The sequence below is a fragment of the Mesorhizobium sp. L103C131B0 genome, from assembly GCF_000502275.1.
Lineage (GTDB): Bacteria > Pseudomonadota > Alphaproteobacteria > Rhizobiales > Rhizobiaceae > Mesorhizobium.
Map to the genome: position 1 here is coordinate 54,378 of NZ_AYXC01000013.1, position 55,271 is coordinate 109,648.

Sequence of the window (55,271 nt, forward strand, 5' to 3'; positions counted from 1 at the left end):
CCGTCGGAAGAACCGATCAGCACGAAAGGGCTCTTGCCGATGAAAGAGCGGCAGTGGCCGTCGAGCGCCCTGAGTTCCTTGCGCATCGAGGTGTCGGTCGGCCGCGGGGTCTTGTAGATCGTCCTCAGTTCATCGCGCGTGGTGACGAATTCCATGGCCGTCTCCGTTTATTCTGACGCAATTCCGGACGGCTTCACACTTTTCCTGGAATTGCTCTACTTGCCGGCTTCTTCCACCTTCTCGGCCTTATCCTCGATCGAATGGTGCAGGATCAGCGGCATCTGGCTGAAGGTGAACAACAGGGTGATCGGCATGATGCCCCAGACCTTGAAGGTAACCCAGAAGTCGGTGGAAAAATTCCGCCACACCACTTCATTGGCAAGAGCCAGGAACAGGAAGAACAGGCCCCAGCGGAAAGTCAGCTTGCGCCAGCCTTCGGCATCGAGGCGAAAGGCCGAATCGAAGACATAGCCGAGCAGCGATCGGCCGAAATACAGACCGCCGAGCAGCACGCCGCCGAACAGGGTGTTGACGATGGTCGGCTTCATCTTGATGAACACGTCGTCCTGCAGATAGAGCGTCAGCGCGCCGAAGATGAAGACGACGACGCCCGAGACCATCGGCATGATCGGCAAGGTGCGCAGCAGCAGCCAGGAGGCGATCAGCGCGATCGCGGTCGCCGCCATGAACAGGCCGGTGGCGACGAAGATCGGCCCGCCGAATTCGGCCAGGACAGGAAATTTCTGCACCAGCCAGGCGCCGCGTGCATTGGCGAAGAAGAACACCATCAGCGGCCCGAGTTCCAGCACCAGCTTGAGCAGCGGATTGACGCTTTCTTTCTTCTTTCGCGGGTCGGACGGGTCGCGTTCGAGGATGGGTGGGTTCATGACTTCCTTCTGACGCATGATCTTGTCCAAAAAGCCGTCAGCTCTTCGGGATCATTGCCTGTTACGCTACGCCGGCGATCGCCCTGGCGAATTCGCCGGCCGAGAATGGTTCGAGGTCGTCGACCTGTTCGCCGACGCCGATGAAATAGACCGGCAGTTTGTGCTTTGCCGCGATCGCGACCAGAATACCGCCGCGCGCCGTGCCGTCCAGCTTGGTCATCACCAGGCCGTTGACGCCGGCGACATTGCGGAAGATCTCGACCTGATTGAGCGCATTCTGGCCGGTGGTGGCGTCGACCGTCTGCAGCACGGTATGCGGCGCTTCCGGATCGAGCTTGCCCAGCACGCGCACGATCTTTTCCAGCTCCGCCATCAGTTCGGTCTTGTTTTGCAGCCGGCCGGCGGTGTCGATGATCAGTACGTCGGAGCCGGCCTCCTTGGCGCGTTCGAAAGCGTCGTAGGCGAGGCCGGCGGCATCCGCGCCTATCTTCGAGGCGATGACCGGCGACTTCGTCCTCTCGCCCCAGATCTTCAGCTGCTCGATGGCCGCAGCGCGAAACGTGTCGCCGGCGGCCAGCATCACCGACAGGCCACCATCGGTCAGTTTGGCGGCGAGCTTGCCGATGGTCGTGGTCTTGCCGGTGCCGTTGACGCCGACCACCAGAATGACATGCGGCTTATGCGACAGGTCGAGCTCCAGCGGCATGGCGACATGGGCCAGCACCTTCTCCACCTCGGCCGCCATGATGGTGCGGACATACGCGTCGGAGACATCCTTGCCGTAGCGGCTGGCAGCGAGGGCATCGGTGACGCGCAAGGCTGTTTCCATGCCCAGATCGGCACGGATCAGCACGTCCTCCAGATCCTGCAGCGTCTCCTCGTCGAGCTTGCGCTTGGTGAAGACGCCGGCGATGTTGCCGGTGAGTTCTTTCGAGGAGCGGGCAAGCCCGTCGCGCATGCGCTGGAACCAGGAGCGTCGCGGCGCCGGTTCGGGCGCCTTTTGCGGCTCGGCTTTCTGCTCGACCTTTCTGGTGACGGTGACTTTGCCGACTGACGGTGTCGGCTGTGGTGTCGGCGGAAAACCCGGTTCAGGCATGGGCGCAACCCCCGCCGTGGCAGCCCGGACTTCGACCGGCGCGGGTGTGGCTTCGACCGGAGTGCGCTTTACCTCCCCCTCGATGGGGGAGGTCCCAAGCGAAGCTTGGGGGTGGGGGTGATTTGCGCTGGCGTCAGCGCTGTCACCCCACCGCGCCGCTTCGCGTCGACCCTCCCCATCGAGGGGAGGGTGGGTCGCCTCGTCCTTCTCCCCGTGGCTATACGGGGAGAAGGTGCCGGCAGGTGGATGAGGGGCGGCGCTGACCTCTGAGGTAGGCTGTGCGGGAGGCGCGGACGGTTGCGGCACTTCGATCGGGGCGGCCGGTTCTGCGGGAGTCTCGGCAGGCGTCGGCACTTCGACGGGAGCGGGCTCCAGCTGCGGTTCCGGACGCGATGGTTCGATCTCCGGCTCGGCCGGCGCCGGCGGCACTTCTTGGGGCTGCGGCTCGGGAGCCGGCTCCGGAACGGCTGGCGGCGCAGGAACTTCTTCCGGTGCAGGCGGCTCGGGTATCTCCGGCTCAGGCTGCGGTTCTTCTACCGGCGCGGGCTCCGGCAACGGTTCCGGCTCGGATGGGACGACCGGTTCCGGCGCGGGCGGGATGGTCGGCGTGGGTTCGGGCTTCGGTTCTTCTGGCGCCGACTGCGGCGCAGGCTTTACCTCCCCCTCGATGGGGGAGGCCCCAAGCGAAGCTTGGGGGTGGGGGTGAGTGGCGTCGGCGTCGGCGCTCTCACCCCTCCCCGCCACTTCGTGGCGACCCTCCCCATCGAGGCGAGGGTGGGGCGTCGGCGGCTCGGGCTCCTCGCGCTTCAAGAACTCCGGAACGACCTGCTCGGCCGCCGGCTTCAGCGCCTCAAGCGCATCCCATTTGATCGGCGGCAGGGGAGCGGTTTCGTCGATGCGCTCCTCGACGACTTCCTTCTTGCCGAACGAAAATATGTTCTTGAAAAAACCGGCCATGCTTCAATCGTCTCAGGCGGCGCAGGCAGTGAGGGGCGAGGCTATCAGGCGCGCGCCGTCATGGCCGGTGATGTCTGCCTCGACGATCTCGCCCGGCGCGCCCGTGTCGAGCGCCGCAAGCGTGAACCCTTCGGTGCGGCCGAGGCCGTCGCGCTCGACCAGGATCGACTGGCGCGTTCCCGGGAGTGACGACAAATGGCGGCGATACGCAGCCTCACCAGCGGCGCGCAGCTGGGCCGCGCGCTGCTTGACCAATTCGCGGCGGACCTGCGGCATGCGCGCGGCGGGCGTGCCTTCGCGCGGCGAAAACGGGAAGACATGCAGGTGCGTCAGCCCACATTCCTCGACGATCTTTATCGAATTCTGAAACATTTCCTCGGTCTCGGTCGGGAAGCCGGCGATGATGTCGGCGCCGAAGACGATTGCCGGGCGCAATTTGCGCACATCTTCGCAGAAGCGGATCGACTGGTCACGCAAATGCCTGCGCTTCATGCGCTTCAGGATCATGTCGTCGCCCGACTGCAGCGACAGATGCAGATGCGGCATCAGCCTGGGTTCGGTGGCGATGGCGTCGAGCAGATCGTCGTCGGCTTCGATCGAATCGATGGAGGACAGCCGCAGCCGCTTCACATCAGGCACCTGCTTCAGGATGGTCTTCACCAGCTTTCCCAGCTTTCCCAGCTTCGGCGCGCCCGGCAGGTCGGCGCCGAAGCTGGTCATGTCGACGCCGGTCAGCACGATCTCGGCATAGCCGTTGCCGGCCAGACGCTTGACCTGCTCGACCACGGCGCCCATCGGCACCGACCGTGAATTGCCGCGCCCATAGGGGATGATGCAGAAGGTGCAGCGGTGGTCGCAGCCGTTCTGCACCTGCACGAAAGCGCGCGCCCGGCCCTCGATGGCGTCGACCATATGGCCGGCGGTCTCACGCACCGAGAAAATGTCGTTGACGCGTGCCTTCTCGGTGTCGTTGACGCCGAAATCCGGCAGCGCGCGGTAGGAGTTCGCCTTCAGCTTCTCCTCATTGCCGAGCACGAGGTCGACCTCGTCCATGGCGGCAAAATTCTGCGGTTCGGTCTGCGCGGCGCAGCCGGTGACGATGATGCGCGCCGCCGGGTTTTCGCGGCGGGCTTTGCGGATCGACTGCCTGGCCTGGCGCACCGCTTCCGAAGTGACGGCGCAGGTGTTGAAGATGATAGCCCCGCCTTTGAGCGCGCCGAGGCCGGCACTTTCGGCCTCGCGCCGCATCACCTCGGATTCATAGGTGTTGAGACGGCAGCCGAAGGTGACGACGTCTATGCCTTGGGAGTTGAGGCCCTTGGTATCGGCAAGTGCAGACATCAGGCCGCGCTTTCGGTGTCGCGGGCCCAGGTGCCGGTCGACGGATCGAAACTGCCGGAAAATTCCCATTCAGCGGCACCGGTCAGGATGACGTGGTCGTCGTCGCGCCATTCCACATGCAGCGAGCCGCCGCCGGGCGTCATCAGCGTAACGCTGCGGCCGGTGCGCCGGGTGCGGGCAGCGGCGACGACGGAAGCGCAAGCGGCCGAGCCGCAGGCCTTGGTCAGGCCGGCGCCGCGCTCCCAGGTGCGGATGATCATCGTCTCCGGCGACGTTACCTGGGCGATAGTGATGTTGGCGCGCTCGGGGAAGATCGGATGGTTTTCGAGCAGCGGGCCGAAACGCTCGAGTTCGTAGGACCAGACATCGTTTTCGACCCAGAAGATGGCGTGCGGGTTGCCCATCGAGAGAGCCGAAGGCGAATGGAGCACCGGCGCGTCGATGGGGCCGATCTGCAACTCGATCATGCGGGTGTCGCGGAATTCCTCAGCCAGCGGGATATCCTGCCAGCCGAAGCGCGGCGTGCCCATGTCGACCGAGATGGTGCCGTCGGCATGTTCGACGGCGTTGAGGATGCCGGCGCGGGTCTCGAAGGTGAAAGTCTTCTGGCCGGTTTCGGCGGCCAGCGCCTGGACGACACAGCGCATGCCGTTGCCGCAGGCCTGCGCGCCCGAGCCGTCGGAATTCAAGATGTCGATGTAAAAGGCGGTGCCCGGCGTGCGCGAATCGTGGATCGCCATGATCTGGTCGAACCTGGTCGCCGCATCGGCGTTCAGCGCGACAGCCGACGCCGCCGTGACCCTATCGGCACGGCCACGCATGTCGGCGACGATGATTTCGTTGCCGATGCCGTTCATCTTGGCGAAGGGGGCAGTGCCTGCCATGATCTGAGGTAATTCCTGTACGTTTCGCCGCTATATGGCGGAAACGGGCGGGAATTACCAGTGTGGGCTGCGTCTAGGTTACCGCGAAAACGCCGAGTACGATCAGCAGGAAGATGACGAGAACGATGCCGATCAGCAGGCGCGCGCCGGTGGCGGCGGCACCGGCCAGCGCCGGCATGCCGAGCAGGCTGGCGGCGGCAGCAACGATCAGAAGAATGATGATCCATTTGATCATGGACAATGCCTCGCAAATTGACTGGCCTGCAGCCGGCTTAAGAACGCATCTGCGGCGCTCTGGTTCCGTTGCCGCGAGGCTCTTTCCGACTGGGCGCGCTATTCGGCAATCTCGAAGTCGGTCGTGAAAGGCGCCGTCTTTGGCGAGTTCTCGTCGTGCATGAGGAAATCCGCGCGGTATTTGCCGGGGGGAACGCCATCCAGGGAGACGTTTAATTTGAAGAACATCTCTCGGTTATGCGAGCGCGAGGCGAGCTGGACCCGACCAAGCTTTTCGACGGTTCCCAGCTTCTCGCCCGACTGGGAAAGCACGGTAAGGTCAACGTAAAGCGCGATCTGGTTGTTGCCGAGCCCATCCGAGCCGTAGCCGTAACCGACCGGCTCCATATAAAGCACAATCTCTTCGCCCGGCTTGTAGACATGGTTCGGGCGCTCGGCGTAGGCGCCGAACCCGCTGGCCGACAGGATATGCTTCACATTTTGCACGCCAAGCGGCATCGCTTGCCACAGAGCGTCCTCGGCGCTGCGGAATTTGTCCAGCGCGCCGGCGCCATCACCCGCCTGCAGTGCCTTTTCGGCTTCAGCGGCGCGATCGGTGATTTCACCCGCGAAAGCGGCCGGCGTCGAAATTACCAGCGCGATCAAAACTGCCAAGATTGATTTCATCTGTTCCCCCTATTGCGATAGACAATCGGCTAAAATGGCAGTGCCGTAAACGGCCAAATGCAGACTCCAGCCGCGCTCGATCTCGGGAACGTCCCAAACCTCGCCCGGACGCAGGGCGCGAAACCGCTCACGCGCCAGGCCTTGCGCCTCAAGCGCTTCAGTCAGTTTTGCGCCGGCAGTTGCGCTCGACCGCCGATGCGCCGACCTGCTGCGGGCTCCGGTGCCGCTTTCGCAACCAATGTACCGGTTGGAACCGCGCTAGAGCGAAGACATGCCTTTTGTCCGCCAGCCATTTTGCGACAAATTTACAACAATTCGTGGTGCAAACCCTATTTTAACCATATCGGGTTGAAATTTCGCCACCTTCTCCATCTTGGTGAGGGGTGAGATTGTGCGGACGGCTTCCCCCCAGCCGGATCCGACGGAGGTTTGAATGATTTTTTCGAGAAGCGGGCTGATGGCCGTATCGCTGGCAGCGCTCGTTGCGAGCGGCTGTTCGACCTCGCGTTTTTCATCGATGGATGACCAGCAGCCCGCCCCGCTGCAGCCCGCGCCCGCCGGCACGGTGAGCGGAAGCCAACTGCCGCCCCCGGCAGCGCCGGGCACCACCGACCCATCGCAATTCCCGACCGCGCCGGCAGGCGCGCAGGTCGCCTCGCTGCCGCCGGACGGATCGGCGCCGGCCGGAGCCTCCGACCTTACCGCTGCGAGCGTTGCCGGCGTCTGGAACGCCAGCGTGTCCGGACAGAGCTGCAAGGTGGCGACGCCGCAGACCAAATTCGGCGCCGGCTTCCGCGCCGGGCCGCTGCATTGCCCGCCGCCCATCGACGGCATCAAATCGTGGAACGTCGCCGGCAAGCAGCTGACGCTCTATGACGAGAATGGCGGCACGCTGGCGCGGCTCTATTCCTCGGGCGGTTCGAAATTCGACGGCCAGACTACCAACGGCTTGCCGATATCGCTTACAAGGTAGGCAGGGTATGCTGATATTCAGGTGAGGCCGGCCTGCGAACGGCGGCTTCCTGCGCTTCCGGTGCGTACTTAAGTACGCTCCGCTCCGGTTCTCAGGAGCCACCATTCTCGGCTCGGCCTGACCTGAACCTCAACACACCCTGATCTTTCCTGGAGCAATCCGCTCAAAGTAAGCGACGTGACCGATGCATCTGCGTGACGGCCTCCAGACCCATGCGACCGTCAGGCAGCGCTACGACCATCTGGTCGCAACCGGCGCCATCGAGCGCGATCCTGCGCAGGAGCGCATCGCCGCCGCGCTCGACCGGCTGACCGACGAGATCTCGGTCAAGCGGCTGGCGCACAAGTCGAGCGCGCTCGGCTGGCTGTTTGCCCGCAAGCGCGAGACGCGCGAGGTCGTCAAGGGCCTCTACATTCATGGCGGCGTCGGTCGCGGCAAGACCATGCTGATGGATATGTTCTTCGAGCTGTTGCCGGTCAGGCGCAAGCGCCGCGTTCATTTCAACGACTTCATGGCCGATGTGCAGGACCGCATCCAGAAGCACCGGCAGGCGCGCAAGAACGGCGACGTCAAGGAGGACGACCCGATCCCGCCGGTCGCGCTTCAGCTTGCCGAACAGGCCTGGGTGCTGTGCTTCGATGAGTTTTCGGTCACCGACATTGCCGATGCGATGGTCCTGTCGCGGCTGTTTTCGGCGCTGTTCGCCAATGGCGTGGTTCTGGTCGCCACGTCGAATGTCGCGCCGCAGGACCTTTATCGCGACGGGCTGAACCGCCAGCTCTTCCTGCCCTTCATCAGCATTCTCGAGCGCCACGCCCATGTGCTGACGCTTGATGCCGACAAGGACTACAGGCTGGAAAAGCTCGCCCGCACGCCGGTCTATGTCACGCCGGCGGATGCCGAAGCCGATCGTATGCTCGACGAAGCCTGGCAGGCGATGACGCACGGGGCGGCAACGGCCGAGACCGCGCTGACGCTCAAGGGGCGGCAGGTGAGAATACCGGCTGCTGCCGGCAATGCGGCGCGGTTTTCCTTCGCCGACCTCTGCGAGAAGCCGCTCGGCGCGCGCGATTTTCTGGCCATTGCCGGCCGCTTCTCGACCGTCTTCATCGATCACGTACCGGTGCTGGGCGAAGGCAAGCGCAACGAGGCCAAGCGCTTCATCCTCCTGATAGACACGCTCTACGATCATCACACGCGGCTGGTGGTAAGCGCCGATGCCTCGCCCCCTGAGCTCTATACGGCCAGGCGCGGCAACGAGGTGTTCGAATTCGAGCGCACGGCCTCGCGGCTGATCGAGATGCAAAGCCGCGACTGGCTGGAGGACTGGGCGGAACGGCAAAAGGCGAAGGCGGAAGTGCAGGTCTGAGGGTTCGAAGAGGTCATTATGTAGTGATCCTTCGCGCCCCCCTCTGTCCTGCCGGACATCTCCCCCACACGGGGGGAGATTGGCGGTTTCGGCGCTCCGCTCATTCCTGCGGCCATTGGAGATTGGCGAAAGGTCGCGTGACGTCCGATCTCCCCCCTCGTGGGGGAGATGCCTGGCAAGGCAGAGGGGGGCGCTGTCCCGCCGACGCCTAAAGGTCATACGCATACATTACAAACGCCTCCGCCTGGCCATGCTCCTCCCTGCGTTTTTCATAAAGCCCGCGCGATGGAACATTGTCCGGCTCGGTTCCAACACAGGCTTCGCCGCAACCTTTGCTCGCGGCCGAGCGCGAACATCGCGTCGAGCATTTTTCGCGCGATGCCTTGGCGCTGGTAGGCGGGTGAGACGCCGACTTCGTCGATGTAGAGTCCGTTGATCTTGTCGGGATGGCGGTGGATGATTGTGGGGCATTGGTCGACGACGCCGTCGGCCAATGCCACGATCATGAGATGACCTGATGATGAGGCGAGGTAGGCAGCAAGCCTGTCTGCCCGGACCGGTTCATCGAACACGTCTTCGGCGATGCGCTTCACAAGGGCGTCATCGCCTGGATATAGTCTTCTGATTTCCGCGTTCATTGTGTAAAATCTCCCAAGCTGGCCTACAAACTTTGACGTTTACGTAAGTCCCAATGTTTCTAACCGATTGAAATCATTCACTCGAAAATAATCGATTGAATATATATTCCACCGGGGCTACTGGATGCGGCGAAATCTAGCTGAGACCATAGCATTCCGGCCTCTTCCTCGACGCCGTCAACAGATCGCCAGGGATTTTGGGCGTCGTCACAGACAAAGGGAAAATTTCCTCACATGGCACGCAACAAGATAGCGCTCATCGGCTCCGGCATGATCGGCGGCACGCTCGCTCACATGATCGGCCTCAAGGACCTCGGCGACGTGGTGCTGTTCGATATTGCCGAGGGCATCCCGCAAGGCAAGGGGCTCGATATCGCGCAGTCTTCGCCGGTCGATGGTTTTGACTCCCGGCTGACCGGCGTCAATGATTATGCCGGGATCGAGGGCGCCGATGTCTGCATCGTCACTGCCGGCGTGCCGCGCAAGCCGGGTATGAGCCGCGACGATCTGCTGGGCATCAACCTCAAGGTCATGGAACAGGTCGGCGCAGGGCTGAAGAAATACGCGCCCAAGGCTTTCGTCATCTGCATCACCAACCCGCTCGACGCCATGGTCTGGGCGCTGCAGAAGTTTTCCGGCCTGCCCAAGACCCATGTCGTCGGCATGGCCGGCGTGCTCGACAGCGCGCGCTTCCGCTATTTCCTGGCCGAGGAGTTCAAGGTCTCGGTCGAGGACGTCACCGCCTTCGTGCTCGGCGGCCACGGTGATTCCATGGTGCCGATGATCCGCTACTCCACGGTTTCGGGCATTCCGTTGCCGGACCTCATCAAGATGGGCTGGACCTCGAAGGAAAAGCTCGACCAGATCGTGCAGCGCACCCGCGACGGCGGCGCCGAGATCGTTGGCCTCTTGAAGACCGGCTCGGCCTTCTACGCGCCGGCGGCTTCCGCAATTTCGATGGCCGAATCCTATCTCAAGGACAAGAAGCGCGTGCTGCCTTGTGCTGCGCATCTCTCGGGCCAGTATGGCGTCAAGGGCACCTATGTCGGCGTTCCCGTGGTCATCGGCGCCGGCGGCGTCGAGCGCATCATCGAGATCGACCTCAACAAGGCCGAGCAGAAGATGTTCGACGCTTCGGTGGCGACGGTGCAGGGCCTGACCGAGGCCTGCGTCAAGATCGCCCCGCATCTCGCCTCGAAATAATCCTCCGGAGACCATCCAGATGAACATCCATGAATATCAAGGCAAGGCGCTGCTGAAGAGCTTTGGCGCGCCGGTGGCCGAAGGCGTGCCGGTGTTCAAGGCAAGCGAAGCGGAAGCCGCGGCACAAGCGCTGCCCGGCCCGCTCTATGTGGTGAAGAGCCAGATCCACGCCGGTGGCCGCGGCAAGGGGAAGTTCAAGGAACTGTCGCCCGACGCAAAGGGCGGCGTGCGGCTGGCTAAGTCGGTTGCCGAAGTCGTTGCCAACGCCAATGAGATGCTCGGCCACACGCTGGTGACCAAGCAGACCGGCCCCGCCGGCAAGCAGGTCAACCGTCTTTATATCGAGGACGGCGCCGACATCGAGCGCGAGCTTTATCTGTCGATCCTGGTCGACCGCTCGGTCGGCCGCATCGCTTTCGTCGTCTCGACCGAGGGCGGCATGGACATTGAAGGCGTCGCCCACGACACACCGGACAAGATCATCACCCGCGCCATCGATCCGCTGGCCGGCGTGACGACCATCGACGTCGACATATTGGTGGAAGCGCTGGGACTAAACGGCGATGCCGCCAAGGATGCCGGCACGCTGTTCCCGATCCTCTACAAGGCCTTTGTCGAGAAGGACATGAGCCTGCTCGAGGTCAACCCGCTGATCGTGATGAAAAACGGCCGCCTGCGCGTGCTGGACGCCAAGGTGTCGTTCGACAACAACGCGCTGTTTCGCCACCCCGAACTGATGGAATTGCGCGACACCACCGAAGAGGACGAGAAGGAGATCGAGGCGTCGAAATACGACCTCGCCTATGTCGCGCTCGACGGCAATATCGGCTGCATGGTCAATGGCGCCGGCCTCGCGATGGCGACGATGGACATCATCAAGCTCTACGGCGCCGAGCCCGCCAACTTCCTCGATGTCGGCGGCGGCGCGTCGAAGGAGAAGGTGACGGCGGCGTTCAAGATCATCACTCGGGATCCGGCGGTCAAAGGCATCTTGATCAACATCTTCGGCGGCATCATGAAGTGCGACATCATTGCCGAGGGCGTGATTGCCGCGGTCAAGGAAGTCGGTCTGGAAGTGCCGCTGGTGGTGCGCCTCGAAGGCACCAATGCCGAACTCGGCAAGAAGATCATCAACGACAGCGGCCTCAACGTGGTGTCGGCCGACGATCTCGACGACGCAGCCAAGAAGATCGTGGCGGCGGTGAAGGGCTGAAGGCGAATGCCTCCGCGCAAGATAAACCTGGTCGAGGCGGCGGATCGAACGATCACCAAGGTCTTCGATCCGCATATCGCCGGCGACGTCAATGACAGCCAGGCGAAGGTCGCCAAGTTCGGCGGGACCTTCGACTGGCACGCGCATGAGCATGAGGACGAAGCCTTCCTCGTCCTGCGGGGCAGGATCGCCATCGATTTCCGTGACGGTCCGGTCGAACTCGGCGAGGGTGATTTCATCGTCGTGCCGAAGGGCGTCGAGCACCGGCCGCGCTCGCTGACCGCCGAGCCGGTGGTGCTGATGTTCGAGCCGGCAACGACGCTCAACACCGGCAACGCCAAGAGCGACCTCACCGTCTCCGACCTGAAGCGGCTCTGACCATGAACGCGTTCTCCTCGCTCTCGGCCGATCACCAGCGCCTGCAGGCACTCGTCGGCGCGTGGCGCGGCGAGGAAGAGGTGGCGGAAACGCAATGGGCCGATGGCGGACCGGCGACGTCGGAGGTGCTGACAGAGCCACAGTTCGGCGGCCTGTTCGTGGTCCAGCGCTATCGCCAGCGCCGCGACGGCACGGTCTCGTTTGGCTCGCACAGCGTGTTCGGCTTCGACCAGCCAAACAGGCTCTTCACCATGCACCAGTTCGACTCCATGGGTTTTGTGCCGGCCACGCCGGCCACAGGAACGTGGAACGGCGATGAGCTGGTCCTGGAGCGGTCGTCGCCGCGTGGCTCAGCGCGCGTGACCTATATTTTCGACAATGCCGATGCCTACCGGATGCGACTGCATTTCAAACCTGCCGGCAGCGACAGCTGGCAAGACATGGTGAGCGGCGTCTACCGGCGCGTTTCGCCTTCCTCGATCAACGGTTTTTAGAAAAGGGCTCCGATGTCCATTCTCATCGACAAGAACACCAAGGTGCTGGTTCAGGGCCTGACCGGCAAGACCGGCACGTTCCATACCGAACAGGCTTTGGCCTATCACGGCACCAAGATGGTGGGTGGTATCCATCCCAAGAAGGGCGGCGAGACCTGGACCGGCGCCAAGGGCGAAAACCTGCCGATCTTCGCCTCGGTCGCCGAGGGCAAGGAAAAGACCGGCGCCAACGCCTCGGTCGTCTATGTGCCGCCGACGGGCGCCGCCGAAGCCATCCTCGAAGCCATCGAAGCCGAGATCCCGCTGATCGTCTGCATCACCGAAGGCATTCCGGTGATGGACATGGTCAGGGTCAAGGCGCGGCTCGACCGCTCGACCTCGCGGCTGATCGGCCCGAACTGCCCTGGTGTGCTCACCCCCGACGAATGCAAGATCGGCATCATGCCCGGCAACATCTTCCGCAAAGGTTCGGTCGGCGTTGTTTCGCGCTCGGGAACGCTTACCTATGAGGCAGTGTTCCAGACCACAAATGTCGGCCTCGGCCAGACGACCGCCGTCGGTATCGGCGGCGACCCCGTCAAAGGCACCGAGTTCATCGACGTGCTCGAGATGTTCCTCGCCGACGACGAGACCAAGTCGATCATCATGATCGGCGAGATCGGCGGTTCGGCCGAGGAAGACGCCGCGCAGTTCCTCAAGGACGAGGCCAAACGCGGCCGCAAAAAGCCGATGGCGGGCTTCATCGCCGGGCGCACCGCGCCGGCCGGTCGCACCATGGGCCATGCGGGCGCGGTCATCTCCGGCGGCAAGGGCGGCGCGGAAGACAAGATCGCGGCGATGGAATCGGCCGGCATTAAAGTATCGCCATCGCCGGCGCGTCTGGGCACGACGCTGGTCGAGGCGATCAAGGCCAAGTGAGTAGCGAGTAGTGAATAGCGAATAGGGAAAAGAGAGTAACGGCGCGACCCGGAAAAAATCCCTACTCGCTATTCGCTACTCACTATTCGCTTTTGAAAAGGAGACGGAGCCAGGCTCCGCAGACAAAAATGGCAAGACAAGATCAGGCCAACGACCAATTTTCGCTCACCTCTTTCCTGTATGGCGGCAATGNGCAGACAAAAATGGCAAGACAAGATCAGGCCAACGACCAATTTTCGCTCACCTCTTTCCTGTATGGCGGCAATGCCGACTATATCGACGCGTTGTATGCCTCCTATGAGGATGATCCAGAGTCAGTAAACCCCGAATGGCAGGATTTCTTCGCCGGGCTGAAGGACGACGCCGGCGATGTGCGCAAGAACGCCAAGGGCGCTTCCTGGGCAAAGCCGTCCTGGCCGCTGCAGGCCAATGGCGAACTGGTGTCGGCGCTGGACGGCAATTGGGGCATCGTCGAGAAGCATCTGGAAAAGAAGGTCAAGGACAAGGCGGTCACCAATGGCGTCGTGCTATCGGATGCCGACGTGCATCAGGCGACGCGCGATTCGGTGCGCGCCATCATGATGATCCGCGCCTTCCGCATGCGCGGCCATCTGCACGCCAATCTCGACCCGCTCGGCATCGCCAAGCCGCTTGAGGACTATAACGAGCTGTCGCCGGAAAATTACGGTTTTACCGCAGCCGACTACGACCGGCCGATCTTCCTCGACAATGTGCTCGGCCTCGAATTCGGCACCATCCGGCAGATGCTGGAGATCCTGACCCGCACCTATTGCTCGACGCTAGGTGTCGAGTTCATGCACATTTCCGATCCCGAGGAGAAGGCCTGGATCCAGGCGCGCATCGAGGGTGCCGACAAGGAGATTTCCTTCACCGCTACGGGAAAAAAAGCGATCCTGCAGAAGCTGGTCGAGGCCGAAGGCTTCGAGCAGTTCATCGATGTCAAGTACAAGGGTACCAAGCGCTTCGGCCTCGATGGTAGCGAAGGCCTGATCCCGGCGCTGGAGCAGATCATCAAGCGCGGCGGCCAGCTCGGCATGAAGGAGATCGTGCTCGGCATGGCGCATCGCGGCCGGCTGAACGTGCTGTCCCAGGTGATGGCCAAGCCGCACCGCGCCATCTTCCACGAGTTCAAGGGCGGCTCGGCCGCTCCTGACGAGGTCGAGGGCTCGGGCGACGTCAAGTACCATCTCGGCGCCTCGTCGGACCGCGAATTCGACGGCAACAAGGTGCATCTGTCGCTGACCGCCAATCCCTCGCATCTGGAAATCGTCGATCCGGTTGTGATGGGCAAGGCGCGCGCCAAGCAGGACTATCTGTTCGGCCGCAGCCGCGAGGAGATCGTGCCGCTGGAAGAGCGCGCCAAGGTGCTGCCGCTGCTTCTGCATGGCGATGCCGCCTTTGCCGGCCAAGGTGTGATTGCCGAAATCCTCGGCCTGTCGGGGTTGCGCGGCCACCGCGTCGCCGGCACTCTGCATTTCATCATCAACAACCAGATCGGCTTCACCACCAATCCGCGCTTCTCGCGCTCGTCGCCCTATCCGTCCGACGTCGCCAAGATGATCGAGGCGCCGATCTTCCACGTCAATGGCGACGACCCGGAAGCGGTGGTGCATGCCACCAAGGTGGCGATCGAATTTCGCATGAAGTTCCACAAGCCGGTGGTGGTGGACATGTTCTGCTATCGCCGCTTCGGCCACAATGAGGGCGACGAGCCAGCCTTCACCCAGCCGATCATGTACGCCAACATCCGCAACCACAAGACGACGGTGCAGATCTATGGCGAGCGGCTGATCGCCGAGGGCCACATCAGCCAGGCCGAACTCGACAAGATGAAGGCCGACTGGCGCGCCCATCTGGAATCCGAATGGGAAGTCGGCCAGCACTACAAGCCTAACAAGGCCGACTGGCTGGACGGTGCCTGGTCCGGCCTGCGCACCGCCGACAACCAGGACGAACAGCGCCGCGGGAAAACCGCGGTGCCGGTCAAGGTGCTGAAGGACATCGGCAAGAAACTGACCGAGGTGCCGAAGGGTTTCGAGGCGCACAAGACCATCATCCGCTTCCTCGAAAACCGCCGCCAGGCGATCGACTCCGGCGAAGGCATCGACTGGTCGACGGCCGAGGCGCTGGCCTTCGGCGCCATCCTGCTCGACGGCAATCCGATCCGGCTCTCCGGCCAGGATTCAGAACGGGGCACCTTCTCGCAGCGCCATTCCGTGCTCTACGACCAGAAGGACGAGACCCGCTACATCCCGCTCAACAATCTGTCGGCGGCACAGGCCGGCTACGAAGTCATCAACTCGATGCTGTCGGAAGAGGCGGTGCTTGGCTTCGAATATGGCTACAGCCTGGCCGAGCCGAAGGCGCTGACGCTCTGGGAAGCGCAGTTCGGCGATTTCGCCAACGGCGCCCAGGTGGTGTTCGACCAGTTCATCTCGTCGGGCGAGCGCAAGTGGCTCAGAATGTCAGGCCTGGTATGCCTGCTGCCGCATGGCTATGAAGGCCAGGGTCCGGAGCATTCTTCGGCCCGGCTCGAGCGCTTTCTGCAGCTTTGCGCCGAAGACAATATGCAAGTCGCCAACTGCACCACGCCGGCCAACTACTTCCACATATTGCGCCGGCAGCTGAAGCGCGACTTCCGCAAGCCGCTGATCCTGATGACGCCGAAATCGCTGCTGCGCCACAAGCGGGCAGTGTCGACGCTGCCGGAGATTTCGGGCGAAAGCTCGTTCCACCGGCTTTTGTGGGACGATGCCCAGCTGCTGCAGAACCAGACGATCAAGCTCACCAAGGATTCCAAGATCCGCCGCGTCGTGCTGTGCTCGGGCAAGGTCTATTACGACCTGTACGAGGAACGCGAGAAGCGCGGCATCAACGACATCTATCTCTTGCGCGTCGAACAGCTCTATCCGTTCCCGGCCAAGGCGCTGATCACCGAACTGTCGCGTTTCCGTAATGCCGAGATGGTGTGGTGCCAGGAAGAGCCCAAGAACATGGGCGCCTGGTCGTTCATCGATCCGTATCTGGAATGGGTGCTGGCGCACATCGACGCCAAGCATCAGCGGGTGCGCTACACCGGACGTCCTGCGGCGGCATCTCCGGCGACCGGGTTGATGTCGAAGCATTTGGCGCAGCTCGCCGCCCTGCTCGAAGACGCGCTTGGCGAATAGAGCAATTCCAGGAAAAGTGTGAGCGGTTTTCCGTCCGGAATTGCGTAAAACATAAAGACAGAACTCGGCACACAGAACAGACAGAGAAGAAACGGAACAGGCACAATGGCTACCGAAATCCGCGTTCCCACTCTCGGCGAATCCGTCACCGAGGCGACCATCGGCAAGTGGTTCAAGAAGGTCGGCGATGCCATTGCCGTCGACGAGCCGCTGGTCGAGCTCGAAACCGACAAGGTGACGGTGGAGGTGCCTGCTGCCGCCGCCGGCACGCTGGGCGAGATCACCGCCAAGGAAGGCGAGACCGTTGGCGTCGGCGCGTTGCTGGGTTCGATCTCGGCAGGCGTCGCCACGGCCGCCCCGGCGTCCAAGCAGGAGACCAAGCCGCAAGCGGTGTCGCAGGCTTCGAGCCCGGACGCAGCGCACACGACCAGGCAGGCTGCGGCTGAGACCGCCAAGATAGCCGGCGACGCCGGGCCGGTCGAGCCGCGCACCATGCCGCCGGCGCCAGCTGCCGCGAAGCTGATCGCCGAGAACAATCTGTCGGTCGACCAGGTTTCCGGGTCGGGCAAGCGCGGCCAGGTGCTGAAGGGCGATGTGCTCGACGCGATTTCCAAGGGCGCGCCGTCGCAGCCGGCCGAAATTCCGAAGGCCGCACCGGCTCCGGTCGCTGTGCGTGCGCCGTCTTCGGGCGACGATGCGTCGCGCGAGGAGCGCGTGCGCATGACCAAGCTGCGCCAGACCATTGCGCGCCGGCTGAAGGAAGCGCAGTCGACCGCCGCCATGCTGACCACCTTCAACGAGGTCGACATGTCGGCGGTGATGGCGCTCAGGACCAAGTACAAGGACATCTTCGAGAAGAAGCATGGCGTGAAGCTCGGCTTCATGGGCTTCTTCACCAAGGCGGTTACGCACGCATTGAAGGAAATCCCCTCGGTCAATGCCGAGATCGACGGCACCGACATCATCTTCAAGAACTATGCCCATATCGGCGTTGCCGTCGGCACCGAAAAGGGTCTCGTCGTGCCAGTGGTGCGCAATGCCGACCAAATGTCGATTGCCGAGATCGAGAAGGATATCGGCCGGCTGGGCATCGCCGCGCGTGACGGCAAGCTCTCGGTCGCCGACATGCAAGGCGGCACGTTCACGATCTCCAACGGCGGCGTCTACGGCTCGCTGATGTCGACGCCGATCCTCAATGCGCCGCAGTCCGGGATTTTGGGCATGCACAAGATCCAGGACCGGCCGGTCGTGGTCGGCGGCCAGATCGTGATCCGGCCGATGATGTACCTGGCGCTGAGCTACGATCACCGTATCGTCGACGGCAAGGAAGCCGTGACCTTCCTGGTCCGCGTCAAGGATAGCCTGGAGGATCCCGAACGGCTGGTGCTTGATTTGTGATCGGAGCTGATCCGTCATGAGCGGCTGGCTGGCGCGGTTTGGGTTCAAGCTCGGTCGAGTAGCGGGTAGCGTATTGAGGCGTTCCCGGCCGGCGGCTTCCGCCGCCATCTCTCCGCCGGCCACATCGACTGAATGGGATTCGGCGCCGGCGAGCAGCAATCTCGGTGTCTTCGCTCTCAGCGAAGCCGAAATGGCGGAGCGGAAGATCATCGTCACCGCGATCGGTGAGCTTGAGCTACCGACCGGCGAAATCATCGCTTGCGATCCACTGATTACCGGGCTGGAACGGCCTGTGTTTAGCCGTAAGGTCAGGCCGGGATGCTATCCAGTCACGTTGCTTGAGGCGCAAGGCCGTGTTGCTGCAGCGGTATTGCGGTTTGGCACTGGCTTGCCGGTGCGGTGGGAGTTGGCTGCCTTCGTCCGCGACGTCGGCACATCGTCCTGGAAGTCTGGATTTATTGTCGATGATAATGTTGCTTCGTTCATGGACAAGTCGGTTCTGACGCTGATGTCCGAGCAGGAGGAACTCGACAGCTATCTTGCTGACGTTGCATGCTCGTTCGACAAGTTCCGCATGGATAATCCGGTTGATGGAAATCCGCTTAATATAGCCATGTTCGACACTGGCTTCGGTGATGGGAACTATTATTCCTTCTGGGGACTGGATGCGGCCGGCGAGCCGCTGGTCTTGATGACCGATTTCGAGGTGCTCGAAAACGCCGACGGCCGCGAGAGCAGCCCGAGCAATTCATGACAAACATCGCTTCGCCAATGATCGGATTTATGGCCGGGCTGGCTGTTCTCGCAGCGGGTTACGAGGCGCATGCCGCCTGCCCGCTGGCGCTTGCTGTCTATGGCGATGCCGAAAGCGAGGCCGGCATTGACCGGTGACGAGCTTGCCGGCTGCACGGTGTGGCAGGGTGTCGTCTACAGCGCCGACGACAAGGGCAACATCGCGCTCCTGGCGGCGGAAGGCACGGACGCGCCGCAGAGCCTGATCTTCCCCGATCTGGGTCCATCGTTGCAGATGTCGTCCGCCTTTGGCTCCATCGGTTTTTCGAAACTGCCGTGGGATGTGTTTTTGCTGAAAGGTTGCCAGGAATGAGCGCGGCGAAGAAAGTTCTTCTGGTCACCGGCGGCGGCCGCGGCATTGGTGCGGCCACTTGCCGGCTTGCGGCGAAGGCCGGCTACCGCGTCGCGGTCAACTATGCCGCAAACGAGGCCGCGGCCCAGGCGCTGGTCGCCGAGATCGAGGCCGGTGGCGGTGAAGCGATAGCGGTCAAGGGCGATGTCGGCGTCGAGGCTGACATCGTCGCCGTGTTCGAAGCCGTCGATAGCGCCTATGGCCGGCTCGACGCCCTGGTCAACAATGCCGGAATCGTCGACGTCAAGGCGCGTGTCGACGAGATGAGCCTGGCGCGGCTGGAGCGCATGATGCGCATCAATGTCATCGGCTCGTTTCTGTGCGCCCGCGAAGCGGTGCGGCGCATGTCGAGCAAGCATGGCGGCCAGGGCGGCGCCATCGTCAACATCTCGTCGGCTGCGTCGCTACACGGCTCGCCAGGCGAATATGTCGACTATGCCGCGTCCAAGGCGGCGATCGACACCTTCACGCTCGGACTGGCGCGCGAAGTCGCGACCGAAGGCGTGCGGGTCAATGCGATACGGCCGGGCATCATCGACACCGAGATCCACGCTTCGGGCGGCCAGCCGGACCGGGTCGAGCGGTTCCGCGACATGCTGCCGATGAAACGAGCCGGCACGGCGGATGAAGTCGCGCATGCCGTTCTCTATCTTTTGTCGGATGAAGCGTCCTACACGACGGGCGCAATCCTGAATGTAAGCGGCGGCCGCTGAGCCCCAAGCTAAGGGAAACGAACATGGCTTATGATGTCGTTATCATCGGGTCGGGACCGGGCGGCTATGTCTGTGCCATCAAGGCGGCACAGCTCGGGCTCAAGGTCGCGGTGGTCGAGAAGAACGCCACTTTCGGCGGCACCTGCCTGAACATCGGCTGCATCCCATCCAAGGCGCTGCTTTATGCCTCGGAGATGTTCGCCGAGGCCGGCCATTCCTTCGATGGGCTGGGCGTCGAGATACCGGCGCCGAAACTCAATCTGAAGAAGATGATGGCGCACAAGGACGCGACCGTTTCGGCCAACGTCAATGGCGTCGCCTTCCTGTTCAAGAAAAACAAGATCGATAGTTTCCGTGGCACCGGGAAGGTGGTTGCGGCCGGCAAGGTGTTGGTGACGGCTGAGGACGGCAAGGTCGAGGAGATCGAGACGAAAAATATCGTTATTGCCACGGGCTCCGATGTCGCCGGCATTCCCGGCGTCAAGGTCGACATCGACGAGAAGGTGATCGTATCGTCGACCGGCGCGCTGTCGCTGGAGAAAGTGCCTGGCCATCTGGTGGTGGTCGGCGGCGGCGTCATCGGGCTGGAGCTCGGCTCGGTCTGGGCGCGGCTCGGCGCCAAGGTCACCGTGGTTGAATTCCTCGACACCATCCTCGGCGGCATGGACGGCGAGGTTTCCAAGCAGTTCCAACGCCTGCTTTCGAAGCAGGGTTTCGAGTTCAAGCTCGGCGCCAAGGTGACCGGCGTTGCCAAGGCCAAGAAGGGCGCGACCGTCACCTTCGAACCGGTCAAGGGCGGGGCGGCCGAGACCATCGAGGCCGACGCGGTGCTGATCTCGACCGGACGCCGCGCATATTCGGACAGCCTTGGACTGAAGGAAGCCGGCGTCGAGGTCGACGAGCGCGGCCGGGTCAAGACCGACGGGCATCTCAGGACCAACGTGGCCGGCATCTACGCCATTGGCGACGTCATCGCCGGGCCGATGCTGGCGCACAAGGCCGAGGATGAAGGCGTGGCGGTGGCCGAGACCATTGCCGGCCAGGCCGGCCATGTGAATTACGACGTCATTCCGAGCGTCGTCTACACCAGCCCGGAAATCGCTTCGGTCGGCAAGACAGAGGAAGAGCTGAGGAAGGCCGGCATCGACTACAAGATGGGCAAATTCCCGTTCACCGCCAACGGCCGCGCGCGCGCCATGCTGCACACGGACGGCTTCGTGAAGATCCTCGCCGACAAAGCCAGCGACCGCGTGCTCGGCGTCCACATTGTCGGCTTCGGCGCCGGCGAGATGATCCATGAGGCGGCGGTGCTGATGGAGTTCGGCGGCTCCTCGGAAGACCTCGCCCGCACCTGCCACGCGCATCCGACAATGTCGGAAGCGGTCAAGGAAGCGGCGCTGGCGACGTTCTTCAAGCCGATCCATATTTAAGGAAACGCTGGAGGGACAGCACCCCCCTGTGGCCTGCCGGCCATCTCCCCCTCAAGGGGGGAGATTGGACTTCACCGCCGCGTCGCGAGCTTTCAAGTTTCTCACGTTTCTAACCCGGCGCTGTTCGTGAGACAGCCGATCTCCCCCTTGAGGAGAGATGTCCGGCAGCACAGAGGGGCGGTGAAGAAATCGCGACGCTCGCTGATAGGCACCCAAACAAAACGGCCCGCTTTTCAGCGGGCCGTTCTTGGCTGGAATCAAGATGCCAGATCAGTTGGCCAGATTACGGGCTCGGCGCCGGAGCGGGCGCGGGCGCCGGGGCTGGCGCAGGAGCCGGTGCGGGCGCAGGGGCTGGTGCGGGAGCCGGTTCGGCGGGCTTCATCGGCTCAGCCGGTGCAGGTGCGGGCGCCGGTGTGCTGGCTGCCGGCGGCTCTGCGGGCGCAGGATGTTCGCCGCTTCTGCCGAAAACATAGTACGCGACAATCGCAAGGATGACGACGACCAGCGCAATCAGCCAGCCGCTGCCACCACCCGACCTGGGCGCTGGATCGTTAGGGTTCGCCATAAAAGTGTCCTCCGTGGATGAAAAGCATCAATCAACACCCCTCAACGCGCAACCGTTGAACGGGTTCATACTAGGCCTTCAAATTGACGAACGCAGGAAAATTCTGATTCGCAACCGCTTGTTGGCCTGTATTTCCCCCGCAAAATCAATCACGAACGAGGTAGAACGAGCTTAGCTGGCCTTTTCCGCCAAAAATAGGGCCAACCACCTTCGCTTTGCGAATCAGTTGCGCACCGGACAGAGCCGGGCCTTACCTGATTCGGTATTCAAGACGGGTGCCGCTCAGTCGACGGCGATGACGGTATAGCCGGCTTTGCGAAAATCCTCGACCAGGCCTTCGGGGCCGGGAAGATGCATGGCGCCGACGGCCATGAAGGCGTTGCCCTTGGCCAGGATAGGTGCGGCATGGTCGGCCATGACCTTGTTGCGGTCGGTGATCATCGTCTGGTCGAATTCGGCGTAACCTGCGTCCTCGTCGTCGGGCGAGATCGAACGTAACAGCGGCCAGAAGGTGCCGGTATCGCCGCGCTGGTAAAGCACGATCATGGTTTCGTTGATGTCGTTGATCTTGTCGCCGAGCTTCAGGGTTTCGACCAGCCCCTTGATGTGGAACGCAAGCGGCAGCGAGGCCATGGCGTGCAGCTGGCTGGCGGCGGTCTCCAACCCTTCCACCGGCTTGCCCAAGGCCTTGGCGTCCTGCGCCAGCTTGACGTCCAGAACCGGTGCGCCGCCTGCCTGACGGGCGACCTCACAGACCGGCAGCGCGACCATGGCCGACAGCAGCCACGGCTTCATCTTGGAGACGCTCGCCGGCGGAATGCCGCGCGCATCGAGCCCTTTGTTCACCACCGCCGCATCCTCCGGCGACAACAGCGACGACAACGTCGTGTTGTCGGTGAACATCATCAGCTCGGGTTCCTTGAGCATGGCCTCCATCATCTTCTGCTTGTCGAGCACGTCGGTGGTCTCGATGATGATGGTGCCCGCAGCGTCATAGGCTTTCCTGGCTGCCGGCGGCAGAGTGGTCACGCGCGGGTCGGTCATGTGCATGGTGCCGAACAGGAAGGACGGCTTTTCGCCTGATTTCTCCAACTTCCACAACAGGCCCTTGCCGTTCAGCGTCGCTGCTGCTTCCGTCTCGATCCTGGCATAGGCGGCGGGGTCTTCCTTCTGCAGGGCCGATAGCAGATCGGCGCCGGCGCAGGCCGGGGCTTCGGCATGCGCCTTGCCCATGGCAAGCAGCAGCGCGACGAGAAAAGACAGGAATAACAGGGCGTTGAGCGCGACGAGCAGCTTCAGCGACACAAGGGCCGCGCGGTCGGCGATGGCAAGGGCGCTTTTCATGGTGCGGTTCTAGGACTGAAAAGCGGCGAAACGGTTAACCGGCGTGGGGAAATTGTCCTGGACTTATACAGTGTCACGCGCGGGGATGGGCAGATTCGTAGATCTCGAGCAGCCTTGCCGTGTCGACGCCGGTATAGACCTGCGTCGTCGACAGACTGGCGTGGCCGAGCAGTTCCTGGATGGTGCGCAGGTCGCCGCCGCGCCCGAGCAGATGGGTGGCGAAGGAATGGCGCAACGCGTGCGGCGTCGCGGTGTCGGGCAGGTTCAGCGCCGAGCGCAGCCTGGCCATGTCGCGCTGGACGATGGCCGGGTTGAGCGGCCCGCCCCGGGCGCCGCGAAACAGCAGGCCCTTGGGATCGAGATGGTAGGGACACAGTTTTCGGTATTCGGCGATTGCCCTGAGCGCCACCGGCAGCACCGGCACCAGCCGTGTCTTGCCACCCTTGCCGGTGACGCGCAGCACGGTGTCGGCTTCCGATGCCAGGTCGGCGGCGCTGAGGCCCAGCGCTTCGGAAATGCGCAGGCCCGATCCATAAAGCAGCGTCAGCACGGCGGCGTTGCGGGCGGCGATCCAGGGCTCTTCAGCCAGCTGGCCTTCCACCGACACGACATGTTTGGCATCGCTGGCGGTCAGCGGCTTGGGCAGCGATTTCGGCTGGCGCGGCGCGCGCAACGCAGCGGCACCGGCGGCATTGGCGAGACCGCGCCGTTCGAGGAAGCGCAGCAGCGAGCGGATGCCGGCGAGGCCGCGTCCGAGCGTGCGGGCGCCGGCGCCGGCGTTGCGCCGCGCGGCAAGAAAGCCGCGCAGATCGGCCGGGCGCAGAGTGGCGATGTCGGAAAGACCAGGCGAGCCGCCGCAATGCCCTGTGAGGAAATGCAGGAACTGGCGCGTGTCGCGCTCATAGGCTTCGACGGTCGCCGGCGCCAGCCGGCGCTCGCGCGCCAGCATCTTCAGCCAGCTTTCGCGCGCTGCCTGGAGGTCGGGTTTTGCCGGGATGAGAAATTCCTGCATGCCGCCATTGTCAGGCAGCCGGGTTAGGAAGCGGTGAAGAACCTGTCATTGAAATGGCCACGGGCGATCATTGAAATGACGCCGGTAGGGCGTTAGAGCAGGGCAAAGGATATCAGCCATGTCGAAGCCCCAGAACCCCGTGCAAATGGCCGTGATCGGCGCCGCCCACGGCATCAAGGGCGAATTGCGGGTGAAGACTTTCACTGGCGAGCCGATGGCGCTGGCCGATTATGGGCCGCTCTATGCCAAGGACGGCCGCGCCTTCCAGATCATCGACATCAGGCCCGCCAACACCGTCGTGGTGGTGCGCTTCAAGGGCATTGCCGACCGCAACGCCGCCGAGGCGCTGGCCGGAACCGAGCTGTTCGTCGACCGCTCGATGCTCCCCGACGATGGCGAGGAGGACGAATTCTACCACGCCGATCTCGTCGGACTTGAAGTCCGCGACGATAAGGACGCGGTCATCGGCAAGGTGGTGGCGGTGCATAATTTCGGCGGCGGCGACATTCTCGACGTCACGCTCGGCGGGCGCAAGGGCGTGCTGATCCCGTTCACCCAGGTCGCCGTGCCTCAGGTTTCGATCGCCGAAGGTTTTCTCCGCGTCGACCCGGCAGCCGCCGGCCTTGTCGAAGATGAGGATGGCGACGCGCCGCGCGAAGAAGATTTCGACACGAAGGGCCGACCGCGCGGGCCGAGCGAAGCCGGAGGCAACCGGTGACGTTCAAGGCGTCGGTGCTGACGCTCTATCCCGAGATGTTTCCGGGCGGGCTAGGCCTGTCGCTGGCCGGACGGGCGCTCGAAGTCGGGACATGGTCGCTGGAAGCTATCCAGATCCGCACCTTCGCCAGCGATCGCCATCACACCGTCGACGACACGCCGGCCGGCGGTGGCGCCGGCATGGTGATGCGCGCAGATGTGCTGGCCAAGGCGATCGACCACACGTCGCCGGCGGGCGATCCGCGGCCGCGTTTGCTGATGAGCCCGCGTGGAAAGCCGCTGACGCAGGCGCGCGTGCGCGAACTGGCTGGCGGGCCAGGCGCCGTCATCGTTTGCGGCCGGTTCGAGGGCGTCGACCAGCGGCTGATCGAGGCGCGTGGACTGGAAGAGGTCTCCATCGGCGATTTCATCCTGTCGGGCGGCGAGCCGGCGGCGCTTGTGCTGATCGACGCCGTTGTGCGGCTGTTGCCCGGCGTCATGGGCAATGCGGTGTCGGGCGAGGAAGAAAGTTTCGAGAACGGCCTGCTCGAACACCCGCATTACACGCGGCCACAGGAGTTCGAGGGCAGGCCGATCCCCGACGTGCTGGTCTCCGGCAACCACAAGAAGATCGCCGCCTGGCGGCGTGCGGAGTCCGAGAAGCTGACCAGGGAGCGCCGGCCGGATTTGCTCGCCGCTCAGCCCTTGGCAAAATAGTAGACGGCGAGAAACAGGCCGACGGCGATGACGAAGCCGCGTACTGCGTTTTGCGGCACGCGCTTGGCGATCCAGACGCCGGCATAGCCGCCGAGCGCGCCGCCGGGGATCATGACAATCGCCTGCGGCCAGGCGACGACGCCGCCGGAGACGAAGACCAATATGGCAACGGCGGCGATGACCACGGCCAGCATGTTCTTCAGCGCGTTCAGCCGGTGATAGTCGCCGGCTTGCGTCAGGCCGAGCGTCGCCAGCATCATCACGCCCATGCCGGCGCCGAAGAAGCCGCCATAGATGGCGGTGGTGAACTGTGCCAGCGAACCGGCCAGCGAGCCGACCGTGGCTTCATGCCCAGGCTTCGGCGCCGGTTTCAGCCACGGCCCGGCGGCGAACAAGGCGGTTGCGGCCAGCAGCAGCCACGGCACCAAGGCGCGGAACGACGGGTTGGAGAGCGCCAGCAGGATGAGCGCACCGGCCAGCGCACCCAAAGCCGAGATAAGACAGAGCAGCAGCGCGCCGCGCCAGAAATGCTTGATGTCGGTCCAGTAAGCCAGCGTCGAGGTGATGTAACCGGGAAACTGCGTCACCGAAGAGGTGGCGTTGGCGACGATCGGCGGCAGGCCGGCCAGCGTCATGGCGCCGAAGGTGATGAAGGTGCCGCCGCCGGCAACGGCGTTGACGGCGCCTGACAGAAAACCCGCGAGGAAGAGCAGGACTGCGTCGAAAACAGACATTGTGAGGCCGCCGGACAAGAGTGCTGCCCCCCGGATTAGGAAGCTTGAAGGGTCGGCGCAACCCCGCACTGGACGATTGCGTGGTGGCATGCGACCAAAAAAGACAGGGCCAAGGCGTGACAAAGCCTCGAAATAGCTGTATGTGCCCGCCCGTACTGGCGAGAAAAATCTCCCGGACCCGTCAACAATGACGGTGTAGTCGCCCCTGCCCAATGTTTCGAAGACAAGATGTCTCTGGACAAAAGGCATAGCCGAGCGGTCATAGGAACTGCAAGGCGAGTGTCGGACGCTCTGACTGTCGGAAGAACAAGAAGTGGATTACTGACATGGATATCATCCGTCAGCTCGAGGCCGAACAGGCCGCCAAGATCGAAGCCAAGCGCAAGCTTCCCGAATTCCAGCCCGGCGACACCGTGCGCGTCCAGGTCCGCGTGACCGAAGGCACCCGCACCCGCGTCCAGGCCTATGAGGGCGTCGTCATCGCCCGCGCCGGCGCCGGCTTCCAGGAAAATTTCACCGTCCGCAAGATCTCCTACGGCGAAGGCGTCGAGCGCGTGTTCCCGGTCTATTCGCCGATGGTCGAGGGCGTCGAGATCGTGCGCCGCGGCAAGGTGCGCCGCGCCAAGCTCTATTATTTGCGCGACCGTCGCGGCAAGTCGGCCCGTATTTCGGAAAACACCGGCGTGCGCGCCCGCAAGCTGAACGATGAGGAGCGCGACGCGCTGAACGCTGAGAAGGCCCGCATCGAGGCCGAGAAGATCGCCGCCGTGCAGGCGCTGGCAGCCGAGAAGGCCGCGCAGGAAGCCGCCGAGAAGAAGGCCGCCGACGAAGCCGCCAAGGCCGCCGACGAGGCTGCAAAGGCCGCGGAAGCGACCCCGGCCGAATAAGATCTCGACCAAGGATTTTGAAAAGGCGGCTTCGGCCGCCTTTTTTCGTTTCACCAGACTGTGAACGATTGCCGGCCGAGAGTTGCGCCACGGCTGTTGACTCGAATTATCTTGTACACTAAATGATCGTATACAAAGCAAATGGAGAACTGACATGGCACTCTACACCACACAGGCTCGCGTCACCGGCGGCCGCGCCGGCCACGGCGAGACCAGCGACGGCCTGCTGAAGGTCGACCTCGCTTTGCCGAAGGAGCTCGGCGGACAGGGTGGCGCCACCAATCCCGAGCAGCTGTTCGCGGTCGGCTATGCCGCCTGCTTCGAAAGCGCCATCCGCTTCGTCGCGCGCAAGCAGAAGCTGCCGCTGGACGATGCGGCGGTGAGCGCCACCGTCAGCCTGCTTCCCAATGGTGAAGGCTTCAAACTTGGTGTCGCACTGGCCGCGGAGACCAAAGGCCTTGATCAGGCGGCGGCGGAAGCGCTTGTATCGGCAGCGCATCAGATTTGCCCCTATTCCAATGCGATTAAAGGCAATATCGAGGTGGCGCTTTCGACCGTGGCGCTTCCGGCAAAGGCAGCATGACGACGAAGACCGAAACCAGGGCCAGCGAAGTCCCGGCGGACACCGCCGGGAAGATCGCCGTTCCGCGCCTCGACCAGCAGCTCTGCTTCGCGCTCTATTCGGCCAGCGGGCTGATGACCAAGCTCTATCGGCCGCTGCTTGACCCGCTCGGCCTGACCTATCCGCAATATTTGGCGATGCTGGCGCTGTGGCAGCATGCGCCGAGCACGGTCGGCGAACTCGGCGAGGCGCTGGGGCTGGATTCGGCGACATTGACGCCTCTGCTCAAGCGGATGGAAGCGGCTGGTCTCGTCACCCGCCGTCGCGATCCGGCCGACGAGCGCCGCGTGCTGGTCGAACCGACTGCCAAGGGCCAGGCGCTGCGCGCCCGCATCAAGGACGTATCCGCAGGCCTTGCCTGCGCCATGCCGCTGGAAGTCGAGGAGCTGAAGTCGCTGCACCGGACCTTGACCGGATTTGTCGCCAAGCTGCGTGAGGCTACGTCACCATCCTGATCCGTCATCTGACGGGTTCCCGTGTCCAGGAGGGGCCTGGTTTGCCGGCGGCGCAATCACGGAATAAATTCCGACCACGGGGCGTTCTAAAACCGCGTTGGTTGAAGGCATTGGAATCCGCTTTCACCGGACGCTGAGCACCGGACCGGCTTGCAAGCCGTCTGCGGACGGCTAAAGTCGCGCCTGGATTTTCATGCGAGCCCGGCTGCAAGCGGGCTTCTCATCCTGGAGCGTGTCATGACCAAATCGAAGCTGCTGCTGGCCGCCCTCGCGGCCTGTTTCCTCGCGCCCGTCGCTGCATGGGCGGCCGATGCGCTGCCCGATCTCGGCGGCAAGAAGGTCGTGGTGGTGACGGAAAACGCCTATCCGCCGCTGCAGTTCATCGACGCCAAGACCGGCAAGCAGATCGGCTGGGAGTATGACGCGATGGACGAAATCGCCAAGCGGCTGAACTTCAAGGTGGAGTACCAGAACACCTCCTGGGACGCGATGATCCAGGCGGTTTCCGACAACCAGTACAACATTGGCATGACCGGCATCACCATCAAGGACGACCGAAAGGAGAAGGTCGATTTCTCCGACCCCTATATGCGTTCGGAGCAGTTCATGCTGGTGCGCGCCGATGAAAGCCGCTTCACCGACGCCAAGACCTTCGCCGCCTTCAAGGACGGGTTGATCGGCGCGCAGGCCGGAACGACGCCGTTCTACACCGCCGTCTACAGCGTGCTCGACGGCAATGAGCAGAACCCGCGCATCAAGCAGTTCGAGACCTTCGGCGCTTCGGTGCAGGCACTGAAATCCGGCGACGTCGATGTCGTCCTGACCGACGGCACCGCCGGCAAAGGCTATGTCGATGCCTCCGGCGGCAAGCTCAAGCTGATCGGCGGCCCGCTCGGCACCGAGGATTTTGGCTTCATCTTCCCGAAGGGCTCGGACCTGGTGAAGCCGGTCAACGCGGCGATCGCGGCGCTGAAGGCCGACGGCACGATCGAGGCGCTGAACAAGAAGTGGTTTCTCGACTACAAGATGGGGCAGTAGGCCGTCTTGGCGCGACGGCCGCTGACCCCCCTTGCGGGGGAGATGCCCGGCAGGGCAGAGGGGGGTGTGAAGGATCGCCTCCCTTTTGTTTTGAGCTTTTCCAAAGAGGCCAAAGGTTGTGACTGTAACCGTTTGACAGGTTGGAGGGACAGCACCCCCCTCTGTCCTGCCGGACATCTCCCCCGCAAGGGGGGAGATCGGCAGATCTTGCGAGCGCAGCTGTTCACCAGCGTTGGGCATTGATGCTCGCCTCAACCCCAAAATCCGATTTCCCCTGGTGGCTTGCCGCTGCGATCGCGCTCGCCATCGTGGCTGCGCTCTGCATTGCCGCCAGCGATCTCTACGCCCAGGTTTTTGCCACCGTCGCCAAAGGCATCGGCATCACCATTCTTGTCACCGTGGTCGCCTTCGCGCTGGCTTCCGCCGTCGGGCTCGGCATTGCGCTGATGGGGCTGTCGGGGTCGCGTTGGCTCAAGCAGATCGCTCGTTTCTATGTCGAGATCATCCGCGGCGTGCCGATCCTGGTGCTGTTGTTCTGGATCGCCTTCGCCGGCGCGCCGGCCTTCGTGGCTGCGTGGAATGCGCTGACCGCGCCGCTGCAAAACGCCGGCTATCTCGGCGAGCTTTTGGTGCGCGACGTGTCGCTGTTGTGGCGTGCGATCATGGCGCTGACCATCGGTTATTCCGCCTTCATCTCCGAGGTCTTCCGCGCCGGCATCCAGTCAGTCGAGAAAGGCCAGATCGAGGCTGCCAAGGCGCTCGGGCTGACGCGCACGCAGCGCTTCCGGCTGATCGTGTTCCCACAGGCGATCCGCACCATCCTGCCGCCGCTCGGCAATGACTTCGTCGCCATGGTCAAGGATTCCTCGCTGGTCTCGGTGCTCGGCGTCGCCGACATCACGCAGATGGGCAAGATCTACGCCGCCGGCTCGTTCCGCTTCTTCGAGACCTATTCGATCGTCGCCTATATCTATCTCATCCTCACTGTCAGCCTGTCGCTGGCACTGCGGGGGCTGGAGCAACGACTGCGGCGGGCGCAGCAGGAATAGAAGTCCGACGCGGGCACGGCTACGATGGCGGAGGACAGGATTCCGGAGGATGCAGGCGATGACGATCGACAAGGCCAATGCGGCGCTGGGCACCGTCTATTCGGCCGACACGCCGGAAGGGCTGGCCAAGGCCTATGCGGACTGGGCCGCGACCTATGACAGCGAAACCGCTTCGCTAGGCTATCTGCTGCCGTTCCTGATCACCGCCTGGGTGGCGCGCCATGTGCAGGTGGGCGAAGGACCGCTGCTCGACGCCGGCTGCGGCACCGGCCTGTCGGGCCCGTCATTGAAGGCGCTGGGTTATCACGACATTGCCGGGCTCGACCTCTCCGACGACATGCTGAAGATCGCCGGCAGCCGCAATGCCTATGGCGATCTGAAGCAGGCAATGCTCGGCGGGCCGCTGCCTTGGCCAGACGGGCATTTCCGCGCCTTCTTCTCGACTGGCGTGTTCACCATCGGCCATGCGCCGGCGTCCGGCCTGCACGAGCTTGTCCGCATCACCAGGAAAGGCGGCCACGCCATCTTCACCGTGCGCGACCAGGTTTTCGAAAGCGGCGGCTTCCAGGACGTGTTCGACGGGCTGGAACGGGCCGGGAAATGGCAGCCGGTCGAGCAAAGCCCATGGTTCCGCTGCTATGCGATCGCCGAGCCGGATGCGTTGGTAAAGACTTTTGTGTTCGAGGTGCTTTGAGCGCCGCCCTCTTCGCCTTCTCTCACAAGGGGAGAAGCGAAAACACGCCGCAATTGCCGAAAACCGAAAACATTGGTATGAGCCACGCCATGGAAGAGCTTTTTGGCGATCCGGCCTATAAGGGTTTCGTGCTGCAGGACCGAAAACGCCTGCCGTCGCGTTTCTCTTCGCGCATTTCCGGCGCGCTCACCAGCCGACTTAGCTAAGCCGCTTTCGCCGGGCCGAAGGCTTCGGCGCGTCTGCCCTTCCCCTTTTTGCAAATCGACGGATTTACGCACATGAGCGCACCGCGCACCCTCTACGACAAGATTTTCGACGACCATGTCGTCGATCGCCAGGATGATGGCACCTGTCTGCTCTACATCGACCGCCATCTCGTCCATGAAGTGACCAGCCCGCAGGCCTTCGAAGGTCTGCGCATGACCGGCAGAAAAGTCCGGCATCCGGAAAAGACGCTGGCCGTGGTCGATCACAATGTCTCGACCTCGCCCGAGCGCAAATTCGGCATCAAGAACGAGGAAAGCCGCATCCAGGTCGAGGCCTTGGCCAAGAACGCTAGGGATTTCGGCGTCGAATATTACTCCGAAAACGATATCCGCCAAGGCATCGTCCACATCATCGGGCCGGAGCAGGGCTTCACGCTGCCTGGCATGACGATCGTCTGCGGCGACAGCCACACCTCGACGCATGGCGCCTTCGGCGCACTGGCGCATGGCATCGGCACCTCCGAGGTCGAGCATGTGCTGGCGACGCAGACGCTGATCCAGCGCAAGGCCAAGAACATGCTGGTGCGTGTCGATGGCCAGTTGCCGGAAGGCGTCACCGCCAAGGACATTATCCTCGCCATCATCGGCGAGATCGGCACCGCCGGCGGCACCGGCTATGTCATCGAATATGCCGGTGAGGCGATCCGCGCGCTGTCGATGGAAGGCCGCATGACGATCTGCAACATGTCGATCGAGGGCGGCGCGCGCGCCGGCCTGATCGCGGCCGACGAAACCACCTTCGCCTATGTCAAGGGCAAGCCGCGCGCGCCGAAGGGCGCGTCGTGGGACGCCGCGCTCGAATACTGGAAGACGCTGCAGTCCGACGAGGGCGCGCATTTCGACAAGGTGATCGTGCTCGACGCGGCCAAGCTGCCGCCGATCGTCTCCTGGGGTTCCTCGCCCGAGGACGTCGTTTCGGTGCAGGGCGTCGTTCCCAATCCGGAAGAGATCACGGACGAGAACAAGCGGACGTCAAAGATCCGCGCGCTCGACTATATGGGGCTGACGCCGGGCACGAAGATCACCGACATCACGCTCGACCGCGTCTTCATCGGCTCCTGCACCAATGGCCGCATCGAGGATCTGCGTGCGGTGGCCAAGGTGGTCGAAGGCAAGACGGTGAGTGCGCATGTCGATGCGATGATCGTGCCGGGCTCCGGTCTGGTCAAGGAACAGGCGGAGGCCGAGGGTCTCGACAAGATCTTCATTGCCGCCGGTTTCGACTGGCGCGAGCCGGGCTGCTCGATGTGCCTGGCCATGAACGACGACCGGCTGAAGCCGCATGAGCGCTGCGCCTCGACCTCGAACCGCAATTTCGAGGGCCGGCAAGGCTTCAAGGGCCGCACCCATCTGGTATCGCCGGCAATGGCGGCGGCGGCGGCGATCGCCGGCCATTTCGTCGACATCCGCGACTGGAAATAGCGCAGACTGGTTCAAGCCTGATCTGAGCGTATGCAAAACCCCGAACGGCAAAACCGTTCGGGGTTTTGTTTAAAGCGCGCCGCTCTAAGACCCTTGGGGTATTATGCCCTAGCCGGCACGCCGGATGATTTCATGAAATTCCTCCCGGCTGCCGGGTTCGTCGGTCGCGACCACCAGCGCCAGTTCGCGCTCGTCGAAGATCTTGAACCACTCGTCCCATTCGACCAGCTCGTAGCCGCCTGCGTTGACCGGGCGTTCAGGCTGATCCTGGTCCTGATAGGCGTGCTGGCCGAAGACGAGCCTCAGCAACGGCTGCGTTCCGGTTTCGGGCGATACATCGACGATCGCCGGAAATCCGGCGCGCCCTGCGGCCCATGAGCGAATTGCTTCGTGATCGGTCAGCGTGATCGTGTCGGCCATGAACAACTTCTCCTTGATTGCTGTCAGGAAACGCCGGCCTCAGGTCCCGGTTCCGTGCACCAGCTTCATGAGTGGCGACTTGCATATTCGTCCCGGCTTAACCGCTTGTTGGGGCTTGCGCTCTAAGGTCTTCCCTGACGTCAAGCGGGGAAGTCACCGTCCTTTGGACACCGGCCTGTTCATAGCGCTGCTCAATCCGACGATCGCGCTGGCGCTCGGCGCGGCGTTCCTCGTGCTGTGGTTCTATCAGCGCCACCGGCCCTATCTGGCTGTGCTCGGCACGAGCTATTGCGTGTCCGCGCCCGGCTTCCTGCTGCAGTATTTCACGCTGCCCGGCGGCATGGTGCTGACCAAGCTGGTCTCCAACCTCTGCTTCACGCTCGCCGCCTGCTGCCTCGTCGGTGCGATCATCTCGCGCTACGGCAGGCGCGTGCCCTATATCGCGATCGGCATTCTGGCGGGTGGCGGGATGGTCGCATTCTGCTGGTTCCTGTTCGTCCAGCCGGACTTGACTTGGCGCATCCTGTCGATCAATTTCGGCTTTGGCGGCCTCAGCCTGCTGGTCGCCGCCGAGCTGCGCGCCGTGCGCAAGAACGGCCCGACGGAAAAAATCCTGTTCGTATTGTCGCTGCTGTCCGGGCTGAACTTCATCGGCCGCACGCTGCTCGTCGTCATCTCGCACGGGCCGTTCACCAGCTATGACGGGTTTTATGGCTCGTCCTACTGGACGACGGCGCTTTTGACGCACGCGCTGCTGTCGTTGGTGATCGCGCTCTGCCTGTTCTCGGCAGCTGCGCTCGACGTGATGAAGGCGCTGAAGACCGAGACGCACACCGATCCGCTGTCTGGCCTGCTCAACCGCAGGGGTTTCGAGGAGCGCGCCTTGCTGGTGCTGCAGCATTGCGCTGTTACCAAGGTGCCGGTCGCGCTGGTGCTGGCCGATCTCGATCACTTCAAGGCGCTCAACGACAAATACGGACATGCCGCGGGCGACCAGGTGATCGCCGACTTCGCCGCCAAGCTTCGCGCGGCCGCCGGCACGCGTGCGGTTGCCGGCCGCATCGGCGGCGAGGAGTTCGCTGTGCTTCTGTCGCTGAGCGATCTTGCCACGGCGCGGCTGTTTGCCGAAGCCGTGCGCACGCACTATTCGGCCGGCAGTGTCGACGGGTTGCCGCCGGGCACCAGGGTGACCGCGAGCTTCGGCGTCGCGGCGCGCACCGGCGACGAAGGGCTGGAGCCGCTGATGCGGCGCGCCGACGAAGCGCTCTACAAGGCCAAGAAGAACGGCCGCGACAGTGTGCGATTGTCCTATGAGCGGGCGGAAACGGTGTTCATCCCGGATACAGGCAGCGTCGGTTAGCGTCTCGCTTAAACGGCCTCTCGGCCGTGCCGGATCATCAGCGGCAAGGGCTGAGGTTGGGCATTTCGCCATCGGAGAGGCCGTACATATAGGAGCGGCCCTTCACGAACACCGGCGGCTGGTAGCAGCCACGCCTGGAGATGTGATCCGCCTCGTCTTCATAAAGGACTTCCGGTTCCGCTTCCGGCTGCCCGGCGCTGGTGTAGTCGGACAATTTCTTGGCCAGCCTGCCTTGGCCGACAATGATGCGCTTGTAGCCGGCGGCGCTGTCGATGACGAGATTGCCTAGGGAATCGGCATAGACGCGGTCATGATGGCGCGACCAGGCCATTGCCGGGGCGGCGAAGCCGAGACTGGCTGTCGCCAGCACAAGCGCCGCAAGGCGCGCTCTTCCTGAATTCGAAAGCATGGTGTCCTCTCTGCTGTGGACCCGATCGAATCGGAAATTAACCTTTTCTTAACCTTTGTTAAGAGGGCAGGCGCATCCGGCGGCGATCTCTCGCCAAACATGGTTAATATCCGACGGGATGGAAACCCGGGCGTCATCATTCGGCCATGCTTGCCCGCACCATCGGCCGCGACGCACACAACTACGCTGACGTCGGGTGAGCTTGATCTTGGTGGAACATCGCGGCTAGTTAGCCGCGCAGGAGGACAGCATATGGCGTTACGCCGGACGTTTCGGGTGACGCTGTTGTCGATCCCCTTGCTGACTGCCGCAGCCTGCGTGCCGCAGAACGGCGCGCCGACGGCGGTGAATACCGTACCACCCGCTGTCGCGCCCGCGCCGGCTCAGCAGTCCGCCCCACCTGTGGCGCCCCCGGCTTCCGCAACGGCTCCTGCAGCACCTGCCGCACCGCCAGCCAAGATCGTCACCGACCTTACGGCCCCGCGGTCTGCTGTCGGCACGGCGACTTACAGATGCGGCAATGGCGGTGTGATCACCATCCAGAACCTCGGCACGGCGCTGCGCGTTGTCAGGCCAGACGGCACGACCGAGGAGTTTGCCGCATCACCCGCCAACCAGTCCAGCCGCTACCAGGAAGCGGCGTCGCATGACGCAATCGTGATCGACGCGCGCGAGGCGCTGGTGATGAAGAGGGGCTCGACACCACAGACCTGCAAACGATAGCCTGGCGTCGATTGCAAAGGAAATGCCGCACTGCAGCGAACGGTGCGCCGGCTTTCGACGGTGGCCAAATCGATTGAAGCGAAACAGCAGCCTTTTGTCAGACTAAATGACGTTTTCAAAACGATTTTCCGGCTTTGACGCGGTGCAAAAAGAGCATTAGAAACCGGCTGTCTGAAGTCATATATCGAGGCGGTAAGTGCCGCTTTCCACCGCGGCTCCGGACATCGAACTGGGGCAGCCATGAGCAAATCACCAGCCACCCGAACCGCCAGACGTGAACGGCCGCTCTCGCCGCACCTGACGATTTACCGCCCACCGATCACCATGACGATGTCAATCATTCATCGCATCACTGGCGGGGCGCTGTATTTCGGCACGCTGCTGGTCGCCGCGTGGCTGATGGCGGCGGCGAGTTCGCAAGGCGCTTTCGATTGGATCAACTGGGCCTTCGGCACCTGGCTCGGCCGGCTCATCCTGTTCGGCTACACCTGGGCGCTGATGCACCACATGCTGGGCGGCGTGCGCCATCTCGTCTGGGACACCGGCGCCGGGCTGGAGAAACACACGGCATCGAAGATCGCCTGGGCGACGCTCGCCGGTTCCATCCTGCTCACGCTGCTGATCTGGGTCGCCGGCTACATGGCGCGGGGAACCTTGTGATGAGCGGCACGAACAACAACGATATGCGCACGCCGCTGGCCAAGGTCCGCGGTCTGGGCTCGGCCCGCGAAGGCACCGGGCATTTCTGGCGACAGCGGCTGACGGCCATTGCCAACATCCCGCTGATACTGTTCTTCGTCGGGTTCCTGATCGCGCTCAATGGCGCCGGCTTCGCCGAGGTGCGGGCGGCGCTCGCCAGTCCGTTCGTGGCGCTGGTGTTGGCGCTGGTGCTCGTTTCCGGTCTCACCCATATGCGTGTCGGCATGCAGGTCATTATCGAGGATTACGTGCATGCCGAAGGCATGAAGCTGGCGCTGATCGCACTCAGCACGTTTTTCACCATAGCGGTCGGCGTCGCCTCGATCTTCGCCCTGCTCAAACTGGCATTCGGAGGCTGATTTGGCCAAGGACGCGAAATCGGCCACCGGCTATACCTTTGTCGACCACAAGTTCGACGTGGTGGTCGTCGGCGCCGGCGGCGCCGGCCTGCGCGCCACGCTCGGCATGGCCGAGCAGGGCCTGCGCACGGCCTGCATCACCAAAGTGTTCCCGACCCGCTCGCACACGGTGGCGGCACAAGGCGGCATTGCCGCGTCGCTGTCCAACATGGGTCCGGACTCCTGGCAGTGGCACATGTACGACACCGTCAAGGGTTCGGACTGGCTGGGCGACGTCGACGCCATGGAATATCTGGTGCGCGAGGCACCGGCGGCGGTCTACGAGCTCGAGCATTACGGCGTGCCGTTCTCGCGCACCGAAGAGGGCAAGATCTACCAGCGGCCGTTCGGCGGACACATGATGAATTATGGCGACGGCCCGCCGGTGCAGCGCACCTGTGCTGCCGCCGACCGCACCGGTCACGCCATCCTGCACACGCTCTACGGCCAGTCGCTGAAGAACAATGCACAGTTCTTCATCGAGTATTTTGCGCTCGACCTGATCATGGAACCGGACGGCACCTGCACCGGCGTCGTCGCCTGGAACCTCGACGACGGCACCATCCATCGCTTCTCCGCCAAGATGGTGGTGCTGGCGACCGGCGGATATGGCCGCGCCTATTTCTCGGCGACGTCGGCGCACACCTGTACAGGCGACGGCGGCGGCATGGCGGCACGGGCCGGCTTCCCGTTGCAGGATATGGAGTTCGTGCAGTTTCATCCGACCGGCATCTACGGCGCCGGCTGCCTGATCACCGAAGGCGCGCGCGGCGAGGGCGGCTATCTCGTCAATTCCGAGGGCGAGCGCTTCATGGAGCGCTACGCGCCGTCGGCCAAGGACCTGGCCTCGCGCGACGTCGTCTCGCGTTGCATGACGCTGGAGATCCGCGAAGGCCGCGGGGTCGGCAAGAACAAGGACCATATCTTCCTGCATCTCGACCATCTCGATCCGGCCGTGCTGCATGAGCGGCTGCCGGGCATTTCGGAATCGGCCAGGATTTTCGCCGGCGTCGACCTGACCAAGGAGCCGATCCCCGTGCTGCCGACGGTGCACTACAATATGGGCGGCGTGCCGACCAATTACTGGGGCGAGGTGCTGAACCCGACTGTCGAGAATCCTGACCGGGTGTCACCCGGGCTGATGGCGGTCGGCGAGGCCGGATGTGCCTCCGTGCACGGCGCCAACCGGCTGGGCTCGAACTCGCTGATCGATCTGGTGGTGTTCGGCCGCGCCGCCGCAATCCGCGCCGGCCAGGTCATCGACCGCAATTCGGCGATCCCTTCGCCCAACGAAGCCTCGGTCGAAAACATCATGGACCGCTTCGACCGGCTGCGCCACGCCAATGGCTCGACGCCAACCGCCGTTCTGCGTGAGAAAATGCAGAAGGCGATGCAGGAAGACGCCGCCGTGTTCCGCACACAGGAGTCGCTCGAAAACGGCTGCAAGCGCATTTCGCAGATATGGACCGAGCTCAAGGACCTGAAAGTCTCCGACCGCTCGACGATCTGGAATTCCGACCTGGTCGAGACGCTGGAGCTGGAAAATCTGATGGCCAACGCCATCACCACGGTCTACGGCGCCGAGGCGCGCAAGGAGAGCCGCGGCGCGCATGCGCGCGAAGATTTTTCGGCCCGAGACGACATTATCTGGCGCAAGCATACGCTGGCCCGGCTAAGCGAGGACGGCCAGGTGAGCCTCAGCTATCGTCCCGTGCACACCGAGCCGCTGGTGGCGGAAAAGGACGGCGGCATCAGTCTTGCCAAGATCGCGCCGAAGGCCAGGGTATACTGACCATGGTGCCGAAGCCCGTCATCCGAAAGGATCTGAGGTAATGGTCGAACTCACGCTTCCCAAGAACTCCAAGGTGCAGCCGGGCAAGACCTGGCCGAAGCCGGAGGGCGCCACCAACCTGCGGGAATACCGCATCTACCGCTGGTCGCCCGACGATGACGAGAACCCGCGCATCGACACCTATTTCGTCGACATGGACGATTGCGGGCCGATGGTGCTCGACGCGCTGCTCTGGATCAAGAACAAGATCGACCCGACGCTGGCGTTGCGCCGCTCCTGCCGCGAAGGCATTTGCGGCTCCTGCGCCATGAACATCGATGGCTCCAACACGCTGGCCTGCACCAAGGGCTGCGACGATATTTCCGGCGCAGTCAAAGTTTACCCGCTGCCGCATATGCAGGTGGTCAAGGACCTGGTGCCCGACCTCACCAATTTCTACGCCCAGCACGCCTCGATCCAGCCCTGGCTGAAGACAGTGTCGCCGGAGCCGGCCAAGGAGTGGCTGCAGAGCCACGAGGACCGCGAGAAGCTCGACGGGCTCTACGAGTGCATCCTATGCGCCTGCTGCTCGACCTCGTGCCCGAGCTATTGGTGGAACGGCGACCGCTATCTCGGCCCGGCGACGCTGCTGCAGGCCTATCGCTGGCTGATCGACAGCCGCGACGAAGCCACGGGCGAACGGCTCGACGATCTCGAAGACCCGTTTCGGCTCTACCGCTGCCACACCATCATGAACTGCGCCCAGACCTGCCCGAAGGGGCTCAACCCGGCCAAGGCGATTGCCGAGATCAAGAAGATGATGGTGGAGCGGCGGGTTTAGTTGAGGCGAGTTCGCTCGCGGCAATCTCGAACGCGGCGATCCTTCGCGCGCCCCTCTGTCCTGCCGGACATCTCCCCCACGGGTGGGGAGATTGGCCGTCATCGCGGCTTTCGCCAATCTCCAAGGTTGAAGGATGGCGCGCTGTCGGCGAAGCTGCCGATCTCCCCCCGCGTGGGGAGATATTCGGTAGACAGAGAGGTGGGCGCTGTCTCGCCGGCGCTAGAAAGGATACTCAACCCAATGAGCGAAGAGCTTCCAATCCTTAATCCGGTCGAAGTCCGTGTGCTCGGCTGCCTGATCGAGAAGAAGGAGCTGACGCCGGATGTCTATCCGCTGACGCTGAATGCAGCACTTGCAGCCGCCAACCAGAAGACGGCGCGCGAGCCTGTGATGGCGCTCGAGCCGACAGAGGTGCATCGGACGCTGAAGCTGCTCGAGCAGAAGGGGCTGGTGCGTCAGATGTTCGGCTCGCGCGTCGAGCGCTATGGGCATCAGATGGCGCAGCGCTTCTCGCTGACGACGCCGCAGACTGCGGTGATCGGCCTGCTTTTGCTGCGCGGGCCGCAGACGGCGCATGAGTTGCTGGCGCGAGCTGAGCGCATGGCGCGGTTCTCGTCGATCGAAGACCTGCGCGCTGAACTCGACATGCTGATCGGCCGCCGACCGCCGCTCGTCCAGGAAATACCGCGCGGGCCGGGGCAGCGCGAGGACCGTTTTGTGCATCTGCTCGCAGGACCGGTGGACGTCGCGGCGTTATCGATGCAGCGGAGTGCGCCGGCCTTGCCTGCTTCCGACCTGGAAGCAAGATTGGAGGCTCTGGAGCAGGAAGTCGCAGCCCTTCGCGCCCGGCTTGATGCGCTGGGCGCCTAATAGTATCCGAGACGTCGGCGGGACAGCACCCCCCTCTGGCCTGCCGGCCATCTCCCCCTCAAGTGGGGAGATCAGATGTCACGCCGGCCTTCGCCAATCACGAACGTCGAAAGAAGAGTGCCAGCTACCGAGCTTCCAATCTCCCCGGGAGATGCCCGGCAGGGCAGAGGGGGGCGCGAAGAATCGCTACCCCGGGCAAAATCGGCGGATCACCCCAGCTTCGCGTCGAGCGACACTGCGATGGCCCCCAGCGCCTTCGAAACCGGGCACTCCGCCTTGGCCTTCTCGGCCAGTTCCTTGAACTTCGCCGCATCAATGCCCGGTACCTTGCCGATCAGGGTGATGGCGCTGCCGGTGATGCCGGTGCCGGGCACCAGCGTCACCACTGTCTTGGCGTCGAGCTCGGTGGCGGGCGTGCCGTTCTCGGCCAGGAAATGCGACAGCTGCATGGCGTAGCAGCCGGCGTGTGCCGCCGCGATCAACTCTTCGGGATTGGTGCCGGATTTGCCGCTCTCGTCCTCGAAGCGAGCCTTGAACGAATAGGGCGTGCCCTTCAAGGTGCCGCTCTGGCTGTCGAGCGTGCCCGTGCCCTCCTTCAGATTGCCTTTCCAGACGGCGTTTGCGGTGCGGTCCATAAGATTCTCCTTGATTACAGCGACAGCGCCGGCCACGCGGCGTTCCCTCCAACTATAGCGCGGCGGCAGGGGAAGACCACCGCGCTGTTTCGGCCGGATGCGACGCCGGCGAGCCCTGCAAATCTTTTCTGAAAAATGTGCGTGCAAAAATGTCGACTTGCATCGGCGCCGGCCGTCCTGCGAGCGTCCACGGATTCTCGTGGCGGATGGAGATCCAAGATGAACAATCTGTTTTCTGCCCATTGGAACGACGCCGACAAAAGCGCGCGTCTACGCGAGATCGAGTGCTCGCGATCTTCCGGCTTCGGCCGGCTGCTTGCTGCGGTCGCCGTGATCGGCATTGCGGTCTGCGTGCTCGACCACGCTGCTGCCGGCAAGGATGCCGCCGGCACCGTGATCGCCTATGGGTCGTCACAGCAAGGGAGCTGGAAATGAAATATGTCTGTCTGGTCTACGGCGAGGAAAAGGACCTCCATGCCATGACGCCGGAGCGTCTGGCCAAGCTCGACGCCGATTCGATGGCCTATGACCGGTCATTGGACCAGCAAGGCAAGCTGATCATCGCGCAGGCGCTGCAATCGGTGAAGACGTCGAAGACGGTGCGGCGGCGCCAAGGCAAGCGGCTGATCACTGACGGTCCGTTTGCCGAAACCAAGGAGCAGTTGCTTGGTTTCGTCATGATCGAAGCCGACACTCTCGAACAGGCGCTCGAGATCGCCGGCAAAATTCCGCTGGCCGAAATCGGCACGATCGAGGTCAGGGCGATCTACGACGTGCCGGGGTCGTAGGCGGCAGCGGCGAGGTCATGCAGGCCGGCGGATCATATCCGCCGCCTTCTCGGCGATCATCACCACTGGCGAGGCGGTGTTGCCGGAGACGATGCGCGGCATGATCGAGGCGTCGATGATCCGCAGCCCCTCGATACCGGTCACGCGCAGGTCCGGGCTGACGACGGCGCGGTCATCGATGCCCATCCTACAGGTGCCGACTGGGTGGAAGATGGTCGTGGCGATCGAGCCGATCTGGTGCAGCAGGTCATCATCGGACTGGTGGGTGGGGCCTGGCAGGATTTCCTCCGGATGGAAGCCGGCAAGCGCCTTGGCGGTCATGATGCTGCGCGCCTGGCGCACCGAGCGCAGCGCGATCTCGCGGTCGCGCACCGTCGAGAGGTAGTTCAGCCGGATCTCGGGCTGCACGGCCAGGTCGCGCGTCGTGGTATGCACGGAGCCGAGGCTGTCGGGGCGCAGATTGCAGACCGACATGGTGATTGCCGGGAACGGGTGCAGCGGGTCGCCCAGCCGGTCGGTAGACAAGGGCTGGACGTGGTACTCCAGGTCCGGCGTCGCCATCGACGGATCGGATTTCGAGAACATGCCGAACTGGCTCGGCGCCATCGACATCGGTCCCGAGCGGCCAAAGGCATATTGCAGCGCGATCTTCGCCTTGCCGCTCAGGCTGTTGGCTAGCGTGTTGAGCGTCAGCGCCGACGACACTTTGTAGACAGTGCGGATCTGCAGATGGTCCTGAAGGTTCTCGCCGACATCGGGGCTGGCGTGAACCACATCGATGCCGAGCGCGGCGAGGCGATCCGGCTCGCCGACCCCGGAAAGCTCCAGCAGTTTCGGCGTGTTGATCGAGCCGGCGGTCAGCAGCACCTCGCTCCTGGCCTTTGCCTCGATGGTTTGGCCGCCGGCGCGGTAGCGGACGCCGATAGCACGCTTGCCCTCGAACAGCACCGTCTCTACATGCGCGTTGACGACCAGCCGAAGGTTGGGCCGCCGCAGCGCCGGGCGAAGGAATGCTTTGGCCGTGTTCCAGCGCACGCCCTTGCTCTGGTTTACTTCGAAGAAACCCGACCCCTCATTGTCGCCGTCATTGAAATCCTCGCGCGGCATGATGCCGAATTCCTTGGCCGCCTCCTGCACCGTGTTCAGGATCGGCCAGGCCAGGCGTTGCCGCGCCACTTTCCATTCGCCGCCGGAGCCATGCAGCTTGGTCTTGCCGCCATGATGGTCCTCGGATTTGAGGAAGTAGGGCAGCACATCGTCCCAGCCCCAGCCGACATTGCCCATCTGCCGCCAGCCATCGTAGTCCGCCGCCTGGCCGCGCATGTAGATCATGCCGTTGACCGAGGTGCAGCCGCCCAGCACCTTGCCGCGGGGATAGACCAGCGAGCGGCCGTTCAGGCCGGCTTCGGGGGCAGTCTTCATCATCCAGTCGGTGCGCGGATTGCCGATGCAATAGAGATAGCCGACCGGGATATGCACCCAGTGATAATTGTCGCTGCCGCCGGCCTCAAGCAGCAGCACGCGCGTCGCCGGGTTTTCGCTCAGCCGATTGGCCAGCACGCAGCCCGCCGTGCCTGCGCCGACGATGATGTAGTCGTAGTCGCCATCGAGCCGTTGGGTCATTGCGGTGGTTTACTCGGCGGTGTTCTACTCGGTTCTGCCGCCTGTTCGGCCCAGAACGATCGCAGCGTATCGGCAAGGCCGCAATAGGCGCGATAACGCCTGTTGTAATGGTCCTGCATGGCCGGGTTCGGACGGTAGGTGGCGCTTGACCGGGTCATGGCGTCAACGCCGGCCTCGTAGTCGGCGAACAGGCCGGCCGCGACCCCGGCGCCGATTGCCGCGCCAAGCGCGCCGGTCTCGCGCGCTTCGGGGACGGTGATCGGCACGCCAAGCCCGTCGGCGAAGATCTGCGGCCAGTGTTCGCTGCGCGAGCCGCCGCCGGATAGCACGGCTCTGTCGAAGCCGACGCCGGCTTTTTTCAAGACTTCGATGTGGCGCCTATGCTCGAACATCACGCCCTCGAACAGCGCGCGCAGCATATGGCCTTCCTTGTGCCAGCCGGCAAGGCCGTAGAAGCCGGCGCGGTATTCCGCCCCTTGCCCCGACCCGTAGAGAACGGGTGGAACATCGGATCGTCCCAGGCCGGCGTCACCGCGCCGACAGCCGCATTGCAGTGGCCGAACGGATCGTCATGATGGGCACCGCGCTCGATGCGAAGTCAGCGTTATCGCTAAGCGGTTGCATCATTAGTGCCCGTGACGAGCGACCTGAACCCAGGACGTCCGATCTCGGCGTCTGGATGATTAGGGGGCCAGCTCTGTTTTCTCATCAGATACAATTCTTGCGTGTTGAAGCAACGCCGGAGTTCTCCTATCGTCGCCGCAATTTTCGGGGGAATTCGACATGCCTTTCCTGATTGCTATTCTCGGCGTGCTGGGAGCCGGGGCGTTCTGGTGGTATCGCATGAAGGCCATGAACGAAGCCGCGCGCGAGGTCGCCGACGTCGTCGGCCGCGTCCAGGGCAACATAAGGCGCAAGAAGCTGCGCAAGCAGGCGGCGCTGTCGCCGCTGACGGCGATCGACGATCCGGTGGTGGCGGCGGCAACGCTGATCACCGCACTGGCAGCGGAGCACGGCCCGATCCTGCCGAAGCGCGAAACGGTCATCCGCGAGGTGATCTCGCAGATTGCGGACAACCAGAAGAAGACCGATGAAGCCGTCGTCTACGCCAAATGGGCCGCGGCGCAGATCGACGACACGACGATCGTCATCGACAAGCTGGCGCCCTTCCTGCGCGAGCGCCTCGATCCGCATGAGCGCGAAGATCTGCTGCAGATGCTGGATCGTGTTGCCAAGAGCGGCGAGCAGAGTTTCAAGGTCGCCGACCAACGCATGCTGCGACTGCGGCAGAAGCTGGGGTTTGAGGTCAACTGAGAAACAGCCCGGGCGCATGTCATTCTGGATAGCGAGCGTGGTAGGATCGGCTGCCGCTTACCTTATCGGCTCTACGCCTGCCGGCTATCTGGCGGGGAAACTGCTTAAGGGCATCGATATCCGGGAGCACGGCTCCAAGTCCACCGGTGCGACAAATGTATTGCGCACACTCGGGAAATGGCCAGCATTGGTGGTGCTTCTGGTGGACGTGCTGAAAGGGGCGGCAGCGGTCATCTTTGCCCGTTGGTTTTGTTTCTGGTCCTCCGCAACGCCGCCGTCGGCAATATCTGATATGCCCGTTTGGGCTCCTTGGATTGTATGCTTGGCCGGACTCGCTGTTTTGCTTGGGCATAGCCGTTCGATCTGGCTGAATTTCACCGGCGGCAAATCGGCTGCGACGGGGGTTGGGTGTTTTGTTGGCGATGTCCTGGCCTGTGGGCCTAGGCGCGGCGACGGCATTTGCCGTGGTGTTGGCAGTTTCCCGAATTGTGTCCCTGAGTTCGATGCTGGCGGCGCTCACCGCGATCGCCCTCGTCGGCGGCATGGGACAACCATTGCCCTACCGGTTGCTGGTCATCGCCGGCGGCATCTACGTGATCGTGCGCCACCGCGCCAACATTGCGCGGCTGATGTCAGGAGCCGAGCCGCGTCTATGACAAAGCGGCACTCATTCCCGGCCTAAATCGCCTCACCCTTGAGCAGCCGTGGTGTGCCGTTGGACAACCCCGACGCCTGGCGGATGAAGAACTCCTTCAGCCTGGGCATCCGTTCGACAAGGCCGAGGCCTATGTCGCGGAGCTGGCGCAGCGGGCCGATGTCGTTGGAAAACAGCCGGTTCAGCACATCTGTGGTGACGCCCATCTGCACCGTGTCGAAGCGGCGCCATTGCTGGTAGCGCTCGAGCACGTCGAGCGCGCCGATATCCTGTCCCAAGCGATCGGCCTCGACCACCACTTCGGCAAGGGCCGCCACATCCTTGAAGCCGAGATTGAGGCCCTGGCCGGCGATCGGGTGGATGCCGTGCGCGGCGTCGCCGGCAAGTGCTACGCGCGGGGCGACGAAGGCGCGCGCGATGGTCAGGCCGAGCGGCCAGGCGCGCGGCTTGTCGGTGACGCGGATTTCGCCGAGCTTCAGGCCGAAGCGCATTTCAAGCTCCTGCTCGAAGACGAGGTCGTCGCCCGAGACCAGCTTCTCGGCATCCTCGGAACGTTCGACCCAGACCAGCGACGAACGGTTGGTGCCGTCCTCGGTGGGCTTGAGCGGCAGCGTTGCAAACGGGCCGGCCGGCAGAAAATGCTCTTCGGCGCGGCCATTGTGCGGGCGCTCATGCGCCACCGTGCAGACGATGCCGGACTGGCCATATTCCCATTTCACCGTCTTGATGCCGGCCATGTCGCGCAATTTGGAATTGACGCCGTCGGCGGCGACCAGCAGCCGCGCCTTAATCGCCGCGCCGTCGGCCAGATGCACGGTGATGCCGGCGCCATTGCCGTCGAACGATGCGACCGCGACACCTTCGATGATGTCGATGCCGAGCTTTTGCGCGCGGCGGCGCAAGGCGCCGTTCAGGTCCTTGTTGGTGACCATGTGGGCGAACGGTTCGCCCGGCGCGACCTCGCCATCGAAGGTGAGAAACACCGGACGCACCGGATCGGCGGTGCGCGAATCGGTGACGATCATCTCGGTGATCGCCTGCGATTGCCCGACGATTTCCTGCCAGACGCCGAGCTGGTCGAGCATGCGGCAGGCGGCGGCGGCGATCGCCGAGGCGCGGCGGTCCTTCTGCCAGACGCCGGCGGGGGCAGCATCAACGACCGCCACGGCGAGGCCCGGCCGCGCCTGTTTCAGCGACACGGCGGCGGCGAGGCCGACATAGCCGGCGCCAGCGACCAGCACGTCGAGCGGGTTTTTTGCGTCCGTGTTGCGGTTCGCCATGTCAATTCCTTTCGAAGTCTCGACCATCCCCGCCCACTGGGGCATTCCGGCCTTGACTGCCCGCCATTCCTGTCGGAAACCGCCATAGCATCTTACGGCGAGGTCACGAAGCATGACGGCGGCCATGGACGAGCTTCTCAGCATTCTCGACCTCGAGCAGCTGGAACACAATCTGTACCGTGGTCGCAGCCCCAAGCTCGACTGGCAGCGCGTTTTCGGCGGCCAGACCATTGCCCAGGCGCTGGTCGCCGCGCAGCGCACCGTCGAGCCCGAGCGCCACGTGCATTCGCTGCACGGCTATTTCATGCGGCCCGGCGACACCAAGGTGCCGATCGTCTACGAGGTCGACCGCATCCGCGATGGCGGCTCCTTCACCACGCGGCGCGTGGTGGCGATCCAGCACGGCCAGGCGATCTTTTCGCTGGAAGCCTCGTTCCAGCAGGATGAGGTTGGCCTTGAGCATCAGCTGCCGATGCCGCGCGACGTGCCGCCGCCCGACAGCCTGTTGTCGCAGCGCGAATTGCTGGGCAAGTTCGGCGAGGCGGTGCCGGACGGCATCAAGCGCTATTGGGAGCGTGACCGGCCGATTGAGATGAAGCCGGTGATGCTGAAGCATTACACCAGCCGCGAAAAGCTGGAGCCGCAGCAGAACATCTGGATCCGCACCACCGGCCCGGTGCCGGCCGACCGCGGCATCCAGGCGGCGGTGCTTGCCTACCTCTCCGACATGACGCTGCTCGACACCTCGACCTTTGCGCACGGCCGCGCCATTTTCGACCGCGACATCCAGGCGGCGAGCCTCGACCATGCGATGTGGTTCCATCGCAGCCATCCGCTCGATGACTGGATCCTATACACGCAGGACAGCCCCTCGACGCAGGGGTCGCGCGGCTTCACCCGCGGCTCGCTGTTTGCCCGCGACGGCACGCTGATCGCCTCGGTTGCCCAGGAAGGCCTGATCCGGCTGAAACGGCCGCCTGCCGAATAGGCATTTTCGAAAAATTGCCTACTTTTTAATCAGTGACTGTCCGTTGACAGTGCGCACCGTGCCGCCGGGACTCGAGCAATCCGTTTATTTACAATGAGTTAACACCCTGCTTCGGCAACTGGCACGGAGCTTGAATCCTGTTGGGCACTCTCCGGGCTTTTTGGGATCGGTGAAGGTGTGCAAACGCGGGGGACCGCAACAGCAAAGGGTGAAACCTTATGAAAATCGTGATGGCAATCATCAAGCCGTTCAAGCTCGACGAGGTGCGCGAAGCACTCACCGCCGTCGGCATCCAGGGCCTGACCGTCACCGAAGTCAAAGGCTACGGGCGTCAGAAGGGACACACGGAAATCTATCGCGGGGCGGAATACGCGGTCAGTTTCCTGCCGAAGATCAAGATCGAAGTCGCGGTCAGCACAGACCTGGTCGACAAGGCCGTCGAAGCCATCACGGCGGCGGCCAAGACCGGCCAGATCGGCGACGGCAAGATCTTCGTCTTCGGCATCGATCAGGCGGTGCGCATCCGTACCGGCGAAACAGACACCGACGCACTTTGAGCGGCGAACACGTATTCCAATGGAGAGTTCAATGAATATACCTTCCACCTTGAAGTCAGTGGCGCGCTCCGCGCTGCTGGGCTCCTTAGCGCTCGGAGCATTGGGCACGGTTGCTGCCTTCGCGCAGGAGGCGGCTCCCGCCGTCGCGGCGGCAGCGCCAGCAGCGCCGGCTTTTACCGTCGACAAGGGCGACACCACGTGGATGATGATTTCCACCGTGCTGGTGCTGTTGATGACCATTCCCGGCCTTGCGCTTTTCTACGGCGGCCTGGTTCGTACCAAGAACATGCTGTCGGTGCTGATGCAGGTCTTCACCATCACCAGCGTGGTCATGATCATCTGGGTCTTCTACGGCTACAGCCTCGCCTTCACCCCGGGCAACGCCTTCGTCGGCGGCCTTTCGAAGATGTTTCTCTCCGGCGTCAACGTATCGACGCTTTCGGAAACCTTCAGCAAGGGCGTCGCCATTCCTGAACTGGTGTTCGTCGTCTTCCAGATGACCTTCGCCTGCATCACGCCCGCCCTGATCGTCGGCGCATTCGCCGAACGCGTCAAATTCTCCGCCTTGATCCTTTTCGTTATCCTATGGGTGACGTTAATCTACTTCCCGATCGCGCACATGGTCTGGTTCTGGGGCGGCCCGAGCGCCTATGCCGACCCGTCCGGCCTGATCTTCAGCTTCGGCGCCATCGACTTCGCCGGCGGCACGGTCGTTCACATCAATGCGGGCATTGCCGGTCTCGTCGGCGCGCTGATGATCGGCAAGCGCATCGGCTACAAGAAGGACATCATGGCGCCGCACTCGATGACGCTGACCATGGTCGGCGCTTCATTGCTGTGGGTCGGCTGGTTCGGCTTCAACGCCGGTTCGAACCTCGAAGCGAACGCCTATGCGGTGCTGGCGATGATCAACACCTTCGTCGCCACGGCGGCGGCGGCAGTGGCCTGGATCGTGCTTGAATCGCTGCTGCGCGGCAAAGCCTCCATGCTCGGCGCTGTTTCGGGCGCGGTCACCGGCCTCGTCGCGATTACGCCGGCTGCAGGTTTTGCCGGCCCGATGGGCGCTATCGTGCTTGGCATCGTTGCCACCTTCGTCTGCTACTTCTTCGTCTCGGTGGTGAAGAACACGTTCGACTATGATGACAGCCTCGATGTCTTCGGCGTCCACTGCGTCGGTGGCATCATCGGTGCGCTAGGCACTGGCATTCTGGTCAATCCCGCCCTCGGCGGCGCCGGCATCGTCGACTATTCGACGGCCGACTTCGCCGCCGGCTATGCCGGCACGGCCACGCAGCTGCTGGCGCAGGGCAAAGGCGTCCTGGTAACCCTGCTGTGGTCGGGCATCGGCAGCGCAATCCTCTACAAGGTCGTCGACTTGATCATCGGTCTGCGTCCGACAGCCGACGCCGAGCGCGAAGGCCTCGACCTGACTTCGCATGGCGAAGCGGCCTACCACTCGTAAGCCTTGCGGGGCGGCCTCGGCCGCCCCGCATTCTCCCATCCCGTCGTGACGCTCCCGAAAGGAGTTCACGCTTTGAGGCCCGGGTCATTCCGGGCCTCTCTTTTTGGCAACCGTGCTGGCAGGCCTCGGTCCCTGCGCAATCACGTTCTAGTGATGGCCGCCGGCGGGGAGACGTCGACCGGATTGGTTCCGAACTGTTGAGACTGCCTACAGTGGAGTGAGCAAGATCGTGGCTCTGGGTGCGTATAGTTAATGCGGCCTTAACCTTCCCCCCGATAGTCTGACATCCGAATCTGCCGGAGTGCGTCATGCGCCCGGCCAGTCCATGACAGACGGGGAACGAAGCATGCGTTCAGGGGCTTCAGCACCGCTCGCGCTGACCGATACGGGGCACGGCATCCAGGCATTCGCGCGGCGCCAGGTCGGGCGGCTGGTCGGCGCCGGCCTGTTTGCGCTGGTCGCCTTTGGCGTCGCGGCGCTGGCGACCTGGAACGTCGCCGATCCCAGCTTCTCGCACGCCACCGACAACATCGTCACCAACGCCATGGGCTATGCGGGCGCGGTATTCTCCGACCTCGCCATGCAGTTCTTCGGCCTTGCCGCGGTCGCCGCCCTGGTGCCGGCGGTGATCTGGGGCTTTCTCCTGTTTTCGGCGCGCGGCGTCGATAGGCTGCCGAAGCGCGGCGTTGCCTGGTTCGGCTTCGCGCTGCTCGCGGCGGCGATGGCCGGCTGCGTGGTGCCGCCCAAGACGTGGCCGTTGCCGACCGGCCTCGGTGGCGTGCTCGGGGACATGGTGCTCAATGTTCCGGGCCTGGTCATTGGCGGCTACCCGACTGGCATCGTTGCCAGCATCATTGCCATGGTGCTCATTGCGCCGGCGCTGTGGCTGTTTGCCTATGGCTCGGCGCTGATTGCGCGCAAGAACGGCTTTGCCGTCATGGAGCGCACCGCGGAGCCCGATCCCCGAGAGGACGACCTGCTCTTCGACGAAGACGACGACGAGGGCGACGAAGGGATACTGGCGCTCGGCGCCATTACCCATTGGTGGCTGTCTTTCCGCGCCTGGATGCATCGCCGGGCTGTGCGCCGCCAGCAGGAGCGCGACGAGTTCGAGCCGGAGATGGAGCAGCGCTCCACCGCATGGCGCCGCGCCGCCGAACGGGTCGAATCGGCGGAATTCGCCGAAGCGCGGATGAGCCCGGATGGCCGCGCCCGCGTCGAGCCGGAGTTCTTCGCCGCCATGGTCAATGACCGCAGCGTTTCCGTCGATCCGGACGATGACGACGTCCTCGATGCCGGTTTCGACAATGGCGACGAGGAGGTCGAACTCGACGACGAGCCGGTCCAGCGCCGTGCCGCGACGAACGCCAAGGTGCAGAACTTCCGCTCCGATGCAGCGACCCGCGTCGCCGCACCTGCGCCGCGTCCCGCTCCGGGCGCGCGCTTCCAGCGCGAGGCGCAGACCTCGCTGATCGGCTCGGAAACATTCGAAATGCCGTCGCTGCATTTCCTGTCGGAGCCGAAGAACGTGGTGCGCGACGCCAGCCTGTCCAAGGACGCGCTGGAGCAGAATGCGCGCCTGCTCGAAGGCGTTCTGGAGGATTTCGGCGTCAAGGGCGAGATTATCGCGGTACGGCCCGGCCCGGTGGTCACGCTCTATGAGTTGGAGCCGGCGCCCGGCATCAAATCGTCGCGCGTCATCGGCCTGTCCGACGACATCGCCCGCTCGATGAGCGCCATTGCCTGCCGCGTCGCCGTGGTGCCCGGCCGCAACGCCATCGGCATCGAATTGCCGAATGCCAAGCGCGAGACCGTCTATCTCCGGGAGATCCTGGCCAGCCGCGATTTCGAGACGACCAAGTCCAAGCTGGCGCTGGCGCTGGGCAAGACCATCAATGGTGAGGCGGTGATCGTCGACATCGCCAAGATGCCGCATGTGCTGGTCGCCGGCACCACCGGCTCCGGCAAGTCCGTCGCCATCAACACCATGATCCTGTCGCTGCTCTACAAGCTGACGCCGCAGGACTGCCGGCTGATCATGATCGACCCGAAGATGCTCGAACTCTCCGTCTATGACGGCATCCCGCACCTGCTGACGCCGGTGGTCACCGACCCGAAGAAGGCGGTGGTGGCGTTGAAATGGACCGTGCGCGAGATGGAGGACCGCTACCGCAAGATGTCCAAGGTCGGTGTGCGCAACATCGACGGCTTCAACGCGCGCGTGCAGTTGGCTGAAAAGAAGGGCGAAAAAATCTCGCGCACCGTGCAGACCGGCTTCGACCGCCAGACCGGCGAGGCGATCTACGAGACCGAGAACCTCGATCTCGAGCCGATGCCCTACATCGTCGTCATCATCGACGAGATGGCCGATTTGATGATGGTCGCCGGCAAGGACATCGAAGGCGCGGTGCAGCGCCTGGCACAGATGGCGCGCGCGGCCGGCATCCATGTCATCATGGCGACGCAGCGTCCGTCGGTCGACGTCATCACCGGCACCATCAAGGCCAATTTCCCGACCCGTATCTCCTTTCAGGTGACGTCGAAGATCGACAGCCGCACCATTCTGGGCGAGCAGGGCGCCGAGCAGCTGCTCGGCATGGGCGACATGCTGTACATGGCCGGCGGCGGCCGCATCCAGCGCGTGCACGGCCCGTTCGTCGCCGACGACGAGGTCGAGAAGATCGTCGCCCATCTGAAGCTGCAGGGCGTGCCCGAATATCTCGACGCCATCACCGAGGATGACGGCGAGGACGATGACGAGCCGTCGGGCAAGGGCGGCGCTGGTGGTGGCGGCAACAGCAATTTCGAGGATTCCGACGATCCCTACGACCAGGCGGTCTCGGTCGTGCTGCGCGACGGCAAGGCGTCGACCAGCTATATCCAGCGCCGGCTCGGCATCGGCTACAACCGCGCCGCCTCGATCATCGAGAAGATGGAGAAGGAAGGCATTGTCGGCCCGGCCAACCATGCCGGCAAACGCGAAATCCTGGTGCCGACCGAGGACGACAAGTTCTGATCAGCCGATACGGCCCGGCGGCAACCTTGAACCTTTTGGCGCGTTACAGCGACTGAGCGCTGTCCGGCCCGCCAAACTTAAGTCTAACTGGGGGTCCACGGACTGCAACGAGACACACACCACACGAGAGTGACCGGCATGAAAAACGATCTTTCCGCGATCAGCGATTTCGCTCCAAACCGTCGCCAGTTGCTCGGCCTTGGCCTGATGCTTGCCGGCGCCGCGGCCATCAACGTCGTGCCGGGGTTCCAGCTCCTGGCCTCGGCGCAGGCGGCGGTGCCGCCGACGGCGCAAAAGATCGCCGACCATTTCTCCTCGGTCAAATCGATGAGCGGCGAGTTCGTCCAGTTCGGCCCCAACAACCAGCAGACCGGCGGCAAGTTCTTCCTTGAGCGGCCAGGCAAGATTCGCTTCAACTATGACGGCAAGTCCAATTTCCGGGTGATTTCCGACGGCAAGTCGGTGGTCATCCTCAACAAGCGGCTGAAAACGTCCGATCTCTATCCGTTGTCGAAGACGCCGCTGAAGCTGTTGCTCGACACCAAGATCGACCTCTCGGGGGGCCGCGTGAAATCGATCAAGGAAGAAAGCGACCTCACCACCATCCAGCTTGCCGACAAGTCGGTGTTCGGCAATTCGAAGATCACCATGATGTTCGATCCGAAATCCTATGATCTGCGCCAGTGGACCATCACCGACGCGCAGGGCAAGGACACCACGGTGATGATCTACAACACCAAGGAAGGCGTCAGCTTCCCTGCGGACACCTTTGCCATCGACTATGCGGCGAACCGCGAGCTGAACACCAACCAGCGCTAGATGCGGTGAGGCCGGCCTGCCAATGGCGATCTCCTGCGCTTCCGGTGCTCACGTGGTTTAAGTACGCTCCGCTCCGGTTCTCGGAGACCGCCATTCGACTCGGCCTGATCTGAATCAGAGCCGCCGCCCGCAAAGGCTGGCTTGTGTTTGTGGCGCTAGGCTGGCAGTAGATCGGCGACCTTGTTCGGACCGCCGCATGCCCTTCTCCATCGCCACCTGGAACATCAACTCCGTGCGCCTGCGCATGCCGATCGTCGAGCGGCTGCTGACGGAGCAGGCGCCCGATGTGCTTTGCCTGCAGGAGACGAAGGTTCCCGACGAGCTGTTTCCGGAAAAGGCGTTCCGCAAGGCCGGCTACGAGCACATCGCATTCCATGGCCAGAAGGGCTATCACGGCGTTGCGACGGTGGCGCGGCGGCCGATCGAGATTGTCGAGAAACGGCGCTTCTGCGAGATCGATGACAGCCGGCATCTGTCGGTCAAGGTGCAGGCCGGCGGCAAGGCAATCCTGGTCCACAATTTCTACGTGCCGGCCGGCGGCGACGAGCCCGATCCGGAGATCAACCGCAAGTTCCGCCACAAGCTCGATTTCGTTGCCGAGATGAACGCCATCCGCGCCGCGCATGACGAGGTGTCGGCCTCGATCCTGGTCGGCGACCTCAACATCGCTCCGCAGGAGCACGATGTCTGGTCGCACAAGCAATTGCTCAACGTCGTCAGCCACACGCCGGTCGAGACGCAAAATTTCGACGCGATGCGGATCGCCGGCGACTGGGTCGACCTGATGCGGCTCGACGTGCCGCCAGAGCAGAAGCTCTACACCTGGTGGAGCTATCGCGCGCGGGACTGGGAAGCCTCGAACCGCGGCCGCCGGCTCGACCATGTCTGGTCGTCACCGAACCTGGTGCCGAGCTTTGCCGGCTATGAGATCCTGCGAGAGGCGCGTGGCTGGGAGCGGCCCTCGGACCATGTGCCGGTGATTGCGCGGTTCGACCTGGATTAGGCGGGCCGATATTCAGGTGAGGCCGGCCTGCAAATGGCCGATACCTGCGCTTCCGGTGCTCGCGTACTTTGAGTACGCTCCGCTCCGGTTCTCGGTATCAGCCATTTTCGACTCGGCCTGACCTGAATCTCGACACACCCAAGCGTGAGCGCGGTCGCGGGGACCTACCCGCCAAACCTTGGCGCCAGCTTCTCGATGCGGGCGATCATGGCCTGGAAATCATCGAGGATGCGCTGGTGCAGTTTCACCGCCACCTCGGGATATTCCTCCAGGATGCGGCGAAACATCTTGCGGCTCAACCTTATCACTTCCGAATCGGTCTCGGCCGAGGCGCTGGTCAGCCGTCTTGAGTCGGCGATCAGCGCCAGTTCGCTGAGGATCGTGCCGGGGCCGGCGGTGCCGATCGGGATGCGGTCGCCATCCTGCTCCCGGTAGAGCACGATGCGGCCACTGACCACGATATAGGCCGAGTCGGCTTCGTCATCCTCGCGGTACAGCTTGCGGTCGGCCTGCAGATGGGTGGCTTCGGCGCCGAAGGCGAGCAGGCGCAGCTGTTCCTGCGTGAAACCCTCAAAGAGCTTCACGGCGGACAGGATGCGGATGTCGTCATCCAGCGCCATCTCTAGCTGCGTCCCCGAACGGTCAGTCCAATCCCTCCCTTAGAGCGCCGCGTGTCCAATTGAACGCGCAAAGGACGCTCTAACACTTCAATCTGCGCAGCGGGCCGATCCAGGCTCCCCCAGCCGGATCCTCCCCGAAACAGTCCCGCCCCGACCGCTTATTGAACAATGAAAAGTTTAAGGAACCAGCTTGTAGCCGCCGCTTTCTGTCACAAGAATTTCAGCATTGGAAGGATCGCGCTCGATCTTCTGGCGCAGCCGGTAGACGTGAGTTTCGAGCGTGTGCGTTGTGACGCCGGAATTGTAGCCCCACACTTCCTCGAGCAGGACGTCGCGCGTCACCACCTTCTGGTCGGCTCGATAGAGATATTTGATGATCGAGGCTTCCTTCT

The 55,271-nt window shown here is 63.5% G+C and carries 55 protein-coding genes and 3 pseudogenes (2 of these 58 cut by a window edge); 39 read left to right on the top strand and 19 right to left on the bottom strand.

What is annotated here, in order from left to right; genetic code table 11:
* The 7 genes from X730_RS144745 to X730_RS144720 all read right to left on the bottom strand — a co-directional run.
* A protein-coding gene (locus X730_RS144745; protein ID WP_023683854.1) for a pyridoxamine 5'-phosphate oxidase family protein crosses the window boundary here: on the bottom strand, positions 1–155 show its 5' end (the start). It extends 466 nt beyond the left edge of the window; the window shows 155 of its 621 coding nt (coding positions 1–155); the start codon lies at positions 153–155; its stop codon lies off the left edge, out of view.
* A gap of 60 nt (positions 156–215) precedes the next feature.
* Entirely contained in the window at positions 216–887 is a 672-nt protein-coding gene (locus X730_RS144740; RefSeq protein ID WP_023687683.1) for a septation protein A, read from the bottom strand.
* A 61-nt stretch (positions 888–948) separates the two neighbouring features.
* Positions 949–2,940, bottom strand: coding sequence for a signal recognition particle-docking protein FtsY (gene ftsY / locus X730_RS0134105; protein WP_031197133.1), 1,992 nt, complete (start codon positions 2,938–2,940; stop codon positions 949–951).
* Between the two features lie 12 nt (positions 2,941–2,952).
* Positions 2,953–4,281, bottom strand: a complete 1,329-nt coding sequence (mtaB, locus tag X730_RS144735; RefSeq protein WP_023826878.1) for a tRNA (N(6)-L-threonylcarbamoyladenosine(37)-C(2))-methylthiotransferase MtaB — start codon at positions 4,279–4,281, stop codon at positions 2,953–2,955.
* The gene (dapF, locus tag X730_RS144730; RefSeq protein WP_023706744.1) at positions 4,281–5,165 is read right to left on the bottom strand and encodes a diaminopimelate epimerase; all 885 of its coding nucleotides are present in this window, start codon (positions 5,163–5,165) and stop codon (positions 4,281–4,283) included. Before dapF ends, mtaB begins: the two co-directional genes overlap by 1 nt.
* A 73-nt stretch (positions 5,166–5,238) precedes the next feature.
* A complete protein-coding gene (locus X730_RS1000000166445) occupies positions 5,239–5,400 on the bottom strand; it encodes a DUF1328 family protein (RefSeq protein WP_023671746.1) in 162 nt (53 codons plus the stop codon).
* A 98-nt stretch (positions 5,401–5,498) separates the two neighbouring features.
* Positions 5,499–6,065, bottom strand: coding sequence for a hypothetical protein (locus tag X730_RS144720; RefSeq protein ID WP_023732882.1), 567 nt, complete (start codon positions 6,063–6,065; stop codon positions 5,499–5,501).
* A 433-nt stretch (positions 6,066–6,498) separates the two neighbouring features.
* On the opposite strand from X730_RS144720, the gene X730_RS144715 reads away from it, so the two are divergent.
* Together X730_RS144715 and zapE are read left to right on the top strand one after the other, a co-directional pair.
* Positions 6,499–7,038 carry a protease inhibitor Inh/omp19 family protein gene (locus X730_RS144715; protein WP_023687689.1) on the top strand — a complete coding sequence of 180 codons (540 nt, stop codon included), beginning with the start codon at positions 6,499–6,501 and terminating at the stop codon, positions 7,036–7,038.
* A gap of 184 nt (positions 7,039–7,222) precedes the next feature.
* Positions 7,223–8,407: a cell division protein ZapE gene (gene zapE, locus X730_RS144710; protein ID WP_023745422.1), complete on the top strand. Its 1,185-nt coding sequence runs from the start codon at positions 7,223–7,225 to the stop codon at positions 8,405–8,407.
* Positions 8,408–8,676: 269 nt separating this feature from the next.
* Here the strand turns inward: zapE and X730_RS09525 are convergent, their stop codons facing one another.
* Positions 8,677–9,045 (bottom strand): GNAT family N-acetyltransferase, encoded by a 369-nt coding sequence (locus tag X730_RS09525; protein WP_023826879.1) that lies wholly within the window; start codon positions 9,043–9,045, stop codon positions 8,677–8,679.
* A 234-nt stretch (positions 9,046–9,279) separates the two neighbouring features.
* On the opposite strand from X730_RS09525, the gene mdh reads away from it, so the two are divergent.
* From mdh to lpdA, 11 genes and pseudogenes are all read left to right on the top strand, one after another.
* The gene (mdh, locus tag X730_RS144705; protein ID WP_023670541.1) at positions 9,280–10,248 is read left to right on the top strand and encodes a malate dehydrogenase; all 969 of its coding nucleotides are present in this window, start codon (positions 9,280–9,282) and stop codon (positions 10,246–10,248) included.
* A gap of 19 nt (positions 10,249–10,267) precedes the next feature.
* Positions 10,268–11,461: an ADP-forming succinate--CoA ligase subunit beta gene (sucC, locus tag X730_RS144700; protein WP_023745421.1), complete on the top strand. Its 1,194-nt coding sequence runs from the start codon at positions 10,268–10,270 to the stop codon at positions 11,459–11,461.
* A gap of 6 nt (positions 11,462–11,467) precedes the next feature.
* Positions 11,468–11,839, top strand: a complete 372-nt coding sequence (locus X730_RS144695) for a cupin domain-containing protein (RefSeq protein WP_023738005.1) — start codon at positions 11,468–11,470, stop codon at positions 11,837–11,839.
* Positions 11,840–11,841: 2 nt separating this feature from the next.
* A complete protein-coding gene (locus tag X730_RS144690; protein ID WP_023821960.1) occupies positions 11,842–12,333 on the top strand; it encodes a DUF1579 family protein in 492 nt (163 codons plus the stop codon).
* Positions 12,334–12,345: 12 nt separating this feature from the next.
* Positions 12,346–13,251, top strand: coding sequence for a succinate--CoA ligase subunit alpha (gene sucD, locus X730_RS144685; RefSeq protein WP_023821961.1), 906 nt, complete (start codon positions 12,346–12,348; stop codon positions 13,249–13,251).
* Positions 13,252–13,454: 203 nt separating this feature from the next.
* On the top strand, positions 13,455–16,442 hold the full coding sequence (locus X730_RS144680; protein ID WP_031197134.1) for a 2-oxoglutarate dehydrogenase E1 component: 2,988 nt from the start codon (positions 13,455–13,457) through the stop codon (positions 16,440–16,442).
* Between the two features lie 105 nt (positions 16,443–16,547).
* Complete coding sequence (gene odhB / locus X730_RS144675; RefSeq protein WP_023670535.1) at positions 16,548–17,840, top strand: 2-oxoglutarate dehydrogenase complex dihydrolipoyllysine-residue succinyltransferase; 1,293 nt, start codon at positions 16,548–16,550, stop codon at positions 17,838–17,840.
* A 16-nt stretch (positions 17,841–17,856) separates the two neighbouring features.
* On the top strand, positions 17,857–18,594 hold the full coding sequence (locus X730_RS144670) for a DUF4241 domain-containing protein (protein WP_050485860.1): 738 nt from the start codon (positions 17,857–17,859) through the stop codon (positions 18,592–18,594).
* Positions 18,591–18,945: pseudogene (locus tag X730_RS01000000164630) on the top strand (hypothetical protein). Before X730_RS144670 ends, X730_RS01000000164630 begins: the two are co-directional and overlap by 4 nt.
* Positions 18,942–19,697: an SDR family oxidoreductase gene (locus tag X730_RS144665; protein WP_023826883.1), complete on the top strand. Its 756-nt coding sequence runs from the start codon at positions 18,942–18,944 to the stop codon at positions 19,695–19,697. The pseudogene X730_RS01000000164630 and the gene X730_RS144665 overlap by 4 nt, the downstream one beginning before the upstream one ends.
* A gap of 23 nt (positions 19,698–19,720) precedes the next feature.
* A complete protein-coding gene (gene lpdA / locus X730_RS144660; RefSeq protein WP_023826884.1) occupies positions 19,721–21,127 on the top strand; it encodes a dihydrolipoyl dehydrogenase in 1,407 nt (468 codons plus the stop codon).
* 847 nt (positions 21,128–21,974) lie between these two features.
* On the opposite strand, the gene X730_RS144655 is transcribed toward lpdA, so the two are convergent.
* Positions 21,975–23,036: a TraB/GumN family protein gene (locus tag X730_RS144655; RefSeq protein ID WP_023826885.1), complete on the bottom strand. Its 1,062-nt coding sequence runs from the start codon at positions 23,034–23,036 to the stop codon at positions 21,975–21,977.
* Between the two features lie 73 nt (positions 23,037–23,109).
* A complete protein-coding gene (locus X730_RS144650) occupies positions 23,110–24,048 on the bottom strand; it encodes a tyrosine recombinase XerC (protein WP_023747380.1) in 939 nt (312 codons plus the stop codon).
* Positions 24,049–24,166: 118 nt separating this feature from the next.
* On the opposite strand from X730_RS144650, the gene rimM reads away from it, so the two are divergent.
* Both rimM and trmD read left to right on the top strand, forming a co-directional pair.
* Complete coding sequence (rimM, locus tag X730_RS144645; protein ID WP_023687702.1) at positions 24,167–24,766, top strand: ribosome maturation factor RimM; 600 nt, start codon at positions 24,167–24,169, stop codon at positions 24,764–24,766.
* On the top strand, positions 24,763–25,461 hold the full coding sequence (gene trmD, locus X730_RS144640; protein ID WP_023826886.1) for a tRNA (guanosine(37)-N1)-methyltransferase TrmD: 699 nt from the start codon (positions 24,763–24,765) through the stop codon (positions 25,459–25,461). Before rimM ends, trmD begins: the two co-directional genes overlap by 4 nt.
* Here the strand turns inward: trmD and X730_RS144635 are convergent.
* Positions 25,443–26,195: a sulfite exporter TauE/SafE family protein gene (locus tag X730_RS144635; protein WP_023826887.1), complete on the bottom strand. Its 753-nt coding sequence runs from the start codon at positions 26,193–26,195 to the stop codon at positions 25,443–25,445. The genes trmD and X730_RS144635 overlap by 19 nt on opposite strands.
* A 326-nt stretch (positions 26,196–26,521) precedes the next feature.
* On the opposite strand from X730_RS144635, the gene rplS reads away from it, so the two are divergent.
* The 7 genes from rplS to leuC all read left to right on the top strand — a co-directional run bounded on the left by rplS (position 26,522) and on the right by leuC (position 32,628).
* Positions 26,522–27,082 (top strand): 50S ribosomal protein L19, encoded by a 561-nt coding sequence (gene rplS, locus X730_RS144630; protein ID WP_023670525.1) that lies wholly within the window; start codon positions 26,522–26,524, stop codon positions 27,080–27,082.
* A gap of 154 nt (positions 27,083–27,236) precedes the next feature.
* Positions 27,237–27,665, top strand: a complete 429-nt coding sequence (locus X730_RS144625) for an organic hydroperoxide resistance protein (protein ID WP_023694503.1) — start codon at positions 27,237–27,239, stop codon at positions 27,663–27,665.
* Positions 27,662–28,159, top strand: coding sequence for a MarR family transcriptional regulator (locus X730_RS144620; RefSeq protein ID WP_023826888.1), 498 nt, complete (start codon positions 27,662–27,664; stop codon positions 28,157–28,159). Before X730_RS144625 ends, X730_RS144620 begins: the two co-directional genes overlap by 4 nt.
* 237 nt (positions 28,160–28,396) lie before the next feature.
* Positions 28,397–29,197, top strand: coding sequence for a transporter substrate-binding domain-containing protein (locus X730_RS144615; RefSeq protein ID WP_023687705.1), 801 nt, complete (start codon positions 28,397–28,399; stop codon positions 29,195–29,197).
* 242 nt (positions 29,198–29,439) lie between these two features.
* Positions 29,440–30,246, top strand: coding sequence for an amino acid ABC transporter permease (locus X730_RS144610; protein WP_023826889.1), 807 nt, complete (start codon positions 29,440–29,442; stop codon positions 30,244–30,246).
* 58 nt (positions 30,247–30,304) lie between these two features.
* Positions 30,305–30,940: a class I SAM-dependent methyltransferase gene (locus X730_RS144605; RefSeq protein WP_031197135.1), complete on the top strand. Its 636-nt coding sequence runs from the start codon at positions 30,305–30,307 to the stop codon at positions 30,938–30,940.
* Between the two features lie 278 nt (positions 30,941–31,218).
* Positions 31,219–32,628, top strand: coding sequence for a 3-isopropylmalate dehydratase large subunit (gene leuC / locus X730_RS144600; protein ID WP_023670518.1), 1,410 nt, complete (start codon positions 31,219–31,221; stop codon positions 32,626–32,628).
* A gap of 108 nt (positions 32,629–32,736) precedes the next feature.
* Here leuC and X730_RS144595 read toward each other — a convergent pair whose 3' ends face one another.
* Positions 32,737–33,048 carry a hypothetical protein gene (locus X730_RS144595; protein WP_023706723.1) on the bottom strand — a complete coding sequence of 104 codons (312 nt, stop codon included), beginning with the start codon at positions 33,046–33,048 and terminating at the stop codon, positions 32,737–32,739.
* 163 nt (positions 33,049–33,211) lie between these two features.
* Between X730_RS144595 and X730_RS144590 the strand changes: the two genes are divergently transcribed.
* The gene (locus X730_RS144590; RefSeq protein WP_023755633.1) at positions 33,212–34,408 is read left to right on the top strand and encodes a GGDEF domain-containing protein; all 1,197 of its coding nucleotides are present in this window, start codon (positions 33,212–33,214) and stop codon (positions 34,406–34,408) included.
* Positions 34,409–34,445: 37 nt separating this feature from the next.
* Here the strand turns inward: X730_RS144590 and X730_RS144585 are convergent, their stop codons facing one another.
* Positions 34,446–34,817 carry a hypothetical protein gene (locus tag X730_RS144585; RefSeq protein WP_023687709.1) on the bottom strand — a complete coding sequence of 124 codons (372 nt, stop codon included), beginning with the start codon at positions 34,815–34,817 and terminating at the stop codon, positions 34,446–34,448.
* 252 nt (positions 34,818–35,069) lie between these two features.
* Here X730_RS144585 and X730_RS0134115 point away from each other — a divergent pair, with 252 nt between their 5' ends.
* The 6 genes from X730_RS0134115 to X730_RS144565 all read left to right on the top strand — a co-directional run bounded on the left by X730_RS0134115 (position 35,070) and on the right by X730_RS144565 (position 40,119).
* Entirely contained in the window at positions 35,070–35,540 is a 471-nt protein-coding gene (locus X730_RS0134115) for a hypothetical protein (protein ID WP_023756504.1), read from the top strand.
* A gap of 240 nt (positions 35,541–35,780) precedes the next feature.
* Positions 35,781–36,200: a succinate dehydrogenase, cytochrome b556 subunit gene (sdhC, locus tag X730_RS0134120; RefSeq protein ID WP_023683884.1), complete on the top strand. Its 420-nt coding sequence runs from the start codon at positions 35,781–35,783 to the stop codon at positions 36,198–36,200.
* Positions 36,200–36,598, top strand: coding sequence for a succinate dehydrogenase, hydrophobic membrane anchor protein (sdhD, locus tag X730_RS144580; protein WP_023683885.1), 399 nt, complete (start codon positions 36,200–36,202; stop codon positions 36,596–36,598). The genes sdhC and sdhD overlap by 1 nt, the downstream gene beginning before the upstream one ends.
* 1 nt (position 36,599) lies before the next feature.
* Positions 36,600–38,429: a succinate dehydrogenase flavoprotein subunit gene (gene sdhA / locus X730_RS144575; protein ID WP_023694495.1), complete on the top strand. Its 1,830-nt coding sequence runs from the start codon at positions 36,600–36,602 to the stop codon at positions 38,427–38,429.
* A 40-nt stretch (positions 38,430–38,469) separates the two neighbouring features.
* Positions 38,470–39,249 carry a succinate dehydrogenase iron-sulfur subunit gene (locus X730_RS144570; RefSeq protein WP_023670510.1) on the top strand — a complete coding sequence of 260 codons (780 nt, stop codon included), beginning with the start codon at positions 38,470–38,472 and terminating at the stop codon, positions 39,247–39,249.
* 240 nt (positions 39,250–39,489) lie between these two features.
* A complete protein-coding gene (locus X730_RS144565; protein ID WP_023755632.1) occupies positions 39,490–40,119 on the top strand; it encodes a DUF480 domain-containing protein in 630 nt (209 codons plus the stop codon).
* A gap of 209 nt (positions 40,120–40,328) precedes the next feature.
* On the opposite strand, the gene X730_RS144560 is transcribed toward X730_RS144565, so the two are convergent.
* Positions 40,329–40,754, bottom strand: a complete 426-nt coding sequence (locus X730_RS144560; RefSeq protein WP_023745404.1) for an OsmC family protein — start codon at positions 40,752–40,754, stop codon at positions 40,329–40,331.
* A 219-nt stretch (positions 40,755–40,973) separates the two neighbouring features.
* Between X730_RS144560 and X730_RS144555 the strand changes: the two genes are divergently transcribed.
* On the top strand, positions 40,974–41,189 hold the full coding sequence (locus X730_RS144555; protein WP_023726056.1) for a hypothetical protein: 216 nt from the start codon (positions 40,974–40,976) through the stop codon (positions 41,187–41,189).
* Complete coding sequence (locus X730_RS144550) at positions 41,186–41,542, top strand: YciI family protein (protein ID WP_023755630.1); 357 nt, start codon at positions 41,186–41,188, stop codon at positions 41,540–41,542. The genes X730_RS144555 and X730_RS144550 overlap by 4 nt, the downstream gene beginning before the upstream one ends.
* A 15-nt stretch (positions 41,543–41,557) precedes the next feature.
* On the opposite strand, the gene X730_RS144545 is transcribed toward X730_RS144550, so the two are convergent.
* Both X730_RS144545 and X730_RS01000000164635 read right to left on the bottom strand, forming a co-directional pair.
* Positions 41,558–43,165, bottom strand: a complete 1,608-nt coding sequence (locus tag X730_RS144545; RefSeq protein WP_023826891.1) for a GMC family oxidoreductase N-terminal domain-containing protein — start codon at positions 43,163–43,165, stop codon at positions 41,558–41,560.
* Positions 43,162–43,718 (bottom strand): annotated as a pseudogene (locus X730_RS01000000164635) (FGGY-family carbohydrate kinase); the annotation flags it as partial. The pseudogene X730_RS01000000164635 and the gene X730_RS144545, both read right to left, overlap by 4 nt.
* A 230-nt stretch (positions 43,719–43,948) precedes the next feature.
* Here X730_RS01000000164635 and X730_RS144540 point away from each other — a divergent pair.
* Both X730_RS144540 and plsY read left to right on the top strand, forming a co-directional pair.
* The gene (locus tag X730_RS144540) at positions 43,949–44,479 is read left to right on the top strand and encodes a hypothetical protein (protein ID WP_023670503.1); all 531 of its coding nucleotides are present in this window, start codon (positions 43,949–43,951) and stop codon (positions 44,477–44,479) included.
* Between the two features lie 16 nt (positions 44,480–44,495).
* Positions 44,496–45,135, top strand: a pseudogene (gene plsY, locus X730_RS01000000164640) (glycerol-3-phosphate 1-O-acyltransferase PlsY).
* 22 nt (positions 45,136–45,157) lie between these two features.
* Here the strand turns inward: plsY and X730_RS144535 are convergent.
* Positions 45,158–46,414: a ubiquinone biosynthesis hydroxylase gene (locus tag X730_RS144535; protein ID WP_023826894.1), complete on the bottom strand. Its 1,257-nt coding sequence runs from the start codon at positions 46,412–46,414 to the stop codon at positions 45,158–45,160.
* Positions 46,415–46,526: 112 nt separating this feature from the next.
* On the opposite strand from X730_RS144535, the gene tesB reads away from it, so the two are divergent.
* The 6 genes from tesB to xth all read left to right on the top strand — a co-directional run bounded on the left by tesB (position 46,527) and on the right by xth (position 54,259).
* Positions 46,527–47,402: an acyl-CoA thioesterase II gene (gene tesB / locus X730_RS144530; RefSeq protein WP_023687727.1), complete on the top strand. Its 876-nt coding sequence runs from the start codon at positions 46,527–46,529 to the stop codon at positions 47,400–47,402.
* 218 nt (positions 47,403–47,620) lie between these two features.
* Entirely contained in the window at positions 47,621–47,959 is a 339-nt protein-coding gene (locus X730_RS144525) for a P-II family nitrogen regulator (protein ID WP_023670499.1), read from the top strand.
* A 31-nt stretch (positions 47,960–47,990) separates the two neighbouring features.
* Positions 47,991–49,421: an ammonium transporter gene (locus X730_RS144520; protein ID WP_023670498.1), complete on the top strand. Its 1,431-nt coding sequence runs from the start codon at positions 47,991–47,993 to the stop codon at positions 49,419–49,421.
* 346 nt (positions 49,422–49,767) lie between these two features.
* Positions 49,768–52,437, top strand: coding sequence for a DNA translocase FtsK (locus tag X730_RS144515; protein ID WP_023826895.1), 2,670 nt, complete (start codon positions 49,768–49,770; stop codon positions 52,435–52,437).
* A gap of 138 nt (positions 52,438–52,575) precedes the next feature.
* Positions 52,576–53,256 (top strand): outer membrane lipoprotein carrier protein LolA, encoded by a 681-nt coding sequence (locus X730_RS144510; protein ID WP_023670496.1) that lies wholly within the window; start codon positions 52,576–52,578, stop codon positions 53,254–53,256.
* A gap of 196 nt (positions 53,257–53,452) precedes the next feature.
* Entirely contained in the window at positions 53,453–54,259 is an 807-nt protein-coding gene (gene xth / locus X730_RS144505) for an exodeoxyribonuclease III (RefSeq protein ID WP_023670495.1), read from the top strand.
* A 164-nt stretch (positions 54,260–54,423) separates the two neighbouring features.
* On the opposite strand, the gene X730_RS144500 is transcribed toward xth, so the two are convergent.
* Together X730_RS144500 and X730_RS144495 are read right to left on the bottom strand one after the other, a co-directional pair.
* Entirely contained in the window at positions 54,424–54,879 is a 456-nt protein-coding gene (locus X730_RS144500) for a cyclic nucleotide-binding domain-containing protein (RefSeq protein WP_023730228.1), read from the bottom strand.
* Positions 54,880–55,056: 177 nt separating this feature from the next.
* Positions 55,057–55,271, bottom strand: the 3' end of a protein-coding gene (locus tag X730_RS144495; RefSeq protein WP_023670493.1) for a response regulator transcription factor. It continues 469 nt past the right edge of the window; 215 of the gene's 684 nt are visible here — the last part of the coding sequence; its start codon lies beyond the right edge, outside the window; its stop codon occupies positions 55,057–55,059.

What these genes read in the sequence shown, in the direction of transcription:
- X730_RS144670 (WP_050485860.1), top strand. Translation starts at nt 17,857, where the DNA reads ATGAGCGGCTGGCTGGCGCGGTTTGGGTTCAAGCTCGGTCGAGTAGCG.
- rplS (WP_023670525.1), top strand. Translation starts at nt 26,522, where the DNA reads ATGGATATCATCCGTCAGCTCGAGGCCGAACAGGCCGCCAAGATCGAA.
- X730_RS144545 (WP_023826891.1), bottom strand. Translation starts at nt 43,165, where the DNA reads ATGACCCAACGGCTCGATGGCGACTACGACTACATCATCGTCGGCGCA.
- X730_RS144625 (WP_023694503.1), top strand. Translation starts at nt 27,237, where the DNA reads ATGGCACTCTACACCACACAGGCTCGCGTCACCGGCGGCCGCGCCGGC.
- lpdA (WP_023826884.1), top strand. Translation starts at nt 19,721, where the DNA reads ATGGCTTATGATGTCGTTATCATCGGGTCGGGACCGGGCGGCTATGTC.
- mdh (WP_023670541.1), top strand. Translation starts at nt 9,280, where the DNA reads ATGGCACGCAACAAGATAGCGCTCATCGGCTCCGGCATGATCGGCGGC.
- ftsY (WP_031197133.1), bottom strand. Translation starts at nt 2,940, where the DNA reads ATGGCCGGTTTTTTCAAGAACATATTTTCGTTCGGCAAGAAGGAAGTC.
- X730_RS144695 (WP_023738005.1), top strand. Translation starts at nt 11,468, where the DNA reads ATGCCTCCGCGCAAGATAAACCTGGTCGAGGCGGCGGATCGAACGATC.
- X730_RS144555 (WP_023726056.1), top strand. Translation starts at nt 40,974, where the DNA reads ATGAACAATCTGTTTTCTGCCCATTGGAACGACGCCGACAAAAGCGCG.
- zapE (WP_023745422.1), top strand. Translation starts at nt 7,223, where the DNA reads ATGCATCTGCGTGACGGCCTCCAGACCCATGCGACCGTCAGGCAGCGC.
- xth (WP_023670495.1), top strand. Translation starts at nt 53,453, where the DNA reads ATGCCCTTCTCCATCGCCACCTGGAACATCAACTCCGTGCGCCTGCGC.
- X730_RS144620 (WP_023826888.1), top strand. Translation starts at nt 27,662, where the DNA reads ATGACGACGAAGACCGAAACCAGGGCCAGCGAAGTCCCGGCGGACACC.
- tesB (WP_023687727.1), top strand. Translation starts at nt 46,527, where the DNA reads ATGACGGCGGCCATGGACGAGCTTCTCAGCATTCTCGACCTCGAGCAG.
- sdhD (WP_023683885.1), top strand. Translation starts at nt 36,200, where the DNA reads ATGAGCGGCACGAACAACAACGATATGCGCACGCCGCTGGCCAAGGTC.
- X730_RS144690 (WP_023821960.1), top strand. Translation starts at nt 11,842, where the DNA reads ATGAACGCGTTCTCCTCGCTCTCGGCCGATCACCAGCGCCTGCAGGCA.
- sdhC (WP_023683884.1), top strand. Translation starts at nt 35,781, where the DNA reads ATGAGCAAATCACCAGCCACCCGAACCGCCAGACGTGAACGGCCGCTC.
- sucC (WP_023745421.1), top strand. Translation starts at nt 10,268, where the DNA reads ATGAACATCCATGAATATCAAGGCAAGGCGCTGCTGAAGAGCTTTGGC.
- X730_RS144595 (WP_023706723.1), bottom strand. Translation starts at nt 33,048, where the DNA reads ATGGCCGACACGATCACGCTGACCGATCACGAAGCAATTCGCTCATGG.
- odhB (WP_023670535.1), top strand. Translation starts at nt 16,548, where the DNA reads ATGGCTACCGAAATCCGCGTTCCCACTCTCGGCGAATCCGTCACCGAG.
- X730_RS144650 (WP_023747380.1), bottom strand. Translation starts at nt 24,048, where the DNA reads ATGCAGGAATTTCTCATCCCGGCAAAACCCGACCTCCAGGCAGCGCGC.
- sucD (WP_023821961.1), top strand. Translation starts at nt 12,346, where the DNA reads ATGTCCATTCTCATCGACAAGAACACCAAGGTGCTGGTTCAGGGCCTG.
- X730_RS144635 (WP_023826887.1), bottom strand. Translation starts at nt 26,195, where the DNA reads ATGTCTGTTTTCGACGCAGTCCTGCTCTTCCTCGCGGGTTTTCTGTCA.
- leuC (WP_023670518.1), top strand. Translation starts at nt 31,219, where the DNA reads ATGAGCGCACCGCGCACCCTCTACGACAAGATTTTCGACGACCATGTC.
- X730_RS144510 (WP_023670496.1), top strand. Translation starts at nt 52,576, where the DNA reads ATGAAAAACGATCTTTCCGCGATCAGCGATTTCGCTCCAAACCGTCGC.
- X730_RS144500 (WP_023730228.1), bottom strand. Translation starts at nt 54,879, where the DNA reads ATGGCGCTGGATGACGACATCCGCATCCTGTCCGCCGTGAAGCTCTTT.
- X730_RS144570 (WP_023670510.1), top strand. Translation starts at nt 38,470, where the DNA reads ATGGTCGAACTCACGCTTCCCAAGAACTCCAAGGTGCAGCCGGGCAAG.
- X730_RS144520 (WP_023670498.1), top strand. Translation starts at nt 47,991, where the DNA reads ATGAATATACCTTCCACCTTGAAGTCAGTGGCGCGCTCCGCGCTGCTG.
- X730_RS144605 (WP_031197135.1), top strand. Translation starts at nt 30,305, where the DNA reads ATGACGATCGACAAGGCCAATGCGGCGCTGGGCACCGTCTATTCGGCC.
- X730_RS144585 (WP_023687709.1), bottom strand. Translation starts at nt 34,817, where the DNA reads ATGCTTTCGAATTCAGGAAGAGCGCGCCTTGCGGCGCTTGTGCTGGCG.
- X730_RS144665 (WP_023826883.1), top strand. Translation starts at nt 18,942, where the DNA reads ATGAGCGCGGCGAAGAAAGTTCTTCTGGTCACCGGCGGCGGCCGCGGC.
- X730_RS144715 (WP_023687689.1), top strand. Translation starts at nt 6,499, where the DNA reads ATGATTTTTTCGAGAAGCGGGCTGATGGCCGTATCGCTGGCAGCGCTC.
- X730_RS0134115 (WP_023756504.1), top strand. Translation starts at nt 35,070, where the DNA reads ATGGCGTTACGCCGGACGTTTCGGGTGACGCTGTTGTCGATCCCCTTG.
- X730_RS144740 (WP_023687683.1), bottom strand. Translation starts at nt 887, where the DNA reads ATGAACCCACCCATCCTCGAACGCGACCCGTCCGACCCGCGAAAGAAG.
- rimM (WP_023687702.1), top strand. Translation starts at nt 24,167, where the DNA reads ATGTCGAAGCCCCAGAACCCCGTGCAAATGGCCGTGATCGGCGCCGCC.
- X730_RS144535 (WP_023826894.1), bottom strand. Translation starts at nt 46,414, where the DNA reads ATGGCGAACCGCAACACGGACGCAAAAAACCCGCTCGACGTGCTGGTC.
- X730_RS144680 (WP_031197134.1), top strand. Translation starts at nt 13,455, where the DNA reads ATGGCAAGACAAGATCAGGCCAACGACCAATTTTCGCTCACCTCTTTC.
- X730_RS144565 (WP_023755632.1), top strand. Translation starts at nt 39,490, where the DNA reads ATGAGCGAAGAGCTTCCAATCCTTAATCCGGTCGAAGTCCGTGTGCTC.
- X730_RS144655 (WP_023826885.1), bottom strand. Translation starts at nt 23,036, where the DNA reads ATGAAAAGCGCCCTTGCCATCGCCGACCGCGCGGCCCTTGTGTCGCTG.
- dapF (WP_023706744.1), bottom strand. Translation starts at nt 5,165, where the DNA reads ATGGCAGGCACTGCCCCCTTCGCCAAGATGAACGGCATCGGCAACGAA.
- mtaB (WP_023826878.1), bottom strand. Translation starts at nt 4,281, where the DNA reads ATGTCTGCACTTGCCGATACCAAGGGCCTCAACTCCCAAGGCATAGAC.
- X730_RS09525 (WP_023826879.1), bottom strand. Translation starts at nt 9,045, where the DNA reads ATGAACGCGGAAATCAGAAGACTATATCCAGGCGATGACGCCCTTGTG.
- X730_RS144560 (WP_023745404.1), bottom strand. Translation starts at nt 40,754, where the DNA reads ATGGACCGCACCGCAAACGCCGTCTGGAAAGGCAATCTGAAGGAGGGC.
- X730_RS144550 (WP_023755630.1), top strand. Translation starts at nt 41,186, where the DNA reads ATGAAATATGTCTGTCTGGTCTACGGCGAGGAAAAGGACCTCCATGCC.
- X730_RS144515 (WP_023826895.1), top strand. Translation starts at nt 49,768, where the DNA reads ATGCGTTCAGGGGCTTCAGCACCGCTCGCGCTGACCGATACGGGGCAC.
- X730_RS144540 (WP_023670503.1), top strand. Translation starts at nt 43,949, where the DNA reads ATGCCTTTCCTGATTGCTATTCTCGGCGTGCTGGGAGCCGGGGCGTTC.
- X730_RS144610 (WP_023826889.1), top strand. Translation starts at nt 29,440, where the DNA reads ATGCTCGCCTCAACCCCAAAATCCGATTTCCCCTGGTGGCTTGCCGCT.
- X730_RS144615 (WP_023687705.1), top strand. Translation starts at nt 28,397, where the DNA reads ATGACCAAATCGAAGCTGCTGCTGGCCGCCCTCGCGGCCTGTTTCCTC.
- X730_RS144720 (WP_023732882.1), bottom strand. Translation starts at nt 6,065, where the DNA reads ATGAAATCAATCTTGGCAGTTTTGATCGCGCTGGTAATTTCGACGCCG.
- X730_RS144525 (WP_023670499.1), top strand. Translation starts at nt 47,621, where the DNA reads ATGAAAATCGTGATGGCAATCATCAAGCCGTTCAAGCTCGACGAGGTG.
- X730_RS1000000166445 (WP_023671746.1), bottom strand. Translation starts at nt 5,400, where the DNA reads ATGATCAAATGGATCATCATTCTTCTGATCGTTGCTGCCGCCGCCAGC.